Raw genomic sequence first — 51,311 nt, 5'->3', positions numbered from 1 at the left:
GTGCCCGCAGCTGCGCGGCTGCCATCGGGTTTTCCTGCAGATATTGTACGAAACGCTGACGGTCTTCGGGGCGATATTGCTGGGCAGCTTGCTGGACCAGCATGTTCATTTCCTGATTGCTGACTTCGACGCCATTTGCCTGACCGATTTCGGACAGCAACAGGCCCAGACGCACGCGGCGGACGGCGATGTCGCGATAATCTGCGCGCTCGGCTTCCATTTCTTTCTTGGCCGCTTCAGGATCTTCCTCGCGTGCGGCCTCTTGTTCCAACTGCGCCCAGATCTGTTCGAATTCGGCTTCCACCATCGATGGCGGAACTTCGAAATCATGTCCGGCGGCCAGATGATCCAGCAACTGGCGCTTCATATATGTGCGGGTCAGGCCGTTATGTTCCTGCTCCACCTGGACTTTCATCAATTCACGCAGCTTGTCGATGCCTTCCAGACCGAACATCTTGGCTAGATTGTCATCGGCTTTCGCTTCAACCGGCTTGCGGACTTCAGCGACAACGATGTCAAACGTCGCTGCTTTGCCCTTCAGGTTCTCGGCGTTGTAATCTTCGGGGAAGGTTACATTGATGAGCTTTTCGTCATTGGCTTTCACGCCGACGAGCTGGTCTTCAAAACCGGGGATCAGTTGACCCGAACCGAGTTCGACCGCCATGCCTTCGCCTTTGCCGCCTTCGAATGGTACACCGTCGACCTTGCCTTCAAAATCGATGACAACGCTATCGCCCAATTTGGCGGCGTATTTCTTATCCACAGCTTCAAAGCTCTTCTGGCCAGCAGCAAGCTTCAGAATCGATTCGTCGACTGCGGCGTCGCTGACTTCGACCGTCAGGCGCTCAAGCGTGATGCCATCAATCGAAGGCGCTGAAATAGCAGGCAGCACTTCAAGATGGAAATCTACAACGGCATCCTTACCGGGCGCATAATCATTATCGAGATGGACATGCGGCTGCGTTGCAGGGCGCAACTTGTTTTCGGCAATCGCCTGCTGCACGCCTTCTTGAATCGAACTGTTCAGTGCATCCTGAAGCAGCGAATCCTTATGCATCTTTTTGACCAGATTGGCCGGAACCTTTCCAGCGCGAAAACCGGGCATCCGCACCTGCGGCGCGATTTTTTTCACCTCGGCATCAATGCGCGATTCGACATCCTTCGCGGTAATCGTCATCCGATATGCGCGCTTCAGGCCTTCATTCTGTGTCTCGACGGTCTGCATGTTATCTTCTCTATCTGGACAAGCATTAGGCCTGCCTTAAACTGTTAAATGGCTTTCGGGTTCAACAACAGCTTGGGAAAATCCCATTTCGTGGTGCGGGCGAAGGGACTCGAACCCCCACACCTTGCGATGCCAGAACCTAAATCTGGTGCGTCTACCAATTCCGCCACGCCCGCTTACGAAAAGCTGCCGTTTCACAAACGACGGGAGCCTCTAACGGGAAAGGTGTCCAAGGGCAAGTGCCAAGCGGCCCGTTGCGGCTTTTGGCCGTTAAACCCCTATTGAACCCGTCAACTCACCTAAGTTAGGCGCTAGATAAATCGATGAAAGCAATGTTATTTAATCAAGTGCCTTCTTCAACAGTTCGTTGATAACCTGCGGGTTGGCTTTGCCCTGCATCGCCTTCATCGTCTGGCCAACGAAGAAGCCGAACAGCTTGTCTTTACCCGAACGATATTCCGCGACTTTGTCTTCGTTCGCCGCCATGATTTTGGCGATTTCAGCTTCTATGGCACCGGTATCGTTTGTCTGTTTCAGGCCGCGCTCTTCCACGATAGTGGCAGCGCCCTGCCCCGTTTCGAGCATGATTTCAAAGACCTGCTTGGCGATGCTGCCGCTGATTGTACCATCTGCGACCAGACCCAATAATTCCGCAGCCTGCGCTGGATTAACAGGGCTTTCGTCCAATGTTTTACCCAGCTTGTTGAGCGCACCGAACAGTTCGGACATTAGCCAATTCGAACCCTGCTTTGCGTCAACGCCCTGTGCGAGCAAATCTTCAAACCAGAATGCCGTCTCCGCCTCTGCGGTCAAAACGGCCGCATTATAAGCGGTTAGCCCCATCTCCTCATAGCGTTTACGCTTCGCATCAGGCAGTTCGGGCAAGCTTTCTCGGCACTCTTCCAGAAACGCATCGTCCAGCTCGACCGGCAACAGGTCCGGGTCGGGGAAATAGCGGTAATCATGCGCGTCTTCCTTGGAGCGCATGGACCGTGTTTCCATTTTATTGGGGTCAAAAAGCCGCGTTTCCTGCACGACAGCGCCGCCGCTTTCGATCAGGTCGACCTGACGCTGCGCCTCATATTCGATCGCCTGCATCATGAAGCGGATCGAGTTCACATTCTTCGTTTCGGTTCGCGTGCCGAGTTCACCGCCCGGCTTGCGCACCGACACGTTGACGTCGGCGCGCATCGAGCCCTGCTCCATATTGCCGTCGCACGATCCCACATAGCGCAGGATCGACCGCAGTTTTTTGAGATAGGCCCCCGCCTCTTGCGGTGAACTCATATCAGGCCGCGAGACGATTTCCATCAGCGCGACGCCCGAACGGTTGAGGTCGACAAAGGACATGGTCGGGTGCTGGTCGTGCATCAACTTGCCCGCATCCTGCTCAACATGGATCCGCTCGATCCCGATTTTCTTCGTCGGGCTATCGGGATCCTTCTCGTTCAGCGTCACCTCAATTTCGCCCTCACCCACGATGGGGTGGTAAAGCTGCGAAATCTGGTAGCCCTGCGGCAAGTCAGCATAGAAATAGTTTTTGCGGTCAAAACGCGACCAGCGGTTAATCTGCGCGTTAATCGCCATGCCGGTACGGACAGCCTGCCGCAGGCATTCGCGGTTCGGCACGGGCAGCATGCCCGGCATCGCTGCGTCGACTAACGACACATGGCTGTTGGGCTCACCACCAAAAGCCGCAGACGCACCAGAAAAGAGCTTGGAGTTCGATGTGACCTGCGCGTGGACCTCAAGGCCAATCACGACCTCCCACTCACCGGTGTTTCCTTGGATACGGTATGTTGATTCAGTCATTTGCTTTCCGCCTAAAAACTAACCAGTTGCGAATTCTTACGATAACGTAGGCCCACGAACACAGGTTTACTATCGACTGTAGCGTCACCATCACGAAGCCCCCATCGATTGACGACTTCAAAACTGCAATATCTAATGCTGCAAGCAGCAAAGCCAAAATAGTTGCTATCGCGAAGGGTTTCCGAAAGTACCATCGTTTTAATGGCGCTTTCTTGATTACCACCACTCCTTAGCTTCCGCCGTAAATCTGGAACGTTCTTCGATTGCCAGACCCGCATTCAGCACGGCTTGCTCGTCGAGCGCCTTGCCGATGATTTGCAAGCCTAATGGAAGGCCGTCTTTGCTGAGCCCGCCAGGAACCGACATGGCGGGAAGACCTGCCAAGGATGCCGGTACGGCAAAAACATCGTTCAGATACATCGACAACGGATCGCTCGTCTTTTCGCCGAGCCCGAACGCAGCGCTCGGCGCGGTCGGGGCGAGGATTAGGTCGCAGCTCGCCCATGCCTGCTCAAAGTCGCGGGCGATCAGCGCACGAACCTTCTGTGCCTGTGTATAATAAGCGTCGTAGAACCCTGCAGACAGCACATAGGTGCCGATCATGATGCGGCGGCGGACTTCTTCGCCGAAACCGGCGGCACGGGTCGCGGCATACATGTCCTGAAGGCCCGAACCATCTGGCAGATCGCGCAGGCCGAAGCGAACACCGTCATAGCGCGCCAGATTGGACGATGCTTCTGCAGGAGCGATGATATAATAGGCCGGCAAAGCATATTTGGTGTGCGGCAGGCTGATGTCGACGACTTCCGCGCCGGCGTCTTTTAGCCACGCAATGCCATTGTCCCACATGGCGGCGATGTCTTCATCGATGCCGTCGAGGCGATATTCACGGGGAATACCGATCCGTTTGCCCTTCAAATCGCTGTTCAAGCCAGCTTCCCATGCGGGTACGGGCAAATCGAGCGAAGTTGAATCTTTGGGATCAAATCCCGCCATCGCCTCCAGCATGATGGCGCAATCGCGCACATCGCGTGCCATCGGGCCCGCCTGATCAAGCGAGCTTGCAAAGGCAACAATACCCCAGCGTGAGCAGCGGCCGTAGGTGGGTTTGATCCCGCTAATGCCTGTGAACGCCGCAGGCTGGCGAATTGAGCCGCCGGTGTCGGTTCCGGTTGCCGCCGGGCACAAACGGGCGGCGATGGCGGAGGATGATCCCCCCGAGGAACCTCCTGGCGCCAATGCCGCGTTGCCACCGTCGTTGCGACGCCAGGGCGAAATGACATTGCCGAAATAGCTCGTCTCGTTTGACGATCCCATGGCGAACTGGTCAAGATTGAGCTTGCCCAGCATCCCGGCGCCCGCTTTCCACAGATTGGCGGATACCGTCGATTCGTAGGTAGGCACAAAGCCTTCGAGAATGTGGCTTGCGGCTGTGGTCTGCACACCTTCCGTGCAGAACAGGTCCTTCATTCCAATCGGCACGCCCGCCATTTTGCCCAAAGGTTTGCCTGCTGCGCGATCAGCATCGACGGTGGCGGCCGCATCAAGCGCCTTTTCCGGCGTTTCTACGATGAAGGCGTTTAGCGCCTTGGCATTGGCGACGCGTGTGTTGAGAGCTTCGGCGACCTCTGCGGCTTTGAACTCGCCGTTAGCTACGCCATCGCGGATGGCGGCAACGCCCATTCTAGAAAAGTCGGTCATTATTCAATCACCTTCGGCACGCCAAAAAAGCTGCCTTCACGAGCAGGAGCGTTGGCAAGGACCTTTTCGCGCACATCGCCATCGGTTACGACGTCATCGCGCAAGCGCAGCGCGTTGGGGATGACGGCGGTCATCGGCTCTACGCCGGTCACGTCCACCTCACCCAATTGCTCCACCCAGGCCAGAATGCCATTGAGCTCGCCGACCATCTTGTCAGCCTCTGCATCGCTGATCGCGATGCGCGAAAGCCGTGCGATTTTATTCACGGTATCTTTATCTACAGACATGGTGCCGCCGCTAGCATTGCCGATGGCTCGCTTCAACGGAAAAGCTGTTCTTGTAAGGTCGCATTCAAAATTGCGATGCTATTTTTTGCAAATCCGCTAAACGCGCAGAAAATTAGAGGTTCTAAAATTGGCTCGCAAATTCCTATATCTCTTCGCCTGCCTCATCGTTCTGGTCATCGCCGGTGGCTTTGTACTGCGTATTTACCAGGACGAATTGACCGATTTCGCGATTGGCCAGCTTGAACCAACGGTAAAGTTCGAAAAACAGGCGGCGCTGGCAACCAATGTTTATGACGACCCCGCTATGTGGTTTTCGAAAGCAGGGCAAAAAGACAATAATCCGACGCTTTGGGAACCAACGGGCGCGCCCGAGGCGATGGCGCCCGGTTCTGCGTCGATTTTCTTTATCCACCCCACGTCATTCGTGGCCTCTACCCATTGGAACGCCCCGCTTGATGATCTCGAATCACAGGCGCGGGCGCGTCTCTTCCTGCGCGGCTTAGCCACTCCATTTGCCGCAGCCGGAGAAATATGGGCCCCGCGTTACCGTCAGGCCGGCCTTGGCGCTTTCCTGACGACCAAGCCCGAAGGGGCACAGGCTTTGAATGACGCTTATCAGGACATCTTGCTTGCCTTCGACCATTTCGCAAAGAACGTCCAAAAGGACCGTCCGATCATATTGGCCGGACATAGCCAAGGCGCGCTGCATTTGACGCATTTGTTGAAGGACCGGATCGCCGGCAAACCTATCGCGAGACGTATTGTCGCGGCCTATGTTGTAGGCTGGCCGGTTTCCATCACCGCCGATATCCCAGAAATGGGCCTTCCGGTCTGTACATCGCCGGACGACACGGGCTGCATCATGGGGTGGGAAAGCTTTGCCGAGCCTGCCAAATATGGCAAAATCCTTGAACTCTATAACGCCACCACGGGCTTTAACGGCGAATCGCGCAAAGATACTGTGATTTTATGCACGAACCCGTTGAACGGCGGTGCCGCAGCGGAAGCACTGGCGGTGGCCAATCTGGGAACTTTGAAACCCTCCGGCGATATGAGCACCGGGGAATTGATTCCCACCACCGTCCCTGCCCGCTGCGATGAAAAAGGGTTTCTGCTCATTGGTGATCCTGTGGACATGGGCCCATTTGTGTTGCCCGGAAACAATTACCATGTGTATGATTACCCCTTGTTCTGGGCCAATGTCCGTGCTGATGCGCTTTGGCGCACGCAGAAGTTTCTGGCCAAATGATATTCGAAAATGCTTTGGAATTTCGGGACATTTTACCTGGAGGCGGGGTCCTGATCGGGCTTGATGTGGGCAGCAAGACCATCGGCACCGCCTTTTGCGACGCCGACTGGACGTTCGCCTCGCCCGCTGACCTTATTAAACGCAGCAAATTTTCGAAGGACAAAATCGCGCTGGCCGCCGCTATCGCGACACGCCCCACCAAGGGAATCGTCATCGGCCTGCCCCTGAACATGGACGGCAGTGAAGGTCCCCGCAGCCAATCAAGCCGCGCCTTTGCCCGCAATATTGCTGATATGGGCTTTCCCATCCTTTTGCGCGACGAACGCTGGTCAACACAGGCGGTCGAACGCGATATGATCGCCGCAGACATGAGCCGCGCCAAAAGATCCGAGAAAATCGACAGCGGCGCAGCGGCATTTATTTTGCAGGGGGCCATCGACGCGCTGACGTCGTGAAGCTTGCTAATTGCCTGCTTTCAATCTAAGAGCATCGCTTTAATGACATGGACACGTAATTTTGCTGCCGACAGTTTTCCAGCTGGGTCGGATGCCTTTCAACACAAGCACTTGCTTGGCATATCCGGCCTTCAAAAATGGGAAATTCTCTATATTTTGAAAGAGGCCGAACATTGGGTCGCCCTCAATCGTTCCGGCCCTGCAAAGCATGACGACCGATTGTCTGGCATGACGATCATCAATGCCTTTTTTGAAAATTCCACCCGCACGCTGCTCTCATTCGAAATTGCAGGCAAAAGATTGGGTGCAGATGTCGTCAACATGCACGCAGCGCAGTCCAGCGTAAAAAAGGGGGAGACGCTGATTGATACAGCGATGACGCTCAACGCCATGCGCGCGGACGCGATTGTAATACGTCACGCCAGTTCGGGAGCGGTGCAACTGATTTCAGGCAAAGTGGACTGCCCTGTCTTGAATGCAGGGGACGGCAGCCACGAACACCCCACACAGGCATTGCTCGATGCATTGACGATCATGCGGCGCAAGGGTGCCGTTGAAGGCCAGACTGTAGTTATATGTGGTGATGTCCTGCACAGCAGGGTTGCCCGATCCAATCTGTTCTGCCTCAAAAGCTTGGGAGCCGACGTGCGGGTCGTCGCCCCGCCTGCCCTGTTGCCGCACGGCATCGCGGCCTTTGGGGCGCAAACCTACAGTAATTTTGATGACGCGCTTCCGGGCGCCGATGTCGTCATGATGTTGCGTCTACAAAATGAACGTATGCAAGGCGATTTCATCCCTTCGCCCCGCGAATATTATCATCTATTTGGACTCGATGAACGTCGGCTCGCATTGGCAAAACCTGACGCATTGGTGATGCACCCTGGACCTATGAACCGTGGCGTAGAAATTGCCAGCAATGTTGCCGACCATATCGAACGGTCGGCCATCACCGAGCAGGTTGAAATGGGCGTTGCCGTCCGCATGGCCTGCCTTGATATCCTTACGCGCAAATCGCGCGGAGTGGAAGGTTGGGTATGACCTTTATTAACATTATCAACGGTCACGTTCTGCTTCCGGGTACCGACAAAGCCGAAGCGATGTCACTTCAAATCCATGACGGAAAAATCATTTCCGTTGACGCGTCAGCCAATGATGCTGTGGAAATAGAAGCGCGCGACCTGTTAATTGCACCGGGAATTATCGATTTTGGTGTTTTTAAAACCGACAAGCCGGCGTTCCGCTTTGGCGGGATTACCCGTGCGGCCCTGATGCCCGATCAGTCACCGGTTCACGACGACCCGGCAACCATCCGGTACGCGGCATTAAAGGGTAAGCCAGACCTTTGGGTGCACCCGCTCGCAGCAGCAACGCAAGGACTGACGGGATCGAAATTGGCCGAGATCGCCCTGATGAAAGAGGCTGGAGCTTTGGGCGTCGCGACGGGTCGAAAATGGATCAGCGACAGCGGAACCATGCTTCGGATCATGCGATATTGCGCCGCATTGAATTTACCAGTGATCGTCCACAGTGAAGACAGTGGGCTGGCCGGTAATGCCGTTGCAACCGAAAGCGAAACTGCGAGTTTGTTGGGTCTTTCCAGCGCCCCGCCTCTCACCGAAGCCCTTGCCATTGCACGCGATCTATTGCTCGCGGAAGAAAGCGGCGCCCATGTGCATTTCCGGCAAGTAACGACAGCGCGCGGCCTTGATCTTATCCGCGAAGGCAAATCCAAGGGCTTACGGATCAGCTGCGGAATTACACCGGGTCATCTTTTTCTTTCAAACATTGCCATTTTCGATTTCCGGACATTTGCGCGTCTTTCGCCGCCATTGCGAGACGAGGCCGACAGGCTGGCATGCATTGCCGCTGTTGCCGATGGTACCATCGACGTCATTGCTTCAGGGCATGACCCGCGCGGTCCGGAAGACAAGCGCCTTCCATTTTCCGAAGCCGAACCAGGAATGGCAGGTGCGGAAACACTTTTGGCTCTCACGCTGAATTTGGTTCGCGACAATATTATCACCACCGGCCGACTTTTTGAGCTTTTAGCCACCAATCCCGGCCGGATTCTTGGGCTGAAGGCTGGTGAAATCAAAGTGGGTTTTGAGGCCGATCTGATTTTGGTGGACCCCTTCGCACCTTGGCAGGTGGACAGTAACCGGATGACGGCGCTGGCGGGCAACACACCATTTGACAAAATCCCGGTCCAAGGCAGGGTTCGCCAAATGTTAAAAGGCGGCAAGGTCGTATCGGCATAACGCCGGACCCGCCGCCTTCCTGACATCTAGGGTCAGGACCTAAGTCTTTTATCGTGCGGCAATCCGTTTTCCGGCGGCTTTTGCCATCCGAACCGGTTTGTCGGCAGCGGTGTTACGGACAAGACATGAGCCGCCCTGTGATTTGATCTGTATGCATGCTGCATTGGCCGCCGAGCCACTCGCAAAACCCATGGCCGCGAGGCGCACCAGTTTTTTGCCATTTACCGTGACCGTCGAGCTGGCCGAATTCTTGCCACTCAACGCCTTGTAATTTCGGCTATATTTGTTCCATGCGGCAGCCGCATTTTCAGTGCTTGAAAATGCACCGAGTTGCACCAGAAACGTCGAAGTGATTGCTTTGGACTTGGGTGCCGGAACATCCGCCAAAGCCAGCTTTACCGGCAGTACCGGAGCAACGGTTTTTGCAGGGCCTTCCTGCGCTTTTATCAATTCTGCATCAGCCATTTTGGCTATCGGTGCGGGTTCCATCATTTGTACGGCCTGCTCGACAGCGGCAAAGCCGATGCTATCCGCAACGGGCGCGGGGCCAATGGCCGCAAGTTCTACTTGGGGAGCCTCGGCTGCGACGTCTAAGGGTGCCATTGGCGCTTCGACCTGAGCGAGCCCTGGAGTAGCAGTGGTATTCAGAGCCAGTCGAACAGGCTGACCTGTATCGGCCATGTTCGGGCGCACTTTAAGAAGACCGGCAACACGTAATGTGTAAGCTTCAGGACGCGCAAACTGCGCCCATTCGGCAATACGGTCATTAACCGCTGTTTGGGCCATATCTTGCGAGGCCATAACGCGTGCGTCACGCCAGCGCCCGTCAAGTGCATAGGCCAGAGCAAGGTTTTGGCGTGTCCGGGCGGTTGCTCCGTCGAAACGGATTGCATCGGTCAAAATATTGATGGCTTCCGCCGAACGTCCGGCAAGCGCCAAGGTTAAGCCATAGTCGCTAACCGGGACGATTGAACGGTTGGCTTCGACAAGCATAACCGCCGAATCGACATTCCCCTGGGCAATGCGGGACAAAGCAAGACTGACGACCGTGCGCGGATCAACCTGCCCCAATTCCATCACATCCATCAATGTCCGTTCAGCGGAGACAAAACGTCCCTGTGCCATATATATACGTGCCAAAAGCCCGCGATAATCGCGATTTTGCAAATCGGCTTCGACGGCCAGTTCTGCAAAAGTCAGCGCGCGATCAGCCTTGCCCTTTGCAAGCGCGCTTTCCGCCTTTTTCGCCCATCCATAAGCTTTTTCGGGTCCAGCCTTTTTGGCGGAGACCTTTTCAGTGCTACCGAAACCGGCAGTCGACGTTGTCATCGCTGGAACCGCTACAAAAGCAGTTGATAGTGCGAGCTTTACAACAAAATTGCTATTCATGGTATCACCTCAAAAAAGCGCAACTCGGGTTCAATGTTTTTTCGTCGGAACATTTGCGGCTAGATGTCCGATTTCAGGCATGGATTCGAGAAACGCGTCGAGCGCATCTGTCACCAGATTTTGTGCAGATTGATGCCGTACCGCACATGCCAAACGCAGTTTCAGGTGGCGTTCGCCATCAAGACGCAATGTGAACGCAGCCTTTTCTTTCAAGCCCGGCTTTGAACGTGCCCGCGACCGGGGCGCATCTGTTTTGCCACGCCGTGCAATTGGTTGAACCTGGGGTTCCGGCGTCATGCTGACAATTGTAAGAGCGGATTCAATCTCGGGCTCTTCACCACCAAGGCTTTCAAAGCCTGCATCTTTTCCAGAATCAAATTCGCCAAAGATGCGCTCTTGCTGATTTTTGACCTCGGGAACGGCACCGGCAAGCATGTTTTGCCCGTGGAAGCCGTGATCATAATCCATCGGCGTATTAGGATCCGGATCGACATCATAACCCATGTCGTTCCAGCCGAGGTCATCTTGCGACAACGCCGCGTTTCCGTTGCTACCCAACATCGAAGGCCGACGCATAGCTGGCCGTGCCAGCCCCTTGCGCGCCAGCAAAATCCCGGAAAGTGATGCAATTGGTTTTGGTTCGCCCATTTTAGTTGCCCCTCATTCTTCGCTTAACCAACAACCCGGCGGCCAAAACCGCCCATTGGTCTTGCAGTGGCAACTTGCGGATTGGCCGCGGCGGCGGGCGCGCTGAATACAGTGCGTCGGAAATTCTTTTCCAGTCGATCGGAAATATAAGCCCAGAGCTGGATCACTTCTTGGGACGAGCGGCCATTTGGATCGATTTCCATCACGGTACGCCCATCTATCATCGACGCCGCAAAATCGGTGCGATGATGCAGCGTGATCGGGGCAACGGTTCCGTGCTGGGAAAGCGCGACAGCGGCTTCGGAGGTAATTTTCGCTTTCGGCGTTGCGGCATTTACAACGAAAATCAATGGCTTACCGGCACGTTCGCACAGATCGACTGTAGCGCCTACAGCGCGCAAGTCATGCGGACTTGGACGGGTTGGAACCACGATCAATTCCGAAACGGAGATAACGCTCTGAATAGCCATTGTAATTGCAGGCGGCGTATCGATGACTGCCAGCTTAAAACCCTGTTGCCGGAGCACTGCCAAATCCGCCGCAAGGCGGGCGACGGTGGTTTGTGCAAAAGCGGGAAGTTCAGCTTCACGTTCATTCCACCAGTCGGCCAGAGACCCCTGCGGATCGATGTCGATCAATACGACTGGCCCGGCACCGGCGAGTTGTGCCTGAACTGCCAAGTGACCAGAAAGCGTGGTTTTGCCCGACCCGCCCTTCTGTGATGCTAATGCGAGAACCCTCACATCATTCCCCTTTGTAAATGTTTCAAATGGGGATGTGACAGAACAGGGCTAAAAATCCGTTAACGCTGCGGGGGAATTCGCCTGTTGAATATTGGCTGGCATCGCAAAATACTTAATCTATATATCGGCGTCAGCGCTTGTGGATTGGCATAATGTCCTGGTTAACAAATTAAGCGGATATATTTACCATTTTCACATTTGTACGATATGAGCCGAAAAAATGAAGTCGTGGAGGAAAGAAATGAAGTTAGGGTCGCACCTTTCGAAGATTACCATTGCCGCCTTGGCGCTTACAATAATGTCTCAACCGGCCGCAGCCGACGTCAAGGAAGGTGTCGAAGCTTGGAGCCGAGGTGAATATGACGCGGCCGTCAAACAATGGCGTGATCCTGCGCTTAAAGGCGATCCCGACGCGCAATTTAATATGGGTCAGGCATACAAAACCGGGCGCGGTGTTCCTACCGACCTTAATGTAGCGCTGGAATGGTATAAAAAAGCTGCAGCGCAAGGCCATCTGAAAGCAGCGGACAGTTATGGCCATCTGCTTCATTATCAGGGCAAAATTGTTGACGCTTTGCCAATTTTGCAAGCATCATCCGACCGCGGTGATCCGCGCGCAAGATATTTACTGGCGACCGAACTTTTTAACGGCACCCATGTCGGCAAGGACTGGGTGCGCGCTTATGCCTTGATGTCTCTGGCTTCATCGTCAGGTATGACACCTGCGTCGGAAAGTTTGGCGCAAATGGACAAATATATTCCGCTTGAGCAGCGGCAGGCCGCCTCTGTTCTTGCAGGAAGCATCGAACAACGCAGCAGCCGTGCTGCGTCGGCTGCAGGCTTCCCTATCAACACAACACCGCCTGTAAAAACGGCTACGCAAGTTGCTGTGCCCCCGTCATCCGGCGAACAAGCAGCGCCGGTAAAGTCTGCGTCCGCAGTTCCGTCATCCGTCGTCAGCCCATGGCGAATTCAACTTGGTGCATTTGGAGAAGATGCGAACGCCAAGAAATTATGGGCTTCGTTAAAGAACGGACGTCCTGACATGGCGGCACTCCAGCCTTTATATAAAGCCACCGGAAAAATAACAAAACTTCAGGCCGGCCCTTTTGCGAGCAAATCCGCTGCGGATGCGATGTGCACGAAATTGAAAGCAGCGGGTCAGGCGTGTCTTGTGGTTCCTGCTTAGGCCGCAACCCGGGCTAATCACATAACCTTTCTATCTTGCGGCCCAATGTTCCGCGCGCAGCGTCATTTCCGGGTTGAACCATGAAATAATGGGTGCCGGACAAACTCGCTTTGTCGGAGCAATATGCCGAACATTCGCGCCCGACAACACCGGGGAAGCGCAGTTCAATGCCGTCATAGCGCGCATTGAAAGCGCATTTTCCCTTGTCCGCCAGTTCTACGCGGACATTTTCGCCGTCAATCGATGCAGTACCGGTACCTTCGCATTTACTTTCGGCCCCGAAAACGGCCAGAAATCCAATCCTGTAGCTATTCGATCCGTTTGCGACAGCACAGAATTTGTCGGTCCCTAACTCGCTACGGGTTTCATAACGGCCGGCAAACTCCACGTCCTTGGGATCCGGCAAAATGCCGGCAGACACGGCTTGCAAATCCAATGCGTCACCCGCATTGGACGATTCTTTAGGTCCAATAGAACTGTTTTCGGTGCATGCAAGCAACAGCAAGGCAGTAATGGCCGAAAAGAAAACCGGAATTTTCAAATTCGTTTCAACTTTCCGTTTTCGATTTGCCGGTAAAAGCAACTGCGCTCGCCCGTATGGCATGTTGGGCCTTGAGGCTCGGCGATTATCCAGATTGCATCTTGGTCGCAATCAATCCGCATTTCCACAATCCGCAAGATGTGCCCGCTGGATTCACCTTTTTTCCATAATCGCTGCCGACTGCGCGAAAAGAAGACGACGGTTCCCGTTTCCTGACTTTTTGCCAGCGACGCGGCATTCATGTGCCCCACCATCAAAACGCAACCATCTGTTGAATCGGTAACAACCGCAGTCAACAGACCATTGGCATCAAATTTCGGATCGAGCATGAGCCCTGTTTCGCTTATTTCAGTCATGCCAGTGCGACTAACCCAAGCTGAAAAACCGCGCCAACAATTTCTTTATGACACTATCACGACAAGGGGGGAAGACAATCGGCTTAAGCGTGCCTATATGCACGCAGCGAAGCGCAGCGGGATTCGATTTAATGCTGACCACCGATCCATTTGACGACGATAAACTGCGCGAAGAGTGCGGGATTTTTGGTGTCTATGACACTGAGGGTGCATCGGCAATGGTCGCGCTGGGTCTTCATGCCCTTCAGCACCGTGGGCAAGAAGCCGCTGGCATCACAAGCTTTGATGACCATGATTTTCATACCCACCGGGCGATGGGGCATGTTGCAGGCAATTTCGATCGTGAAGAGATTATTGGTGGTTTGGTTGGGCGAACGGCCGTAGGGCACGTGCGCTATTCGACAACGGGCGAAACGTCTCTCCGTAATGTGCAGCCACTCTATGCCGATCTGGCGACAGGTGGTTTTGCCATCGCGCATAACGGCAATATTTCCAACGCAATGGCCGTTCGAAAGGACCTCGTGCGTCGCGGTTCGATTTTTCAATCGACATCCGATACCGAAGTCATCATCCATCTGGTTGCGACATCGGGATATCGGACATTACTCGACCGGCTGATTGATGCATTGAAGCGGGTCGAGGGTGCTTATTCTTTAATCTGCCTCACCACAGAAGGCATGATTGCCTGCCGCGATCCTCTAGGAATTCGGCCTTTGGTCATGGGCAAGCTAGGCGACACCATCATTTTTGCTTCGGAAACGGTAGCGCTGGATATCGTAGGTGCGGAATTTATCCGCGCGGTCGAACCCGGCGAACTCATTGTTGTCCGCAACGGTGAAATCCACTCGCACAAACCTTTTATTCCGGTTTCGCAACGCCCGTGCATTTTTGAACATGTGTATTTTTCCCGGCCCGACTCAATAGTCGAGGGCAGAAGCGTTTATTCGGTTCGTAAAGCCATCGGCGCAGAGCTGGCCCGTGAAAATGGCGTCGACGTGGATTATGTTATTCCCGTTCCCGACAGTGGAACGCCGGCCGCAATTGGCTATGCCGAAGCTGCAGGCATTCCATTTGAGTTGGGCATCATAAGGTCGCATTATGTTGGCCGAACTTTTATCCAGCCAGGCGACGGCGTCCGGCATCTGGGCGTAAAGCTCAAACATAATGCCAATAGAAATCTAGTTGCTGGGAAGAAAATCGTACTGATCGACGATTCGATTGTACGCGGCACGACATCCCTTAAAATTGTCCAGATGATGCGCGAGGCCGGTGCCGCCGAAGTGCATATGCGTATCGCCAGCCCGCCTACTATGAACAGTTGCTTTTATGGGGTGGATACGCCGGAGCGATCGAAATTGCTCGCCAGTCGCATGGACGTAGAAGAAATGCGGGCGTTCATACAAGCAGATAGCCTCGCGTTTTTGTCGATAGACGGCCTGTATCGCGCGTTGGGAGAAGACGCCCGAAACACCAACAAACCGCAATATTGCGATGCGTGTTTTACAGGCGATTACCCCACAAGTCTGACCGACCATGAAGAAGCCGAAGCCGGCGACCTCATCCTGCTAGGTGAACGAAAGCTCGCTTGATATATGACCCGTGGTTTTGAATCGAAAGTCGCGCTGGTCACTGGTGCCAGCAGAGGGATAGGCGCGGCAACCGCAAAAGCAATTGCGGCACAAGGCGCCCATGTCATCATCACCGCCCGCACTGCCAAGGATTTGGAAGCGGTCGAAGATGAAATTTTCGAAGCGGGCGGAAATGCAACGATTGCACCGCTCGACCTCACCGATGGCGACAGCATTGGACGACTCGCCGCAGCCGTGACAGAGCGTTGGGGCAAATTGGATCACCTGGTCTTGAATGCCGCGATGTTGGGCACACTTGCCCCGGTTTCGGCCATTGATGGCGCTGAATTTGCCCGTTTGTTCACATTGAATGTTACCGCGCCGCAAGTCCTGATCGCATCCTTTGATGGGCTTTTGCGTAAGAGCGAAGCGGGAAAACTGATCGCCCTTACCTCTTCGGTCGGTGCTGCGCCAAGGGCGTTTTGGGGTGCCTATGGTGCATCCAAAGCTGCTCTCGACACGCTGGTTTCCAGTTATGGCGAAGAAGTGAAAAACATTTCCGCCGTGCGCGTTGCTATTGTCGACCCGGGCAAAACACGCACTAAGATGCGCGCTGCGGCTTATCCGGGTGAAGACCCGTCCACCTTGAAAGAACCTTCGGTGGTGGCGAATGCGATTGTGGATATTTTGCGAAGCGAGTTTGAAACAGGCACCCGCATCTGCGTGGACAAATAATCTAACTCACTCTTTCGTCATCGCAAAGGCTGCCAACGCCCGTTCCCGCGCTGGTTTGTGACCAATCAACTTGCGCGGATATGCCTTCGGGCGGGAACCAAATTCATCAGGATCATGTATAGCGGGTTCACTTAAATCGGCCAGTTCAGGAACCCATTCCCTGATATAGCGCGCCGCATCGAATTTTTCGGATTGGGACAGCGGTGCCATAATGCGAACGAACATATTGCTGTCGACGCCCGTTCCCGCCGTCCACTGCCAGTTGACGGCGTTCGATCCATAGTCGGCATCGACAAGCGTATCCCAAAACCACTGCTCCCCTGCCCGCCAATCGATCAACAAATGCTTGATCAAAAACGACGCAGCAATCATCCGCACCCGGTTGTGCATCCAACCCGTCGCCCAAAGCTGGCGCATCCCGGCGTCGACGATCGGGTACCCTGTCTGCCCTTTTGTCCAAGCGGTATAATCAGCCTTTACCGCCGGATCGGCAAGATCACGCCAAGGCATCTTGTCAAAGCCATCTCGGGCGTTTTTACCGCCATATTCGGGAAACTGGCAGATGACATTTTGCGCATAATCCCGCCACACAAGTTCCTTTAGAAACACATCCACTGATCCGCCCGCCGACATTGTTGCGTGCCAGCAGGTCGCAGCGGATATTTCGCCAAAATGCAGGTGCGGTGACAGAAATGACGACCCTTCGATCGAAGGTAAATTTCGACGCTCGTCGTAGAATTTCGCTTTATCAGCAAAGGCTTCCAGCCGTGCGTTGGCCCCACGCTCGCCGGGCGTCCACATTTGCTGCATGCCACCTGACCAATCTGGCTTGACGGGCAACAGTCCCCAATCCGAAAGGGCATCGCTCTTAGGCCATTGCACGGGCGGCAGCAGTTTTTCAGGCGGCGGCAAAGGAAACGCCGGCGGCATATGCTGCCATAGCGCCCGCATGAATGGCGTATAGATTTTATACTGTCCGCCGTTTCCTGTGGTCACATGTCCTGGTGGCAGCAGATAGTTGCCATCATGGCTCACAAGCGCGCATCCGTCGGGCAATCCTTTTTCAACCGCCTTTTCCGCATTGCGCCACCATGGCTCATAATGCCGGATAATATGAATCGCGGCAGCGTCCGTTTCTTCGGCCAGCCGACCTAAGGCGACATCCGACTTCCCGCGAAACAAAAGCAATCGGGAACCGATTGCATTCAAATCGGCATTGAGCGCTGCCAGGCTGTGATGCAGCCACCAGCGCGACGCGCCACCCATTTTTCGATGTCTGGGTGTTTCGTCATCAAGGATATAGACCGGAAGAACCGGCGCGCCGCTCGCAACTGCGGCCGTCAACGCTTGTTGGTCCGTCAAACGCAAGTCGCGCCGGAACCAGAGCAGAACGGGCCGCGTCATTTCGCTTTACGTTCGGCTGGCACAACGACCTTAAAACGGTCCTGGACCAGCGGGTTGCCAAACCGTTGGTCAGTCAAAATTCGGGTCGTGGACAGAATATCTTGTTCTTCCCGCAAAACGGGCATCCTCGACCAGAACATAAAGGCTTTTGCATCCTCGTTCCGCGGCATTTCATTCAGCACTAATGTGTTGGACATTTGGTGTTTTCCGATCTTAGCATCGAGCGTAACCTTGCCCGGTGCGGAAAAGGCGCCTTGCCCATAATGTTTCGCATCACGCCACAGCATTTCGCGTTTCCAGAATTGCACAGGTACCGGATTAGCGACCACCAATTCCGGAGCTATGCCAAGCTGGTCTTTCACGGCCTTTGCAGTCAACTGCTCTGCCCGCCCAGTGATTAAGCCATTCGTCGCTATGTATAGAAAAATAGTTCCCATGCTGGTGATGGCTGGAACGCGCCAATGCCGCTTCCCCTGACGCTCGCCCCGAAGCGACAACCAAATGCCTGCGATTAACGCGGCCCACAGCCAGATATCGATAATGAAAAGCGTATCACCATAGAACCACTGGCTGGAAAAGGGCTCGAGCAAACGAATGCCATAGCTGTTGAACCAGTCGAACAAAGGATGGCTGAGGCATCCGATATAAGCCAGTGCCAACAACCATTTTGCATCGACGGGCAAACGCTTGTCCGGACGAGTGCCCCGTCCGGTTTGCCATCGATCAACCCAAATCATGATGCCCCAAAGAAGGATCGGCAAGACCAACATCGCAATTGGCCCATGCGTAATCCCTCGCCTGATAGCGAGATGCTGATAACCACCGAGTAAGGTCGCCACCGCATCAATATCAGGAATATTCGCGGCAATGATCAAAGTCGGCATCGCAAGGCCGGTTTTAAGCTTCAGCCCCATCTGTCCAATAAGCGCACCTACAAGGCTGTGTGTAAGATTATCCATACCGCCTAGCTGGCGGAGTGAAGCTTGGATGGCAATACCGGCTTATGTCGGCACCGACGTCAAACCTCCGGATGGCCGTCCGCGACAGTCCAGGTCTGCCCCTTGGCCAGAAGCTTTCCAAGGTCGGGTGTCTTGCCAACGCTTGCCGATACATTTTGTTCGAGGACTGCATCGTTGAAGGTTGGTCGCGGATCATCGTAAAGAACGCCCAAGGCCATCGGAAATTCGCCAAATGGCATTTCCACCAGCATATGCGCGACTGAACGATTGGTTACATCATGGACGATGACCCCAACGGACTGCCAGTCGCCGTCAACTACATCAACGACCTTGAGGTTCAGGGCATCGACGTCAAGCGCAATACCCTTGGTTCCCTTGGCAAAGAGCATCGGTTCGCCATTGTGCAACCACAATTGATGGTCCTCCGCACCCTTGGGGGCTGCAAAATCTTCGAATACATCCTTGTTATAAACGATGCAGTTCTGAAAAATTTCGATAAAGGCCGCGCCGCGATGGGTATGGGCAGCTTTCAGCACTTCTGGTAGGTTTTTTGACACATCAAAGCCGCGGGCAACAAAACGAGCGCCGGCACCAAGAGCAAAAGCACAAGGCGTTGCCGGACGGTCCACCGAACCGTAAGGAGTCGATGGACTATTGGTGCCAACGCGGCTGGTGGGCGAATATTGTCCCTTAGTCAGCCCATAAATTTCATTGTTGAACAGCATGATCTGGCAATCGAGATTGCGGCGCAGCAGGTGCATGGTGTGGTTGCCGCCGATGGACAGCGCATCGCCGTCACCTGTGATAATCCAGACGTCAAGGTCGGGATTGGCAAGCTTCACACCCGTCGCCACTGCCGGTGCGCGGCCGTGGATTGTGTGGAATCCATAAGTTTCCATATAATAGGGAAACCGCGACGAACAGCCGATACCGCTGATGAAGACAGTATTTTCAGGCGTTCCACCGATTTCAGGCATCGTGCGTTGCACCGCCTTCAATATCGCATAGTCGCCGCAGCCGGGGCACCAACGAACTTCCTGGTCGGTTTCCCAATCTTTCGGGCTTGTGTCTTTGATGGGGGTCATGTCGTTCATGATAAGGCACTCTCAATCGCGGCTTCGATTTCAGCGATGGTAAAAGGTTGACCGGAAACTTTGTTTACGGGCTTTGCATCGACAAGGAACTGGTCGCGCAACACTGTTTTCAATTGGCCCGTATTCATTTCCGGCACAATGACCATATCAAAGCTCTTCAGCAACTCGCCCATATTCTTCGGCATCGGCCAGATATGCCGGATATGGACATGCGCGACGTCGACGCCCTCGGCGCGCTTGCGAAGGACGGCCTGCTTGATCGGTCCGTAGGTCGAACCCCAACCGACAACGGCCAGCTTTGCGCCCGAACCGCCTTGTTCGACGATCTGATCGGGGATGCTGTCAGCTACGCCGTTCACCTTTGCCGAACGGATGTCCGTCATCGCCTGATGGTTGGCTGGTCCATAATTGATATGGCCGGTGTCGACTTCCTTTTCGATCCCGCCAATGCGGTGGAGAAGACCCGGCGTGCCGGGTTTCACCCAAGGCCGCTTCAGCTTGTGGTCGCGGGAATAAGGTTTGAACCCGTCGTCGGGAACCCTCTCCAGAAATTCAACCGGGAAGGGTTTATAGCTTTCCAGATCAGGCATCAACCAAGGTTCCGCAGCGTTGGCGATGTAACCATCGGTTAGCAACATTACAGGCGTCATATATTCCACGGCAATCCGAACCGCCTCAATCGCGCAATCGAATGCGTCGACCGGCGAACGTGCGGCAATGACCGGCATCGGCGCATCGCCGTTGCGGCCATAGACGGCTTGATACAGATCGGACTGCTCGGTCTTTGTAGGCAAACCGGTCGAAGGTCCACCGCGCTGGCTATTTACGATCACCAAAGGCAATTCGGTCATGATCGCAAGACCCATAGCCTCGCCTTTCAGCGCAATTCCCGGACCCGACGAACTGGTCACGCCTAGCTGCCCGGCATAGCTTGCGCCTATTGCCGAACAAATCGCCGCAATCTCGTCCTCCGCCTGGAATGTGGTGATACCATATTCCTTCAGACGGCTCAGATGGTGCAAGATCGCCGAAGCTGGGGTAATCGGATAGCCACCAAAAAACATCTTGAGGCCTGCCAGCTGCGCACCGGCAACCAGACCATAAGAAATCGATTCGGCGCCGGTAACCGTGCGATAAAGACCGGCAGGTGCGGGTGCTGCATCGACGTGATATTGCTTTAAAGGCCCGGAAAGCTCAGCGGTCTCGCCATAAGCATGCCCCGCATTCAGCGCGGCAATATTAGCGTCCGCCAAAACTTGATTCTTGGCGAATTTCGCGTTCAGCCAGTCAATAATGGGCTGACGGTCGCGGTCGAACATCCACAGTGCGAGACCAAGCGTCCACATATTCTTGCAGCGCAAGGCGTCCTTGTTACCCATGCCGAACGGTTTGACCGCCTCAAGAGTTAGCGCGCTGATATCGAACGCCAAAACCTGCCATTTGGCAAGGCTGCCGTCTTCGATCGGGTTGCTGCCATATTTCGCCTTGTCGAGGTTACGCTGATTGAACTCGCCCGTGTCGGCAATTATCAACCCGCCTTCGCGCAAGGCGCCGACGTTGGTTTTCAGCGCAGCAGGATTCATCGCAATCAGCACATCAGGCTGATCACCAGCCGTGTCGATGGCCGACGAGCCAAAATTGATCTGAAACGCAGACACGCCGAATAATGTCCCTATCGGCGCACGAATCTCTGCGGGAAAATCCGGGAATGTCGCAAAGTCATTACCCGCTAGGGCCGCAGACAGGGTGAACTGCCCACCGGTCAGCTGCATCCCGTCGCCACTGTCGCCAGCAAAACGAACAACAACCGCGTCGCTATGAACAGGCGAACTTGCGCCTGAAATGTCTTCCTTGAATGCCGTAGCCATTCGCTCCAACCCGTCTAAAATTGCTTGTCTATTGCGTGTTGGCCTAATCCTATTCCCGTCCCACTGCAATGTTAGAAAAACTATGTGCGGATATGCTAGACCTCTCTCAAGTCACACCCTATCACGATGGCTTAGGGAGAATGATATGACCAACGGTGCACCTTTTGTCAGGCCAGATGTAGCCTTGTTTCTGCAGTTTTTGAATGCAGTACCCGGCCCGCGTTTTTGGGAAGTCCCCGCGGAGGACGCGCGCAAAATGACAGCTGCTATGCGCGACGTTGCCGATGCGCCGGTGGGAGAACTGGCAGTTATTCGGGATATAATTATTCCCGGGCCTGCTGGCGACATCCCTGCCCGCGTTTATGACTGTCGTTCGACGCGGGATGCCGGTCCCGTCATGGTTTTTTATCATGGGGGCGGGTTCGTGATCGGAAATATCTACACATATGAACCTCATTGTGCCGAAGTTGCTCGGTTACTTGATCTTCCCGTAATTTCCATAGACTACCGCCTTGCACCCGAACATGTTTTTCCCGCAGCGGCAGTTGACTGCGAAGCTGCCACCCGCTGGATCGCATCAAGCCCGGCTGAACTAGGATATTCCGTAACTGGTTTGATTACCTCTGGCGATAGTGCGGGCGGGAACCTGACGATAGTTACGTCGATGGCGCTCCGCGACGATCCGGCTGATGTACCCATTTTGCTGCAACACCCGATTTATCCGTTCGTTTCATTGGATAGCGACTGGCCAAGCATCAGTGAATTTCAAACGGGCCATCTGCTCACCGCCGACGCTATGGCCTATTTTGGCAAGGCTTATGCGTCGCCGCGCGGCGATTATAGAGCTGAACCGCTGAATTTCGATCAGAGCAATATGCCACCCAGTCTGGTAACTACCGCAAGCCTTGACCCTTTGCGGGATCAGGGCCTGGCCTATGTAGAAAAACTGAAAAATGCCGGGGTGCGTGTCGAACATATAAGCGCCGAAGGCACGATTCATGGCCATATCAATATTCGTCAAGCAATACCTTCAACCCAACGGGACATCGAAACCTATATTTCGACCTTGAAAACAATGCTCGCGGAGGTCATGGCCGACGCATGAGCAATAAAATGGACGACCTCCCTTACCGCCCCTGCGCGGGCATCATGTTAGCAAACACCGAAGGAAAGATTTTTGTTGGTCAACGGATCGACAAGGCTCCCGATATCGACGCCTGGCAAATGCCCCAAGGCGGAATAGATGAAGGAGAAGACCCCGAGCAGGCTGCGTTTCGGGAACTGGTTGAAGAAACGGGTATTTCGCCTGACGTGGTCGACGTTATAGCTCGCAGTCGGGAAGAGTATTTTTACGATTTACCCGAGGAATTACTCGGCAAAATCTGGAAGGGCCGATTTCGCGGCCAGCGCCAATGGTGGTTTCTGATGCGATTCAAGGGCGTGGATAGTGATGTAAATATTGAAACGGAACATCCAGAATTCTCGCGCTGGCAATGGGTTATGCCGGACCGATTGCCGGTCCTAATCGTTCCGTTCAAACGAAGGCTGTATGAAAGCTTGGTCACGGAATTTGGCGAGTTGATCTAATTAAAAGAGCATTAGGTTCAAGGTTGCGACTTGGGCGCGTCACCAACGCTGGGCTTAATTTCAACGGCGCTGGCCTGCATTTGGTTCTTTTCGCTGGCCTTTGTTGCCGCCTGCGCGAGTTTTTCAACATCGGCGCATTCGCTGCGGCAGAGCATTTTTAACCGAGCGATATTCTTGCGTGCGGGTTCGATCGCACCTTTTGCTATCATAGCTTCGGCCTGCCCGCCCAGCGCACCCTGGTCATTAGGCTCGATTTCAAGCGCCTCTTTATAGAAACGAATCGCTTTCCCGTTCAGACCCTGCTTCTGGACGGCTACGGCCATTGCGATATAGGCTGCGCGGTTACGGGGATCGACGGCCAACGCTGTTTCATACCAACCGATGGCATCTTCGACATTACCTGCCTTCAGTGCATCATTGCCGGATTGGAGCAGCGCCGTCGACTGAGGATCTATATCATCGTCGGCGCGGCCGCTGATACCAGCGCTCGAAATCATGGCAAGAGTCAGGGAAAGGGCAACAGCAGCCGGAGAAAAACGCATAATCAACATCCAAATTTGTTTAAGTTGCATCACTATCACGGCTTTGCCAATTTCGCGAAGAAAAATCCATCGCTGCCGTCATGATAGGGCGTCACGATTATACCGTCGCCTTCCGGACGTCCGGCACCAACACCGGGATCGACGGCGCGCCAGCCGATGTGCGATTTTAGAAAATTGGACACTTGGCCCCTGCCTTCATTCGCGATGATCGAGCAGACCGCATAAACCAAATGTCCGCTCGGCGCGACCATATCTGCGCCGATGTTCAATAGCTTTTCCTGTTCTGCCAGCACGCGGTCAAGACGCACGGGATTAAGCCGCCACCGCGTTTCCGGGTTACGCCGCCACGTCCCGCTGCCCGAACAGGGCGCATCGATCAGCACAACATCGCAATTACCTGCCAAATCGGAGAGCATGTCGATTTCCCGGCCCGGATTCATTAACCGGGTTTCCAACATGGTCGCCCCTGCCCTGTTTGCCCTTGGCTTTAACTGGTCGAGCCGGTTCCGGTTAGTATCGCTCGCGATCAGATGGCCGTCATTCTTCATGGCTGCGGCCAACCCCAGCGTTTTGCCGCCTGCCCCCGCGCATAAATCGAGCACGGTCATGCCGGGCCGGGCAGTGCAGGCATCGACGATAAGCTGACTGCCCAAGTCCTGAATTTCGACGAAACCATCGAGAAGCACTGGGTGATTTTCAACCTGATAGCCCGTTGGCAATCGTAAAGCATAGGATGTTTGCACAAGTACGTCCGCATCGGGCAATTGGGCGGCTACATCCTCGCGGCTCGTTTTAAGGGTATTGGCCCGCAGGTCCAGCGGCGCCCGATCAAGCAACGCGGACCGCTCATGCGTTTCGATCAGGTCACTGAGATGCGGGATAATCCATAAAGGAAGCGGCCCGCCCCTGGCGCGCGGTTCATCGGCACCCCTTGTTGCTGGACCATAGTCGCTTCCATCAAACAGATTGGCCAATTCCATATCGCTATCCGCCATAGCAACGAACGCAGATCGGGCATTTTGCGGCCTTTCACCAAAGCGCCTGATCGCATTCCACACGAGCTCGCGGACAGCCCTGCGGTCTTTCGAACCGGCATAGCGCCGTGCAGCGAAGAATGATTTCGCAAGTTGATCGGCAGACCCGCCGCCCTCTTTCGCTGCGTCGAGTATGATATCGAGCAATTCGATTGCCGATTGCAGGCGGGCTGCAGGCTTCATGTATTATCGCGTCGGGTAATTGGGCGCTTCGCGCGTGATCGTAACGTCATGAACATGACTTTCACGCAAACCGGCATTGGTGATGCGAACAAATTGTGCGCGTTGCTGCAAATCCGGGATGGTCCGTGAGCCGGTATAACCCATTGCCGCTTTCACACCGCCGACCAGTTGATGGATCACATCACGCGCCAAACCCTTGAACGGAACTTGCCCTTCAATGCCTTCCGGAACAAGTTTAAGCTGATCCTTGATATCCTGTTGAAAATAACGATCTGCCGAGCCACGCGCCATTGCCCCCACCGATCCCATGCCGCGATAGCTTTTATAGGTCCGGCCTTGATACAGGAACGTTTCGCCCGGCGCTTCTTCCGTCCCGGCCAACAAAGACCCGACCATTACCGATGACGCCCCTGCAGCCAACGCCTTAGCAACATCACCTGATGTACGTAAACCGCCATCTGCAATGACAGGTATATTGGACTTTTGAGCTTCAGCAGCACAATCCATCACGGCGGTCAGTTGCGGCACGCCTACGCCAGCTACGACACGTGTGGTGCAAATGGAACCGGGGCCAATGCCCACTTTAATGCCATCCGCACCGGCATCGATTAAGGCGCGGGTCGCCGCCGCCGTTGCGACATTACCGGCCACAATCTGGACTTCGGGTGCCATTTTCTTGATTTCCGAGACCGCGGCAGCAACCATCGCGCTATGGCCATGTGCGGTGTCAACCACGATCAAATCACATTCCGCGTCGATCAATGCCTTTGTATAGGCCAATCCTTTTTCCCCGACCGTCGTTGCCGCAGCAACCCGCAGCCGTCCGGATCCATCCTTTGTGGCATTTGGGTATAGCACTGCTTTTTCGATGTCTTTCACCGTAATCAGTCCGACGCAGCGATATCCCTCATCGACCACCAACAGCTTTTCGATCCGCCTTTGGTGCAATAGACGCCGCGCTTCTTCTTGTGTGACACCGGATGACACGGTTGCAAGATCATCATGCGTCATCAGTTCAGAAACTGGCTGCAAAGGATTTTCCGCAAAACGCACATCGCGGTTTGTCAGTATCCCAACCAATTTGCCACCAACCTCGACAACGGGAATGCCCGATATTGAATGGGCCGTCATCAACGCCTGAGCCTCGGCAAGTGTTGCGTCGGGTGCGATGGTGATCGGGTTGACGACCATTCCGCTTTCAAATCGCTTGACCTGTCGAACTGCGGCGCACTGTTCTTCGATGCTAAGATTACGGTGCAATACGCCGATACCGCCCAATTGCGCCATGACAATTGCCATCCGCGCCTCTGTCACCGTATCCATAGCCGAGGATAAAATAGGGATGTTCAACGAAATCGCATTGGTAAGTCGCGTGCGGGTATCGGCCTGACTGGGAAGCAGGTCTGATGGCCCGGGCTGCAGCAGCACGTCGTCAAATGTCAGTCCGAGGGGAATTTCTTTCATGCTGCCACCGCTTCTACAATCTGTTTTTCGCTCGATTCGTGGCGGCCCATGTAAACAGTAAGCCGGTTATTCACCAGCCTTCGCGGATTTATATTTTCGGGCATCTGCGAAATATCGGCCCAGCGCAATGTGAAGGTCGGCATCCTCTGCCGCGCCGCCGAGATCCGTTTTGTCGGTCAGTTCATCCCCGGGTCCATGATAGTCGCTGCCCAGAAATTTTTGCATCAGGTCAAGATCGGCAAAAGCCCCACCCACCATCAATGCGGGAACCCCCTTTTGTGCCAATGCCCAACCGTCCTGCCGCTGGATAAAATCATTCGCATCTGTAGATGTTTCGATCACCCTGCCCGCCTTCTTCGCGATGCCTTCAACTAATGGATCAAGCGGCGTTGTCCCGCGACCGATTATGGCAACCTTTGCACCGCGACCGGCAACCGCGATCATGTCAATGTTGAGCGATATAACAATTTGCTCCAGTGGGATGACTGGCTTGTCGGCAAAGGCATACGCACCAAGCAAGCCGCTTTCTTCGGCTGTCGTGGCCAAAAAATAAATATCCCGGTCATGCCGGTTTTTACTCAGTCTTTGGGCGACTTCGGTCAGAACCGCGATGCCACTGGCATTATCAACTGCGCCGTTGCAGATGCGATCCGGCGCATCTTCGGGCGCACAGATACCCAAATGATCCCAATGTCCCATGAACAGCAAGGCACCACTGCCTTTTTTCCGTCCCGAAATTTTGCCGATCACATTGGAGCTGTTGAAGCGATAGATATCGGTGCTCACCGCAAAATCCGCATCTACACCAAGCGGTTCACCTGCGTAATCCGCATCTTTTGCATGGGCGCGCAACTTGTCCCAATCAAGACCTGCGGCGGTCACCAAAGCGACCGCGAATTCCGAACTGATCGCACCTTCCAGTGTTGCCCGTTTCTCGCGACTTTCGAGGCTGATGGGACGTGACAATAGCTGCCGCCGTAAAGTTGGCCAATTGCCTTGACTATCGCCTATAAACAGGACGGCCTCAGCCCCTGCAGCAATCAAAGCCTCCCTGCGCGCACGCGGTGACTTGAATTTTTCGGGCGCGGTGTCGGCTTCAAACAAAACCAACGCGAGCTTGCCTTTTACATCAGCCTCCACGCTGCCATTCGATGTGACGCCAATTCCAGCGAACACCACTGGCAGATCATTTTTTATATATTCGGCATTCTTGCCAATCAGGACAATCTCGTCCGAAACAATCCGCAGCTTCCGTCCCTTGGCATTAAACACAAATGTTGCGTTACCGCGGCCGCGCTGCATCAGTGGCACCGGATCAAACCAGCTACCGTCCGTGGCCGCTGGCTTTAACCCTGCTTTTGCCCATTGCTCGGCGATATATTTTACGGTCTTGGCTTCGCCTTCGGTACCGGGTTTGCGACCTTCATATTCGTCACTGGCCAACACGGCGATATGCTCACGCAACTCCGATTCAGTAACGCCCTTTGCTAATGCAGGCGCTGATCCCGAAAATACTATTGCCGCAAAAAACAAACCGTAAAAAAAACGCATTCTGTCTCGCTCCAGACCGAACGTTTCACCGGCCACCCATCGCATGCCGAGAACGCTCTATCGTCAACTTCGCTTCCTCTACATGCATAGATTCAATCATGCGACCCTTAAAACGCTGCGCCCCTCCCTGGCTCGCGGCAACAAGCTGCTCGGCCTCTTCGATTTCCGCTGCATCTGGTCCAAAAACCGCATTGGCAATTGCAATCTGGTTCGGGTGGATCAGGGTTTTTCCCGTAAAACCGAACTGTACCCCTTGGCGACATTCCAAATCAAAGCCATCCAAGTCATCGAGCCGGTTGCAAACGCCGTCAAAACGCGGCCTTCCCGAAAGCGATGCCGCCAATATTATCATCTGCAGGGACAGTTCTAAACCCTCTCGCTGACGCCCGGGGTGCATCCCTGTTTCGGCTGCAATATCGTTTGTACCGGCAATCAAGCCTGCGACGCCGGGATGCGCCGCAATCTCACGTGCGGCATAGAGCCCCCTTGGCGTTTCAATCATAGCTAGCACCGGCATCCCAAAGCCGTTCAATCCTGCTGCATCTTCCACCTTTGGCACAACAATCAAATCCGCCCCGCAACTTTTCAACGCGGCCATATCGTCCAAATGGTAGGGACTATTCGGAGCGTTGACCCGTATAGCCAAAACTGCAGTGGCCGAACCGGCGGTGACATAGGCAACTGCCGCCTCTCTCGCGGCTGGCTTGGCATCTTCGGCAACAGCGTCTTCGAGATCGATTATGATCATATCGGCGTCCAGAGTCCTCGCTTTTTCAAGCGCACGCGCATTGGACCCCGGCACGTAAAGTGCCGAACGAACGAACATCAATCTCTTACCGATATCCATAAAGCCGCTCCAGTTCGCACCACATCCCAAAACAGACCAAGAGACGAAACACGGTTATTCGCATGCCCGTTCCGATTTTCCTTGGCAAGTCGCCCGAGATTTACGACAATCGCGGATACGTCAAACGGAGGGAATTCCATGGAATATTTTTTCGGTCTGCTGGTGCTGATCGTCATTATCTTTGTGATGATGGGGGTTACCGTGGTTCAGCAAGGGTTTGTTTATACAATTGAACGGTTCGGCCGCTTTACCCATGCCGCACAGCCAGGTCTTACGATCATCATTCCGTTTTTCGACCGCGTCGGACGCAAGGTCAATGTCATGGAACAGGTGCTGGACATTCCGGGGCAAGAAATCATTACCAAGGACAACGCAATGGTCGGCGTCGATGCGGTGGTGTTCTTTCAGGTGCTTGATGCTGCAAAGGCTGCCTATGAAGTCAGCGACCTGTATGTCGCCATCATGCAAATCACCACAACAAACCTTCGCACCGTTATGGGCAGCATGGATCTTGATGAAACGCTGTCGAAACGAGATGACATAAACGGCCGCCTGCTCTCTGTGGTCGATCACGCGACCAGCCCTTGGGGCGTCAAAATCACCCGTGTTGAGGTAAAGGACATTCGTCCCCCCGCCGACATCAGCAATGCGATGGCGCGGCAAATGAAGGCAGAGCGTGAAAAGCGCGCGCAAATTCTGGAAGCCGAAGGTATGCGTGCCGCAGAAATCTTACGTGCAGAAGGCGAAAAGCAAGGCGCGATCCTGCAAGCCGAAGGGCGCAAAGAGGCCGCATTCCGCGACGCCGAAGCCCGCGAACGCGAAGCCGAGGCCGAAGCGAAAGCAACCGTCATGGTGTCGGAATCCATTGCATCTTCAGGTACACAGGCGCTGAATTATTTCATTGCCCAGAAATATACCGAAGCCATCAGCCAATTTGCGACATCACCCAACGCCAAGACAATCTTGTTCCCGGTTGAAGCGACACAGCTGATCGGAACCCTGGGTGGAATTGGCGAATTGACGAAGGCCGTTTTGGCGGATCAGGAAAAGAGATAATTGATAACAAATATCAAACACACCAACAATCTTAGGCTGTCGTCTGCACTCGATTGACAAAATTCGGTCGAGGTAAACCGAACGGAAAAGGAAAACAAAATGGCCGAATGGCTAGATAGCATTTCGACACATTGGTTCTGGCTTTCGCTAGGTCTGATCCTTGGCGCAGCCGAGATGGTGGCGCCGGGATTTTTCCTGATGTGGCTGGGCCTCGCCGCCATTATCGTGGGTGTACTGGATTATTTTCTACCGATCACCGTCGCTTATCAGGTCGCAATGTTCGCGATCCTGTCGGTGCTGACGGTATTCGCGGGCAAAAAATTTCTGACAGAAAACCCGATTGAAACTGACGATCCCAAGTTGAATGACCGGGGCGCGAGGCTGACTGGCGAAATAGTGGAAGTGGTCGAAGCTATCGTCGACGGCCATGGCCGAGTTAAAGTCGGGGACGGCGTATGGTCCGCGAGCGGAGCCGATGCGGGTGTCGGGGCAAGGGTGCGGGTGACGGGATCAGATGGCGCGGTGCTGTTGGTTGAGGGGGTTTGATGGAAAACTTCATCCCGATTTTACTGGGCAGACGCGAATGGATATTCCGAACTGCAATGTAGGATTAGATTCGATAAACTAGACAATAGCTCTTTGAACTTGTTGAACTATCCAGCCACAATATCAGCGATATCCTTCACTAACTTAAAGCAACAAAGGATACAATCTCGCAACAATTGACGGTGTACTTCTCCAGAAATCAGTAGCCTTTAGCGCGCGAACTTCCCTGCCATGCCGATGATGTCATCCAACGGGTTGCCGTCGCCATCCATGTCGAGCATCGACGCGAGGCCGCCCAGACCGCCACCTGCTGCGGCTGACTGCTGACCGCCGCCAAGTGCGCCGCCCAAGACGTTTCCGAGCATACCGCCCAAGCCTCCACTGCCGGATGTCTGATTACCGCCGCCAAGCATCCCGCCGATGATGCCGCCGAGACCGCCACTCTCGCCGCCGCCGCTTTGCTTGGCCAGATAACCAGCAACGAGCATGGCCAAAATCGGTAGCATCTTTTTCAAAAGCGAAGGATCAAGTCCGGTTTGCTCAGAAGCATGACCCGCAACGCTACGGCTTACATCCTTAGATCCGAAAATCTGGCCTAGGACATCATTGCCCTTTTCTACGGGCGTAGGCTCGGGACTGACCACCGCGTCAAAAAGCCCGCCGCCACCTAATTGACCGAGCAAACCGCCGAGACCTTCCAGACCACCAGGTTGCGCCTGTGTCGTCTTTTTGAAACCGCCTAAAATTGCGGGTAACAGGGCTTCGGCACCGGACTGGGCAACCTGTTCATTAACGCCCAGCTGTTGGGCAATCGAGCCGATAGCACCGGTCTGTTTCAATATGCTCGCAATATTCATGATGCTTCTCCTCGGGTTCGACAAAAAGTGCCCGTGTTTGAGAAAATTGGCAAGTCTCATGCAGCGTGCATGACAGCAGTTATCGCTGAATTTACATTCGCGGAGACAATACGCCTCCCTTAGTGATGAGGTCTAGCATATAGTCCGTCATTGGCCACCCCCCGGCCAAGAATCGCAGGAGATAAATAATGGGCATTTTTAGCAGCATCAAAGACGCCATTTTTGGGAAGAAAGCTGTCGCCGCAACACCCACTCCGTCGGCCATCCCACTCGAACCCGCAGCCTTCGCGGCACCCGAGCCGATCGCCATTACAGAAATAGATGTTATCGCCCATCTGGAAGAGATCGACGCCAATGATGGACGCAATCTCAATTGGCGAACGTCTATCGTGGACCTGATGAAGATGGTGGGCATGGATGCCTCGCTTCAGGAGCGCAAGGATCTGGCCATGGAGCTTGGCTATACCGGCGAACTTGAAGGAAGCGCCGAAATGAACATATGGCTGCATAAGGCCGTGATGCGCGAACTGGCTGCCAATGGTGGCAAAGTTCCCGCCGAATTGCTGGACTAGATTTCGGACAGACTGGCGCGGTCGGGTTCAACGAAACCCCGCCGCGCCGGAACCGAAAGCAGTAATTCTTTCGAATAGAAATTCAACGCGAGGTCACGGCAGCCACGCCGCGACAGCAGCAAATTGTTCACTGCTTCTCGCAATGGAGTTTGTTCCGGAATTTCGGATAAATGCGCTTTTACGCCAGCGATGTACACCTGCGTAATTGTCTCGTGATAACCTTGGTGATCGTCATTTACGCCACCTACCGCTTCGTTATACCCCGAAATGATGGCCGCCATGTCGCGTTCCGGGGCTATGTCGGGGCGATCCCGCACTATCCATGTGCACGCGGCAAGATGTGCCTCATGCGTCCATTCTTCGCGGGGCAGCGTGCGCGCAAGCAAGCCCTCGCCAATCGCGACGATTGCGGCATCATCTTGGAACAGGCGGACTTCAAATTCGGACATTTCCCGGCTTTCACTTGGGCCCGGAAATGACCGGGCGATTACGCTGCTTTTGGTGCGGACTGCCTTACACCTTCATCGACATGATCGGCAAATTCAGCGAAATTATCAATGAATTGCTGGACCAGATTGCGGGCCGTTACATCATATTCCGCTTTGTCAGCCCAGGCTTCGCGCGGATTGAGGATGGAGCTGTCGACGCCGGGGACGGCTACGGGGAATTCGAAACCGAAATTCGGATCCTTCTGGAATTCCGCGTTGTTCAGGCTGCCGTCAAGCGCCGCGTTCAACAGGGCGCGCGTTGCTTTGATGGGCATGCGGCTGATGCCGGGCATCGTCGCTTTGCCGCCGGTCCAGCCAGTGTTGACCAGCCAGCACTGCACGGCGCCCTTGGCAATCCGCTCTTTCAGAAGATTGCCATAGACGCTGGGGTGGCGCGGCATGAAGGGTGCACCAAAGCAGGTCGAAAAGGTTGCTTCGGGCTCGGTCACGCCGATTTCCGTACCAGCGACGCGCGCGGTGTAGCCGGACAGGAAGTGGTACATGGCCTGCTCCGGCGTGAGCTTCGCGATGGGAGGCAGGACACCATAAGCATCAGCGGTCAGCATGATGATATTTTTGGGCACAGGGCCCATATTCTTTTCCGACGCGTTCGGGATAAACTCGATCGGATAGGACCCGCGGCTGTTCTCGGCGAGGGTCGCATCGTCAAAGTCGAGTTCCCGTGTTTCGGGGTCCATGACGACATTTTCAAGCACTGTGCCGAAACGCTTCGTTGTTGCGAAGATTTCAGGCTCGGCTTCTTCCGACAGGCGGATCATCTTGGCGTAGCAGCCTCCTTCGAAATTGAACACTGCGGTGTCGGACCATCCATGCTCGTCATCCCCGATCAGGGTGCGGCTTGCGTCGGCGGACAGCGTGGTCTTACCGGTGCCCGAAAGCCCGAAGAACACAGCGGTATCGCCATTCGCGCCGATATTGGCCGAACAATGCATAGGCATGACACCCTTTACCGGCAGCAAATAGTTGAGAATACCGAATACCGACTTCTTCATTTCGCCGGCATAAGCCGTGCCGCCGATCAGGATCAGCTTCTCCGTGAAGTTGACCGCAATAACGGTCTCGCTGCGGCAACCATGGCGCGCGGGATCGGCGCGAAAGCTTGGAAGATCGATGATGGTATATTCCGGTTCGAACCCGGCCAACTCGTCATTGGTCGGCCGCACCAGCAGCGTGCGGATGAACAGATTGTGCCACGCCAATTCGTTGATGACGCGCACGTTGACGCGATGCTCCGGCTGTGATCCGCCGAAGAGATCAGCAACATACAGCTTTTCCTTGCCGCCTATCGCCGCGAGGAAATCTTCCTTCAGCGCCGCAAAATGCGCAGGGTCCATGGGAACATTGGTTTTACCCCACCATATGCTGTTTTCCGTTTCTGCATCGCGCACGATATATTTGTCCTTCGCCGAGCGGCCAGTATGCGCGCCGGTCTTGACCACCAGCGGACCATTTTTAGCCAGCGTGCCTTCGCCATTTTGCAGCGCAGCTTCGACCAGCGGGGCAGTGCCCAGGTTCGGAAACACATTGGCAGTGGTTGCAATGCCTTGCTGTTCAAGTAAGATATTCAGTGCCACGGACATTACAAAACTCCCTAGTCGGCGATAAACAGGACGCGAATCTAATGCATACGTATGCATTAGATATTGCGGCGCCGGTACCCGAGACAATTGAAAACGTCAAATGCTATGGATTGAACCTGCGCCCCGACGCCCCTATAGGCATCCGATGAGCGCAACAATCGCCCTTGTGGATGATGACCGAAATATCCTGACGTCCGTATCGATAGCGATGCAGGCCGAGGGATATGTAACGCGGCTTTACCCGGATGGGGAGAGCGCGTTGAAAGCGATTATCGACAATCCCGCCGACCTCGGGATATTCGATATCAAGATGCCGCGAATGGACGGTCTCGAACTGCTGCGCAGGCTGCGGGAAAAAAGTGATATGCCCGTCATTTTCCTGACTTCGAAAGACGAAGAGCTGGATGAAGCGCTCGGCTTGGCGATGGGAGCCGACGATTATATTACAAAGCCATTTTCGCAAAGATTGTTAATCGCACGGGTGAAAGCCATATTGCGCCGCGCCACATATGATAGGCCGATGGCCAATGGTGAGCCTGCCGAAGAACCGGAACCCATGGTACGCGGCAGGCTGGAAATGGATCCTGCACGGCACCATGTGAAATGGGACGGGAAATCGCTAACCTTGACCGTGACCGAATTTATGATTTTGGAGGCACTCGCCAACCGGCCGGGTGTGGTCCGCACCCGCGACCAGTTGATGGATGCTGCGTATCAGGACGACGTCTATGTCGATGATCGCACAATCGATAGCCATATCAAACGTTTACGACGTAAATTCCGGGAAATCGACGCTGATTTCGCTGCTATCGACACATTATATGGGGCCGGATATCGCTTCGCCGATAGCTGAGCCCGCTGATCTGCAGTTGGGTTGGAGCCGGGGGTTATCATTAACGTCCCGCATTCTGGCAGTGAATCTGTTTGTCCTCGCTTTGCTCGGGGCCGGGTTATTTTTTCTCGACAGCTATCGCATCCGGTTAATAGAAGAACGCCAATCCGCCGCCCGAACGCAGGTCGAGTTTCTGGTGCGAAGCCTGCCGCTCGTAGCGCCGGATAAAAAAGGTGCCTATATTGCCGCATTTGGCGAGAAAAATATGTCGCGTATCCGGCTTTATGCCCGGAATGACCGAAAGCTTCTCGATAGCTTTAACTTGGGACCGCCGACATATGTTTTCCGGGACCCCGAAAAGGAACCCATACGGAAAATTGCCGCGCGCATCATAGACCGGATTTTCGACTTCCTCGTCCTCTCGCCCGAGTTGGAAGCATTTATGGAACCGAAAAACGACATTCGAGATGCATGGCCGGAGCTGAATAACAACACAGCGGGTGCCGCCATTTCCTATGTGCGATTTGCCCCGGATTTGACGCATGTGATCAGCGCGGGTGCCGTTTCGACCACGGGTGACTTTTACATTCTCAGCACCGCCAACGAGCGCGACATTCGGCTTTTCGTTCGCGCTGAACGATTCAAAATCGGTATGTTTTTCCTGCTTGCGCTGGGTATTGGCATTTTGCTTTCAATGTTTTTGGCACGAACGATTGTTAGGCCGCTGCGCCACCTTGCCAGAGCAGCGGTAAAAGTACGGCTGGGCCGCGCACAAGAGGTGACGGTGCCGCGCCTGCCTTCGCGTCGTGATGAAATCGGACTGTTGGCGCGCGCGTTGTCTGACATGAGCATTGCCCTGCGCCAACGTATTGACGCCACCGAAGCATTCGCTGCCGATGTGGCTCACGAGATCAAAAACCCGCTGGCGTCCCTGCGATCGGCTCTGGATGGCTCCGAAAGGATCGAGGATCCGGCATTGCGAAAGCAGCTGATGGATGTAGCGAAGGCCGATGTCCAAAGGATGGATCGGTTGATCAGCGACATTTCCGATGCAAGTCGCGTCGATTCGCAACTGGCGAAAGCAAAATTCGAACCCATCGATCTTGGCGATATGATCGAACAATTGCTTCAAGCGCGCGAACATAGGGCGTGTGATGGCGATGTAACAATCGCATTTGCCCGGCCACGCAGGACAATCGCCACTGTAATGGGCGAAGATGTCAGGCTAGAGCGGATGTTGACCAATTTAATCGACAACGCCGTCTCTTTTTCTCCACCCCGATCCGTCGTTGAAATATCGGCCACTTTGGCTGAAGGCGAAGTAATCATCCGCGTGAGCGACGAAGGCCCCGGTGTGCCCGAGAATGAACGCGAAGCCATATTCCGGCGGTTCCATAGCGAACGACCACCTTCTGAAAATTTTGGCAAACATAGCGGGCTCGGCCTCGCCATCGCCCGGACAATAATTGAGGGCCATCATGGACGAATTTCGGTTCGGGACCGTGTCGATGGCAAGCAAGGCGCGTGCTTTGAAATCGCCCTTCCTTGCGCGGCGTCATCCAGTCAATGACCGCAGAATTGATCCACGCCACAGCTATCGCCATCAACCATCACGGTGTTTTGTTGGTCGGTCCATCGGGATCGGGAAAATCCGATCTCGCTGTGCGCCTTATCGACCGGGGCGCGGTTTTAATCAGCGACGATGCTGTGTGTATAGGACAAATCGAGCAAAAACCCGTGCTTCATGCTGCACCCAATATCGAAGGACGGATTGAACTTCGCGGGGTGGGTATAATTGAGGTCCAGCACACCCCGAAGGCTGCCATGCGGATGGTCGTCGAAATGATTGCTCCGGACGAACGGATCCCGCCCGAAAATCTGTCCGCCGATATCGCCGGCTTTACCGTTCCGCTGGTAAAAATAGCTGCATTCGAATCCAGTGCCCCGTTAAAAGTCGAATATGCCTTACGTTCCTTGATTGACGCTGACCTATGGCCGGTGCCATTGCCTTCCGTTCGACCAACCGAAAGCCTGGCAACGTGACCCGCAAATCCAGCCCTAAAGTGCAAACGATATTGCTCGTAACCGGCCTCTCAGGGGCAGGAAAAACAACGGTTCTCAAGACATTAGAGGATCTCGGCTGGGAAGCTGTCGACAATTTTCCCATCCGCCTTGCCGGCCCTTTGCTGGATATTCCGGCTTCGGCTGGCCGCGCGAATCCGTCAATTCCATTGGCCCTGGGATTTGACAGTCGCACCCGCGGGTTCAAGGCTGACGCTCTTATCAAGCAGATCATACAACTGCAAAAGCGTCCGGAACTGAATATCATGACGCTTTTTCTGGATTGTGCGGGCGCAGAAATCGAGCGTCGTTACACCGAAACCCGCCGGCGCCATCCGATGGCCCTAGACCGGCCTGCGATGGATGGGATCGCACAAGAACGCATGATGATGGAACCGTTGCGACGCTGGGCCGAGACGGTCGTTGACACCAGCAAGATGTCAACCAATGACTTGCAAAATGATATTCGATTGCGTTTTTCAGCCGACACCAATCTGCATTCGACAATTTCGATAACCAGCTTCGGATTTTCCAGGGGCGTTCCGCACAATGTCGATCTGGTGTTTGATTTGAGGTTCCTGCGAAATCCGCACTGGGACAAGGCGCTGCGCCCATTGACCGGAATGGATCCGGATGTGTCGCGCTATGTTGAGTCCGATCCGGCCTATGACGAAGCGATGCAGAAGATTCGCGATCTCCTCACATTCCTGCTGCCCTTGTATGACTCGCAAGGAAAAGCGTATGTCAATATCGCATTTGGGTGCACCGGCGGACGTCACAGGTCGGTACATGTTGCAGAGCAGTTCGGCAAATGGTTGCGTGACGACGGTTTTTCGCCCACGGTTGTTCATCGCAATCTGACGTCAAGACCGATTGACGCATTGGAAGGGCCTGCTAACGGCGCCAACGATAAAACAGCTAAACGGGGTAGCAAAAGCAAATGATCGGGTTGATTTTGGTGACGCACGGCAAGTTGGCAGAGGAATTCCTCGTCGCACTTGAACATGTGGTCGGACCGCAACAGAATATTGCAACTGTGTGCATAGGGCCGCGTGACGACATGGAAGGTCGGCGCAAGGAAATCGCTGCCGCCATAAAGCAGGTTGAAGTCGGTGAAGGCGTTATCATCCTGACCGATCTCTTTGGCGGAACGCCGTCCAACCTTTCCATTTCCCTGTTGGATGCGGGACGGGTCGAAGTGATCGCAGGCGTGAATTTGCCCATGCTGATCCGGCTTGATAGCGCGCGCAAAAACATGAATGTCCGCGAAGCTGTTGCCGCCGCACGCGAAGCGGGCCGCAAATATATCAGCGTCGCCTCCGAAGTGTTGGAGGCTTCGCGTGAACAGGCTTAGCCGGCAAGTAACGATCGTAAATCAAAAGGGGCTGCACGCACGCGCCAGCGCGAAATTTGTTACCTTTGTCAGCCGTTTGCCGGATGATATTAAGGTTGAAGTTGAAAAAGACGGTCAATCCGTCACGGGAACCTCGATCATGGGATTGATGATGCTTGGTGCGGCCAAAGGCAGCGAAATCACAATCCATGTCGAAGGGGACCAGGCAGAATTGGCCTTGGGCAAGCTTGTCGGTTTAGTAGTCGACGGTTTTGGCGAAGACTAATGCGCCGTGAAATTACCGGATTTTCCAACCCGTTGTTGAAAGAGGTTCGCGGGTTAAGGGAAAAGAAGCATCGAAAGCGCGCAGGGCTGTTTCTCGCCGAAGGCTTGCGGATAATGACGGAAGCACGCGACGCCGGTTTCCTGCCCGAAATGTTGTTCCGCGTAAAAGACCGCGACGTCCATGCCTTGGAAATTTCTCTGGAAACCGAAGTTCTCGCCGCCGGTGGCGATGTCGTTGAAACCAGTGCGGAAATAATGGCGAAGTTATCCGGCAAGGACAACGCGCAAGCACTGGTTGGCGTTTATAAAGATCATCCAACAATGCTGAGCGAAATAGACCGCAAAAAATCGCCCATATGGCTGGTGGCGCAAGCCATGCGCGACCCGGGTAATCTTGGTACAATGTTGCGAACGGGTGACGCCGTAGGTGCCGGCGGATTGATCCTGATTGACGATTGCACCGACCCTTTTTCCGTAGAAGCGGTTCGGGCGAGCATGGGTGCAATCTTTACGCAAAAGGTCGTGCAATGCCGGTGGGACGAATTTCTGCCCTGGTTGCGTGCGGGCGAAGGGAAATTGGTCGGCACCAGCCTTCAGACCGACCTTGATTACCAAGCCGCAACCTATGCGGCGCCGTGCTTCATTCTGACCGGCAACGAAGCGCAGGGATTGCCCGAATCTTATGAAGCCCAATGCGATATACGAGTCAAAATGCCGATGCGCGGCAAGGCCGACAGTTTGAACGCTGCGGTCGCGACTGCGGTTATGGCGTATGAGGTGCTGAACCAGTTTCGTGCAGCGCAAAGCAATCTTAGCGGCCGGAGCACCTAAGTTAAGCGATAGGTCGGGTAGCCAGGATTACACCCTAACTCGTGATGCGGCAGGATCCGAGATACACTTTGTCCATGTCCATTGACGCGGCATCGGCAGCAGGTGCCATGAACAAGTTGGCTGTGCTTTTGGATATATCGATATCACTGATAATAATGATCCGCGACAATTGGGGGCTAATGGCGCGCGCCATTTCCACGCGCACCGGCCAAAGATCGATCACGCGATCAAATGCCGGCTTCCCGTCATTGGCCAAACCGGCCGGATCACTGGTTATGGCCGTCGCAGGATCAACAGGCTCTGGCTCCGACGTTGGATCGGGCGGCGGTGTCTGACGCTTTGCTATCGAGGGCAGATGCAATGAAAAGGGATAGGATCCCTCATACTGAATTTCATCGCGAGACTGGGCACGCGAAGGGTCCAGATTGAGCGCGCGGGCCAAGGTGCATTGAAGCGTCCTTGCGGGCAGCATTTCAATCGGTGCACGTGTTTCGGCGGTTACGGGCGTTTGCATGAGAGCAAACGCTATCGGCAATGTCATGATCATGGTTCGCATGTGGCGGCCATGCCGCGACGCTATGACAGTAAAATGAAATTCGTCATATTTTGCGTCAAACCGATTGGGGTTCGATTATTTTGATCAGCTTTGCGGGAACACCACCCGTTATAATGGCGTCCGACCCTATCCAGACATCATTTTTAGCCATCATAGGCATGATGGTGTCGCTCCTGACCTGACCTTATATAAAAATCAGTCCGCGACGGACTGTTTCGAAATATTCGCGCGCTTGGCACGCCAAATCGAGGATTACCGTTGATAAAGGTATCGCGCCCAATCGATATATTCTTCACCCACCAATAGGACGGATTGCCAAAGGCCCCCATAACAGAGCCCTTCCTTCAATTTTAATTCCGGCCAAAGCGGATAATATGTGCCGTATTCGGTCAGATGCACGCAATCGCGGCAAATGATTAGCCAATGTAAAAAAAATCAGTTCGCGCATGTCATCAACATGCAACAAATACTTGTTCTAGCGACGTCGAGCTAGCCGCGACCATTTTTCTAGCACGGGACGTCATGATTCTCTTTCGCCTTACCCTTATGGCGACGATCTTTGTTTCTGGAACTGCGTTTGCACAAACGCGCGAACCTTTCCAATCCGAACCGTCAGGCCCCCTTTTACGCAGCAATGTTGCAGGTTCGAGACAACAGGCAGGCTTGGCATCCGAAGGCATAACAACAGGCGGCATTCAAATTCAACCGTCATTGACCGTAAAGGTCGAAAGCGACAGCAATGTATTGAACCGCGCGACCCAGAAACGCGGATCTGTGTTCGTCGTCATTACGCCAGCGATAAATGCCGCAGGCGGGACAGAACAAGCAAGTTATGTCGTAAGGGCACAGGCTGCCGTTGCGCGATTTGCATCGATAAACAGCCAAAACAGCGAAACATTTGGAATCGAAGCCAACGGCCGACTTGCCGTGGCTCGAAAGGCGTCGGTGTTTACGCGCGTTGCTTTTGACAAAAAAATCGAACCCCGTGGTCAGGCGGGCGAGTCTATCACCGAGGGAAGTCCTGCCGAATACAAGCAATTCGAGGCGCAAATTGCGGCACGGGCTGAAACCGGTGCTTTGCGTCTCACGGCAGCGATAACAGCAACCAAACGCGATTATGCGGACATTAAATTGGAAAATGGCCGGATAGAAGATCAGCAATTTCGTGCAAGCAACGCGGTGTCTTTTGCACTCAAATCGGAATATGCCCTTCCAAATGGCGGCATTCTTTTCGCGACCGGCACCTACAACAAAGCCGATAGCCCCGACGCACCAAGCTGCTGCGACCAAAGTTCCAAGGGCGGCCAGGCCATTGCCGGTATCCGCACCGAATTAAGCAAGCTCGTCAGCGCAGAAATATCCGCAGGATATGTGACCCGTGATTATATATCGGATGTATACAAGGATTTTAGCGGCCCCGTTTGGCAGGCGAAAGTCGACTGGTATCCAAAGCCGTTGATGAGCCTTTCCGTCATGAGCGGACGGAAAATTGTCAACAGCGGCGTTCCGACCGTCGCAGGAATTGTCGTCGATACGACGTCGCTTCAGCTTTTTTATGAAGTCCGCCGTAATTTTGATATTGTCTTAACGGCAGCGCGCTCGGACGAAAATTATCGTGAAATCGATACCAACGCGGTGGCTACTTTAATCGGTCTGGAAGGACGCTATATCTTTAACAATCGACTAACCGGCGGGCTATTTTCAAGAATGCGCGACCGGTCTTCCAACAACCCACAGCAGCTAAGTGGTGGCAGCGGTTTCGAGGCGGGGCTTTGGCTTCGCGCCTCGATATAAAAGCGGGTGGACAAAATGAACCTACCTGATCGCTATCTGGGCAATGAATTGACGGTTCGACCTGCTCCGGCGGGTTTACCTGGCGCACCCATAAACACCTCGACCGCGGACCGGCTCGACCTTCGGCTTCTTTTAAGCATTTTTCGTCGGCGTTTTCGTCTTTTTGCAACGATCGTCGGCGCAGCTGTTCTGCTGGCGTTTTTGTTCACATTGAAACAGCCGAAATTATATCAGGCGACGGTCGATGTCGTTATGAACAAATTCTCTGGCGAAATTGTTCCTGATTCCAGTGAAGTACAAAGCGAAAGCCCAAAACGATCTGAAGAGGTCGACACCGAATTGAAGATCATAAAATCGCAGGAAATGGCGATGCAGGTTATTGATCGTCTTGCGTTGGAAAAAGACAGCAATTTTGTCGAATCTGTTACAGGCGGGAGTGGCATCACTGCTTCGATCAAAGGTCTGGTAGGTATAGAGCCACCTGCGCTACCGGCGGACAATCTGAAACGACGGCTCGCCGATGCAATGCTCGCCGCGTTGAAGGCGGATCGCATGGAAACGGCCTATGCAATTCGCATCACCTATACGAACCCTGATCCGAAACGGTCCGCCCAAATCGCAAATGCTTTTGCGGCCAGCTATTCGGAAAGTGCGGTGCGGACCAAACGTGCGGAAAATGAAAAAACACTCGCACTGTTGCGAACCCGGATCGAAGAATTGCGTTCACAAGCCCAAAGCGATTTTGGTGCCGTGCAAGACTTTCGCGTTCGCAACAATTTATTGAGTGCACAGGCAACGCAACTCACAGAACAAGAAGCCGCAGCTTATGGTCAACAACTCGCAACCGCACGCGCCGCGGCCGCCGCAGACCGCGGGCGGGCGAACAATTCTGGCGGTGCGGGGATTGCAGCCGCGGTCAATTCGCCGGTCATACAATCGCTTCGCGCGCAACGTGCGACGATTAGCGTTAAAATTGCCGACCTTTCGGGGCGTTATCTAGATGATCATCCCGATCTTGCGACTGCACGGCGCGAATTGGCCGATATAGATGGCCAAATTTCAGCTGAAATCGATCGCGTTAGGACGGGAATCAATACGGGACTTGCCTCCAGCGCATCCGCGACCTCTCAACAGGTTGGATCATTGCAAGGAAATCTCAGTTCCGCGCGCGCCGCGCTTGCCGCGAACAACATCGCACTGGTCGGTCTGGATGATTTGAACCGCAAGGCGCAAGCTTCTCAAACCCTGTATGAAAGCTATTTGAGCCGTTATCGGGAGGTGCTGGCACAATCGGGAACCGAACGGCCCGAAGCAAGATTACTTTCTTCAGCAAAAATACCAGAGCGCCCGTCCAGCCCGAACATGATCCTGAATCTCGCACTTGGGCTGGTAATCGGGACGTTGTTGGGTGCGGGATCCGCGATAGCCGCTGAAACCGCATATTCCGGTCTGACCACAGGTGATGAAGTCGAAGGGCGGCTTGGTATCCGATATCTGGGCGGCATTCCCTCACTCTCATCCGTCAATGTGGAAGGAAGCGACCCGGCACAGTCATTCATTACCGATCCGGGGTCAGCATATGCGGAATCGGTTCGCGGTTTGCTCGCATCGACCCGGCAAAGTAATGCGAACCGCAGCCACGTCCTTGCCATAACGTCTGCCCTGCCCGGCGAAGGCAAGACATCGCTCGCTGCTTCTATTACGCGCGCCGCCGCCCTTGCCGGTGAATCGGTTATCGTGATTGACTGCGATCTCGTCCGGTGCACGTTAAGCAAGCGTTTTAATGCTGGAAAATCCCGCCCCGGCCTGCGTGAGATGATCCACGGTGAGGCCAAGCTGGGCGATGCCATGTTTAAAGATCCCGATAGCAATGCGATGATCCTTCCCATTACCAATTCATTCTCGGATAGTGAACGATTGCTTGAAAAGGGCAATTTTCATAAATTGATTGCCGTTCTGCGGGAGCATTTTTCACTTATTGTCCTTGATCTGGCTCCGGTTTTACCGGTCGCTGAAACACGCGAAATTGTGTCGTTGGTCGACAATGTCATTATCACGACGCTTTGGCGTAAAACATCGGACACGGCGGTTCGTGCCGCGTTAAAGTTGCTACCTCTCCATATCATCAATGACATCGGGATCACGCTCAACCAGATTGACATGAAAAAGCAGGTCAAATTTGGCGATGGCGATGCGGCATTTTATTATGACAAATATAAAAATTACTACCGACGTCGCTAAACATCGCCGGGTTGCGATTATTCATTATTGGCTCGTAGGGATGCGAGGCGGAGAAAGAGTGCTCGAAAGATTACTGCATCTCTTTCCGCAGGCAGACATTTTTACCCATGTCTATGTTCCTGAAGCAATGTCGGAGGTGATCCGCGCCCGTCCGGTTTACACTAGCTTTATTCAACGGCTTCCGGGTTCGCGTCGTCATTATCAGAAATATCTTCCGTTTATGCCGATGGCGTTGGAGGAGCTGAATCTTCGCGGTTATGATCTGGTGATCAGCAGCGAGTCAGGACCGGCCAAAGGCGTGATCGCCGCGCCGGACGCCTTGCATATCTGCTATACCCACTCTCCCATGCGCTATTTGTGGGATCACTATCATGACTATCGCAGCTCGGCCGGCCGACTGACCAAATTTTTGATGCCGCCGGTGTTCAACTATTTGCGGCAGTGGGATACAACGTCATCAGCGCGCGTCGATCACTTTGTCGCCAATTCGAATTTCATAAAACATCGTATAGCAAGAGCTTGGCGACGCGACGCAGATGTGGTGCATCCGCCGGTCGCGACGCAAGAATTCGGTATTTCGAACGATGTCAGCGAGCAATATCTGTGGGTTGGGCAGATGATTGCATATAAAAGACCCGATATTGTCGTCGATGCATTTAATCGCCTTGGGTTGCCCTTGATGATGGTCGGCGATGGCGACATGGCGGCTATGATAGAAAAACGCGCAGGTCCCAACATAACCGTAAAACGGCGGCTGGATTTCGCGAAATTGAAACACGCTTATGCCAATTGCAAGGCATTGGTGTTTGCGGCGGAAGAAGATTTCGGCATTGTACCTGTTGAAGCAAACGCCAGCGGACGGCCCGTTATTGCGTTTGGACGCGGAGGAATAAATGACTCTATTATTCCAGAAGAAACCGGCTTGTTCTTTCAAGAGCAGAGCGCAGAATCGATAATGGAGGCGCTGCATCATTTCGAAGCGTGGCTGCCCCACTTCGATCCTGACGCCGCAATCAAAAATGCGTCCCGTTTCTCGCCCGACAATTTCGACCGGGGATTCATCGCGGCCCTGAAAAAGGCCGGCGGATGATATTCTGGCGCGCCATATTATTTCTAACCCTGATCGTGTCGGCGAGCGCGCAGGTTCCGGGTGTGCAGGCGCAAAATAATCCGAACCGCATCGGGGTAACGACACATTTCAGCCAAGGCTGGCCCATTTCGCTGATCGATCGCGCCACGTTTATCGGCGTCGGGACAATCCGGGACTCACTCCATTGGCCGGACATTGAAAAAAGTCCGGGCGTATATGATTTTTCGATCAAAAAGACGCAGCATATTACGTCGGCATGCGCGGCGGGCATGACGGTATTGCTCGGAATAGAACCGCGCAATCCCCTGTACGACAGCAAATTGACCGCGCATTCACCCGGCGCACAATTGGCTTATGCCAATTATATCAAGGCAATTGCGGATCGTTATCCAGGCTGCGTAGTTGCAATTGAAGTGGGCAATGAAATCAATGGTAGCGGAGGCATGACAGGCCCTGCAGCGACGGCGCGCGCCGCATCGCATACCGCACTTTTGAAAGCCGTATTTCAGCGTGTAAAGCCAAGCCATCCCGACATTGCCATTCTCGGCGGTTCAACGAACGCGATCGGAACAGGCTTTTTAAAATCGCTGTTCGCGGCCGGCGCGCTCGATTTCATGGATGGCGTTGCGATCCACCCTTATCGCAGGGATCCGGAAGCTGTTGACTGGGAAATTGGACGGCTGAAAGACGCGATGCAGGAAGCCGGAAAGCTGCGTCCGATTTGGGTCACAGAATTCAGCCGCGATTTTGTTCAACCGGCCGATGCCTCCATTTTCTTTCTTAAGATGTTGTCTTTGATGCAGAGCGCCGGCGTGAAGGATATCTACTGGTATGCCCTGATTGACCAGATTTGGTTTCCGACCATGGGCCTGCTTACATTAAAGGGTGCGGAAAAACCGGGATCGAGGGCGTTTTCTTATGCGGCCAATCACCTCGTTCCCAAAGGATTGGCGCGCCGGATCGATCATGCAGATCCGGCACTATTCCATTTTCGATATGGGCCGACCACCCATATCATATGGGGAACACGCCGCACAATCAGCGTAGGCCCCAACGCACGTTTTCGGGATGCCGAGGGCAACATGATTCCAAACATGAGCGAAGTATCTGAAACGCCTGTGATTGTTGAAGGCACGACAACTCTGCAATTTGGAAACGCCGAAATTCTTGCAGACAGCCAATATGGTTTTCCAAACGCGCCGCTTTCATGGTTTGCCCGGAATAAATCCGGAGCGCTTATACCATTGTCACCAATAGATTGGAAATGGACCAGCTATCTGGGCAACAAAGCCGTTCCGCAAATGATTGTAAACCCGGCGGGTATCGGGCCATCGGGAAAATATAGCTCGCTGGTGCGTTATACAGCAGATCGATCGACTGCGGCTATAGCGTCATTTTGTCTTGCCCCACTCGGCAAATTCGGGGACGGAGTCACCGCTGCCATTCAACATAACGGCAAACAGATTTGGTCCGGGCCTGTCGGAATATTATCGGGCAAGCGGGCTGCTCATGTGCCATTAAGGCTACAGGTCGGTGACAATGTCGATTTGGTCTTAAGTCCGAATGCAAACGCCGGAGGCGACCGGATGGCGTATCGGTTCAGGATTTCTCTTTCGGCCCTCGATATCGCGGACTGCTAAAATGCTTCCCACACATTTCGGAGTACTAGTCGCTGGAATAGCGCTCATTCTTCTATGGCGCGCAAGCATGACGGCGATGCTGCGGATGACCCTGTTGTTTTCCCTGATGGGGGGTTCCGCAGCCATTATCCTGACCGCATTGGGGGGCTCAACAATACAGCCGGCAATTTTTGCCTTGGGTTTTCTATTTTTGAAAGCCGCGCTCCCCGGGCCGGGTCAGGCGCAGAAATTTCAGCTCGCGGCACAAGATCTATCATTTCTAGCCATTTTCATTCTCTATGGAATTGCAGGCGCATTCATTCTGCCCAACATTTTCGCAGGTGCAATTAACGTCACACCGCTTAGACCCATTCCCAACGGATATATCTTTGCCGCATTTCCGCTGAGTTTTAGCAGTCAGAATATTACCTCTGCGGTGTATCTTTTATCAACGCTGATCGCAGCACTTACTGGCCATATCGCCAGCCAGGCGCAAAAATCGGAAATCGCAATCGCCCGAACGACTGCGACAGTGTGCGGGATACATGCATTGCTCGGGCTATCGAGTGTTGTTTTGGCAGGAACCGCATGGGTCTCCGTTCTCAAATTTTTCCGCAACGGCTTTTACGCCCAGTTGGACCAAACATTTGACGGTTTCGTCAGAATGAACGGAATATGGCCGGAACCTGCGGTCTTTGCGGCTTATGGTTTTGCATGGTTGGTGTTCACAACGGAATTGTGGCTTCGCAATGTCGAGCCAAGATGGACGGGGCGTGGAGCGGCACTTCTCACAATTGCCTTGCTGATATCTACATCAACCACCGCCTATATCGGCCTTTTCGCATATGGATTGATCATCGCGCTTCGGATGCTCTTTTTTCCTGGTTCTGTATCTATGCGCAAAGCACTTGTCTTAATCTCGGGCGGAATGGTTGGCCTTGCTGCCGTTCTTGCTTTATTGGCATTCAGCCCCGAAGCAGCAAGCTCATTTGCTGATTTTGTATCTAAATTTACGGTCGACAAAGCATCCAGTGCGTCTGCGTTACAACGCAGCTTTTGGGCGAAACAAGGCATAGACGCCTTTTGGGCCACCGGCGGGCTTGGTGTCGGCCCGGGTAGTTTTCGTTCATCAAGTATTGTTACTGCGATCATAGGATCAACCGGACTAATCGGGTGTACGGCCATATTCGTGCACTTGTTACGCGTTTTCAAACCGCATTACAGATCAAGCTATCTCCGGGTCGACAATGCGCGCCAGGCGACCGGTGTGGCGGCTTCATGGGCAGCTTTGGTAATGCTAATACCGGCGACATTTTCCGCCGCCTCGCCCGATCCCGGTTTTATCTGGGGATTTTTCTGCGGGTTTGCATTGGCGCTGCGGCGAACGCCGACGACCATTCCAAATCGTGAACTCCACTCGTCCGAAATCGGCCTCCCAGACGCGGTTTTGTAACAACAATCGGCAAAACGATAATCCGATTCGAAAAATGGGGCATAATAAAGTGCGGGTCTTTGTAATTGTCGCGACTGTAGGGCGTGCTGATCTTTTGCAACATACGGTGAACCAACTTGCCAAGCAAACCCGCCCGCCAGATGGCATTGTCATCTGTGCGTCAACGGATAGCGATGTTGGCGATCTGGAGCAGAAAGCATCTTTGCCGGTTGAGATTATCTTCGCTGAAAAGGGCTTGCCAAGACAGCGGAATGCGGGGCTTCGCCATATCGCCGGAAGGGCAGACATTGTCGTGTTCTTCGATGACGATTTTGTTCCTGCACATAATTATCTTGAGGCACTGGTAGAGGTGTTTGCCCTACGACCCAATTTAGTTGGTGCGACCGGTAAGCTGCTTGCAGATGGCATAAAAAGCGCAGGGATATCGTTTGAGCAAGGCGTGGCTATGGTTGACGCGCACCGACCAGCTGACATCATTCAAGAACGGTCACTCCCTGCCCTTTATGGCTGCAATCTGTGCGTGCGGATGGCGGCGGCGGAGAATATCTGGTTTGACGAGACCTTGCCGCTTTACGGTTGGCAAGAGGATGTGGACTTCTCGTTCCAGCTGGGACGCAATGGCATCTTGATTTATACCAACCTGCTGACCGGAGTGCACCTGGGTATGAAGGGTGGGCGCACTTCGGGGAAACGGCTAGGATATTCGCAAATCGCCAACCCAGTCTACTTGTTGCACAAAAAGACGATTCCTCCCAAACTTGCCTGGCGACTTATGAGCCGAAATTTTATAGCAAATCTGGCCCGAAGCTTTTACCCCGAGCCCCATGTCGATCGATTTGGTCGTTTGCAAGGCAATGCTGTTGCATTTTTCGATCTATGTGCCGGGCGCCTCCATCCACAGCGTATATTAAAACTTTAGGCGACCTTTCATGGCTTCAAACAAAGAAGGCATAGTGAGCGGGGGAATAGGTTTTCTCTCCCGTGCGACGGTGCAGTTTCTTTTATTTGGCGTGACGATCGTGGCCACGCGCCAACTCTCAATTGAAGAATTTGGTTCTTATGCTTTAGCCTCGCTTTTCCTGATCGTGGCGCGCGCGCTATTTTACGTTGGGCCTTATGAGTATCTGTTGAAAACACGGCTAACCCCCACTTTATATGCAACATGCCTTCGGGCCAACATCATCCTGGCCTCGGTAATTTCATGCTTGCTTACTCTGGTGTATTTTGTCGCATTCCGGATATTTGACATTTATGATGTCAGCCGACTTATTGCATTATTGGCTCCCTCAATTTTTTTAGTTGCGGTTACAGCTTGGTATGAAGCCGTATTGCTCCGCGATTTACGTGTCCGGCGCTATTACTTAAGTACTTTAATCGGTGACTGCATCGGCGCAGCCTTGGCTGTGTTTTTGCTGATTAAAGGATATGGCGTTGTGTCACTTGTCGCTCAAACCTACGCGCGGCTTCTCATTTTACTTGCACTATATGCCATCGGCACAACACAGCGGCCGACCCTTGGGAGAGGATGGGTGCAAGTTCGCGACGTATTCTTGTGGTCAAAAGAGCGCTATTATGCCGTGCTGTTGAATTTTACTTCAACTTATGGGGCTGATTTAGTTTTAGGTATATTGCTGTCGCCAGCCGCAACCGGATTGTATCGGGCATCAAGCCGGATTGTGTCGACACTGACGGATCTGTTCGCTCAACCTTTACAAAAAATTTCCCAAACAAATCTGTCGGCGCGGCTGGTTCAGGAGAAGAGCTTGGGCACCTCTTGGCTGACAATGCTCTCAGGGGTCGGAGCCATTGGATGGGCAGGCCTTTTAACTCTGGGCTTTCTCGCCGACGATCTCGTTCCTTTGGCACTTGGGGAAAAGTGGACTCCTGCCGTACCTATTGTGGTTAGCTTTTGCGCGATTAAATCATTCATGTTGCTCGACGCCGTCACCACGTCATTTTTGGTTTGTCATGACCGCCAGAAACAAATGTTGCGCGTCCAAATAGGCGTCGCGGCGGCCGTCATAGGATTGTCGTGGTTTTTTGCGCCATTCGGTCCGCAAAATGTAGCGATTGCAGTCGGTTGCGCGACAGCAACCATGAGCCTGATATACGGATTTATGGTTCTGAAGTTATCAAAGGCAGGTACCGAGGCTATCTTTGACATGGTAAAAACCAGCGCCCCTCCGGTGATTGGGACCTTTTTGGCACTTTCGTTCCTCGATCAGATGCTCCCCCATTTGTCGCGAGAACAGGCAGTCATATGGGGGCTGTTCGCAGCAGCCGTGGGATCGGCCATTGGGGCGTTCATTGTAAGAACCCGGATTTTGACCGCGATCGGCAGCTTAGGTCATTTGCCCGAACCCAAACCTAGCCGGGCGACGCCATGATTAAACAATTAGCGGGCCGAGCAACGGCTCTCATCCACCCCAAATGTCGCTTTGATCGAACAATATTCATACTAGGTCATATGCGCTGCGGGTCAACGGCGCTTTCGCATATATTATGCAGCCATCCGCAAATTAGCGGCTATGGCGAAGCCCATATCAGCTACAAAAGTAGATCAGATATTGGTTTGCTTATCTTGAATCAAACTAAAAGAAATTCCTATCGTCAAAGTTCGACGTATTTGTTTGATAAAATACTTCACTCGCGATATGATTCACACAATAGTACCGACTTCTTTGAAAGTCGCGCAATGTTCATGATACGCGAACCCATCAAAACAATTCAATCCATCCGGACTTTATTTTCGTCTATTGGTTCAAATGAGTATTCCAACGACGTTTTGGTATCTGATTATTATGAAGAGCGCATGTGCTCGTTACTGGCTAATTGGGAAAAATTCCCATCTATGCATCGGATTGGTATATCTTTCGAACAATTGAAGACAGACCCCGAAAAAAATCTGGTCAAAATTTCCGAAATGATCGGCCTATCGCCTCAACTCACAAATAATTATCAGCAACCCAGAAATGGATTAGGTCACGGCGCCGGGGATCCGCTCACCTCCCACAAGTATAATAAAATTATATCTGATAATATTTCAACAACTTCTACAGATACATTGCAGCAGATCACATTACCGGAAAGCAGATTGCAAGCATTGCACAACTTATATGTGCAAGCTCTATCTACTGTCACGCAGGTGTAACGAATTTCTGGTTAACAAATTCCTGAGCTATCTCCGCATAGGTGAAGTCGCAACAGGGTCCGCTAATAATTTTACAAATGACGCGCCAGTACTGTGGCGTTGCGAATATTTATTTGACTTATTAAACAAGCTCAAACATTTTTCCGACTTTTTAGACAAGGAAATAAGAAGATGACAACTACTCCAACCAACGGTGACGACACTATTGTCGGCACACCAGACGACGACAACATCATCGGTCAAGCTGGAAATGACA

The 51,311-nt window shown here is 53.7% G+C and carries 50 protein-coding genes and 1 tRNA gene; 28 read left to right on the top strand and 23 right to left on the bottom strand.

Annotation, left to right across the window (positions count from 1 at the left end):
- The 5 genes from tig to gatC all read right to left on the bottom strand — a co-directional run.
- Positions 1–1,225 (bottom strand): trigger factor (tig, locus tag ACKVOS_RS07185; protein WP_409211332.1); only part of this gene is annotated, 1,225 nt, incomplete at its 3' end.
- A gap of 91 nt (positions 1,226–1,316) precedes the next feature.
- A tRNA-Leu gene (locus tag ACKVOS_RS07180) sits at positions 1,317–1,401 on the bottom strand.
- Between the two features lie 163 nt (positions 1,402–1,564).
- Positions 1,565–3,037 (bottom strand): Asp-tRNA(Asn)/Glu-tRNA(Gln) amidotransferase subunit GatB, encoded by a 1,473-nt coding sequence (gatB, locus tag ACKVOS_RS07175; RefSeq protein ID WP_409211331.1) that lies wholly within the window; start codon positions 3,035–3,037, stop codon positions 1,565–1,567.
- 216 nt (positions 3,038–3,253) lie between these two features.
- Positions 3,254–4,738, bottom strand: a complete 1,485-nt coding sequence (gene gatA / locus ACKVOS_RS07170; protein WP_409211330.1) for an Asp-tRNA(Asn)/Glu-tRNA(Gln) amidotransferase subunit GatA — start codon at positions 4,736–4,738, stop codon at positions 3,254–3,256.
- Positions 4,738–5,025, bottom strand: a complete 288-nt coding sequence (gene gatC / locus ACKVOS_RS07165) for an Asp-tRNA(Asn)/Glu-tRNA(Gln) amidotransferase subunit GatC (RefSeq protein WP_409211329.1) — start codon at positions 5,023–5,025, stop codon at positions 4,738–4,740. The genes gatA and gatC overlap by 1 nt, the downstream gene beginning before the upstream one ends.
- A 127-nt stretch (positions 5,026–5,152) precedes the next feature.
- Between gatC and ACKVOS_RS07160 the strand changes: the two genes are divergently transcribed.
- Genes ACKVOS_RS07160 through ACKVOS_RS07145 form a run of 4 tightly spaced genes read left to right on the top strand, consistent with a single transcriptional unit; the run spans position 5,153 to position 8,987 of the window.
- The gene (locus tag ACKVOS_RS07160) at positions 5,153–6,274 is read left to right on the top strand and encodes a DUF3089 domain-containing protein (protein WP_409211328.1); all 1,122 of its coding nucleotides are present in this window, start codon (positions 5,153–5,155) and stop codon (positions 6,272–6,274) included.
- Entirely contained in the window at positions 6,271–6,729 is a 459-nt protein-coding gene (ruvX, locus tag ACKVOS_RS07155) for a Holliday junction resolvase RuvX (RefSeq protein WP_409211327.1), read from the top strand. The genes ACKVOS_RS07160 and ruvX overlap by 4 nt, the downstream gene beginning before the upstream one ends.
- Before the next feature lie 42 nt (positions 6,730–6,771).
- Positions 6,772–7,767, top strand: coding sequence for an aspartate carbamoyltransferase catalytic subunit (locus ACKVOS_RS07150; RefSeq protein ID WP_409211326.1), 996 nt, complete (start codon positions 6,772–6,774; stop codon positions 7,765–7,767).
- The gene (locus ACKVOS_RS07145; protein ID WP_409211325.1) at positions 7,764–8,987 is read left to right on the top strand and encodes a dihydroorotase; all 1,224 of its coding nucleotides are present in this window, start codon (positions 7,764–7,766) and stop codon (positions 8,985–8,987) included. Before ACKVOS_RS07150 ends, ACKVOS_RS07145 begins: the two co-directional genes overlap by 4 nt.
- Before the next feature lie 48 nt (positions 8,988–9,035).
- On the opposite strand, the gene ACKVOS_RS07140 is transcribed toward ACKVOS_RS07145, so the two are convergent.
- From ACKVOS_RS07140 to ACKVOS_RS07130, 3 genes are read right to left on the bottom strand one after another with little or no spacing between them, the layout of a single operon-like run.
- Positions 9,036–10,376 carry an SPOR domain-containing protein gene (locus tag ACKVOS_RS07140; protein WP_409211324.1) on the bottom strand — a complete coding sequence of 447 codons (1,341 nt, stop codon included), beginning with the start codon at positions 10,374–10,376 and terminating at the stop codon, positions 9,036–9,038.
- Between the two features lie 30 nt (positions 10,377–10,406).
- Complete coding sequence (locus tag ACKVOS_RS07135; protein ID WP_409211323.1) at positions 10,407–11,024, bottom strand: hypothetical protein; 618 nt, start codon at positions 11,022–11,024, stop codon at positions 10,407–10,409.
- Positions 11,025–11,047: 23 nt separating this feature from the next.
- A complete protein-coding gene (locus ACKVOS_RS07130; protein ID WP_409211322.1) occupies positions 11,048–11,767 on the bottom strand; it encodes an AAA family ATPase in 720 nt (239 codons plus the stop codon).
- A gap of 298 nt (positions 11,768–12,065) precedes the next feature.
- Between ACKVOS_RS07130 and ACKVOS_RS07125 the strand changes: the two genes are divergently transcribed.
- A complete protein-coding gene (locus ACKVOS_RS07125; protein WP_409211321.1) occupies positions 12,066–12,956 on the top strand; it encodes an SPOR domain-containing protein in 891 nt (296 codons plus the stop codon).
- 13 nt (positions 12,957–12,969) lie between these two features.
- On the opposite strand, the gene ACKVOS_RS07120 is transcribed toward ACKVOS_RS07125, so the two are convergent.
- Together ACKVOS_RS07120 and hisI are read right to left on the bottom strand one after the other, a co-directional pair.
- Positions 12,970–13,497, bottom strand: coding sequence for a hypothetical protein (locus ACKVOS_RS07120; protein ID WP_409211320.1), 528 nt, complete (start codon positions 13,495–13,497; stop codon positions 12,970–12,972).
- Positions 13,494–13,853 carry a phosphoribosyl-AMP cyclohydrolase gene (gene hisI, locus ACKVOS_RS07115; RefSeq protein WP_409211319.1) on the bottom strand — a complete coding sequence of 120 codons (360 nt, stop codon included), beginning with the start codon at positions 13,851–13,853 and terminating at the stop codon, positions 13,494–13,496. The genes ACKVOS_RS07120 and hisI overlap by 4 nt, the downstream gene beginning before the upstream one ends.
- Before the next feature lie 131 nt (positions 13,854–13,984).
- Here hisI and purF point away from each other — a divergent pair, with 131 nt between their 5' ends.
- Both purF and ACKVOS_RS07105 read left to right on the top strand, forming a co-directional pair.
- Positions 13,985–15,442 (top strand): amidophosphoribosyltransferase, encoded by a 1,458-nt coding sequence (gene purF / locus ACKVOS_RS07110; RefSeq protein ID WP_409211318.1) that lies wholly within the window; start codon positions 13,985–13,987, stop codon positions 15,440–15,442.
- Between the two features lie 3 nt (positions 15,443–15,445).
- Entirely contained in the window at positions 15,446–16,156 is a 711-nt protein-coding gene (locus tag ACKVOS_RS07105; protein WP_409211317.1) for an SDR family NAD(P)-dependent oxidoreductase, read from the top strand.
- Between the two features lie 6 nt (positions 16,157–16,162).
- Here ACKVOS_RS07105 and ACKVOS_RS07100 read toward each other — a convergent pair whose 3' ends face one another.
- The 4 genes from ACKVOS_RS07100 to ACKVOS_RS07085 are packed head-to-tail and all read right to left on the bottom strand — an operon-like array spanning position 16,163 to position 21,481.
- Positions 16,163–17,560 (bottom strand): cryptochrome/photolyase family protein, encoded by a 1,398-nt coding sequence (locus tag ACKVOS_RS07100; RefSeq protein ID WP_409211316.1) that lies wholly within the window; start codon positions 17,558–17,560, stop codon positions 16,163–16,165.
- Positions 17,557–18,519, bottom strand: coding sequence for a metal-dependent hydrolase (locus ACKVOS_RS07095; protein WP_409211315.1), 963 nt, complete (start codon positions 18,517–18,519; stop codon positions 17,557–17,559). The genes ACKVOS_RS07100 and ACKVOS_RS07095 overlap by 4 nt, the downstream gene beginning before the upstream one ends.
- Positions 18,520–18,578: 59 nt before the next feature.
- A complete protein-coding gene (locus tag ACKVOS_RS07090) occupies positions 18,579–19,613 on the bottom strand; it encodes a 2-oxoacid:ferredoxin oxidoreductase subunit beta (RefSeq protein WP_409211314.1) in 1,035 nt (344 codons plus the stop codon).
- Complete coding sequence (locus tag ACKVOS_RS07085; protein ID WP_409211313.1) at positions 19,610–21,481, bottom strand: 2-oxoacid:acceptor oxidoreductase subunit alpha; 1,872 nt, start codon at positions 21,479–21,481, stop codon at positions 19,610–19,612. Before ACKVOS_RS07085 ends, ACKVOS_RS07090 begins: the two co-directional genes overlap by 4 nt.
- A gap of 145 nt (positions 21,482–21,626) precedes the next feature.
- Here ACKVOS_RS07085 and ACKVOS_RS07080 point away from each other — a divergent pair, with 145 nt between their 5' ends.
- Together ACKVOS_RS07080 and ACKVOS_RS07075 are read left to right on the top strand one after the other, a co-directional pair.
- Positions 21,627–22,586 (top strand): alpha/beta hydrolase, encoded by a 960-nt coding sequence (locus ACKVOS_RS07080; RefSeq protein WP_409211312.1) that lies wholly within the window; start codon positions 21,627–21,629, stop codon positions 22,584–22,586.
- A complete protein-coding gene (locus tag ACKVOS_RS07075) occupies positions 22,583–23,068 on the top strand; it encodes an RNA pyrophosphohydrolase (protein WP_409211311.1) in 486 nt (161 codons plus the stop codon). Before ACKVOS_RS07080 ends, ACKVOS_RS07075 begins: the two co-directional genes overlap by 4 nt.
- A 17-nt stretch (positions 23,069–23,085) precedes the next feature.
- Here the strand turns inward: ACKVOS_RS07075 and ACKVOS_RS07070 are convergent, their stop codons facing one another.
- The 5 genes from ACKVOS_RS07070 to ACKVOS_RS07050 all read right to left on the bottom strand — a co-directional run bounded on the left by ACKVOS_RS07070 (position 23,086) and on the right by ACKVOS_RS07050 (position 28,689).
- Positions 23,086–23,610 carry a tetratricopeptide repeat protein gene (locus ACKVOS_RS07070; RefSeq protein WP_409211310.1) on the bottom strand — a complete coding sequence of 175 codons (525 nt, stop codon included), beginning with the start codon at positions 23,608–23,610 and terminating at the stop codon, positions 23,086–23,088.
- 35 nt (positions 23,611–23,645) lie between these two features.
- Entirely contained in the window at positions 23,646–24,827 is a 1,182-nt protein-coding gene (locus ACKVOS_RS07065; protein WP_409211309.1) for an RsmB/NOP family class I SAM-dependent RNA methyltransferase, read from the bottom strand.
- A 3-nt stretch (positions 24,828–24,830) separates the two neighbouring features.
- Positions 24,831–26,291 (bottom strand): IMP dehydrogenase, encoded by a 1,461-nt coding sequence (guaB, locus tag ACKVOS_RS07060; RefSeq protein WP_409211308.1) that lies wholly within the window; start codon positions 26,289–26,291, stop codon positions 24,831–24,833.
- A 66-nt stretch (positions 26,292–26,357) separates the two neighbouring features.
- On the bottom strand, positions 26,358–27,842 hold the full coding sequence (locus ACKVOS_RS07055; RefSeq protein WP_409211307.1) for a M28 family peptidase: 1,485 nt from the start codon (positions 27,840–27,842) through the stop codon (positions 26,358–26,360).
- Between the two features lie 25 nt (positions 27,843–27,867).
- Positions 27,868–28,689, bottom strand: coding sequence for an HpcH/HpaI aldolase/citrate lyase family protein (locus ACKVOS_RS07050; RefSeq protein ID WP_409211306.1), 822 nt, complete (start codon positions 28,687–28,689; stop codon positions 27,868–27,870).
- 138 nt (positions 28,690–28,827) lie between these two features.
- On the opposite strand from ACKVOS_RS07050, the gene ACKVOS_RS07045 reads away from it, so the two are divergent.
- A complete protein-coding gene (locus tag ACKVOS_RS07045; protein ID WP_409211305.1) occupies positions 28,828–29,745 on the top strand; it encodes an SPFH domain-containing protein in 918 nt (305 codons plus the stop codon).
- Positions 29,746–29,844: 99 nt separating this feature from the next.
- Complete coding sequence (locus tag ACKVOS_RS07040) at positions 29,845–30,291, top strand: NfeD family protein (protein ID WP_409211304.1); 447 nt, start codon at positions 29,845–29,847, stop codon at positions 30,289–30,291.
- A 209-nt stretch (positions 30,292–30,500) separates the two neighbouring features.
- Here ACKVOS_RS07040 and ACKVOS_RS07035 read toward each other — a convergent pair whose 3' ends face one another.
- A complete protein-coding gene (locus ACKVOS_RS07035; protein ID WP_409211303.1) occupies positions 30,501–31,148 on the bottom strand; it encodes a DUF937 domain-containing protein in 648 nt (215 codons plus the stop codon).
- Between the two features lie 188 nt (positions 31,149–31,336).
- Between ACKVOS_RS07035 and ACKVOS_RS07030 the strand changes: the two genes are divergently transcribed.
- Complete coding sequence (locus tag ACKVOS_RS07030; protein WP_409211302.1) at positions 31,337–31,720, top strand: DUF3597 domain-containing protein; 384 nt, start codon at positions 31,337–31,339, stop codon at positions 31,718–31,720.
- Here the strand turns inward: ACKVOS_RS07030 and ACKVOS_RS07025 are convergent.
- Both ACKVOS_RS07025 and ACKVOS_RS07020 read right to left on the bottom strand, forming a co-directional pair.
- Positions 31,717–32,169, bottom strand: coding sequence for a hypothetical protein (locus tag ACKVOS_RS07025; protein WP_409211301.1), 453 nt, complete (start codon positions 32,167–32,169; stop codon positions 31,717–31,719). The genes ACKVOS_RS07030 and ACKVOS_RS07025 overlap by 4 nt on opposite strands.
- Positions 32,170–32,207: 38 nt before the next feature.
- The gene (locus ACKVOS_RS07020; RefSeq protein ID WP_409211300.1) at positions 32,208–33,809 is read right to left on the bottom strand and encodes a phosphoenolpyruvate carboxykinase; all 1,602 of its coding nucleotides are present in this window, start codon (positions 33,807–33,809) and stop codon (positions 32,208–32,210) included.
- A gap of 145 nt (positions 33,810–33,954) precedes the next feature.
- Here ACKVOS_RS07020 and ACKVOS_RS07015 point away from each other — a divergent pair, with 145 nt between their 5' ends.
- Genes ACKVOS_RS07015 through ACKVOS_RS06985 form a run of 7 tightly spaced genes read left to right on the top strand, consistent with a single transcriptional unit; the run spans position 33,955 to position 39,151 of the window.
- Positions 33,955–34,662 carry a response regulator gene (locus ACKVOS_RS07015; protein ID WP_409211299.1) on the top strand — a complete coding sequence of 236 codons (708 nt, stop codon included), beginning with the start codon at positions 33,955–33,957 and terminating at the stop codon, positions 34,660–34,662.
- Positions 34,631–36,211, top strand: coding sequence for an ATP-binding protein (locus ACKVOS_RS07010; protein ID WP_409211334.1), 1,581 nt, complete (start codon positions 34,631–34,633; stop codon positions 36,209–36,211). Before ACKVOS_RS07015 ends, ACKVOS_RS07010 begins: the two co-directional genes overlap by 32 nt.
- Complete coding sequence (locus ACKVOS_RS07005; RefSeq protein WP_409211298.1) at positions 36,208–36,684, top strand: HPr kinase/phosphorylase; 477 nt, start codon at positions 36,208–36,210, stop codon at positions 36,682–36,684. The genes ACKVOS_RS07010 and ACKVOS_RS07005 overlap by 4 nt, the downstream gene beginning before the upstream one ends.
- On the top strand, positions 36,681–37,646 hold the full coding sequence (gene rapZ / locus ACKVOS_RS07000) for an RNase adapter RapZ (RefSeq protein ID WP_409211297.1): 966 nt from the start codon (positions 36,681–36,683) through the stop codon (positions 37,644–37,646). The genes ACKVOS_RS07005 and rapZ overlap by 4 nt, the downstream gene beginning before the upstream one ends.
- Complete coding sequence (locus ACKVOS_RS06995; protein WP_409211296.1) at positions 37,643–38,056, top strand: PTS sugar transporter subunit IIA; 414 nt, start codon at positions 37,643–37,645, stop codon at positions 38,054–38,056. Before rapZ ends, ACKVOS_RS06995 begins: the two co-directional genes overlap by 4 nt.
- Positions 38,043–38,321, top strand: coding sequence for an HPr family phosphocarrier protein (locus tag ACKVOS_RS06990; protein ID WP_409211295.1), 279 nt, complete (start codon positions 38,043–38,045; stop codon positions 38,319–38,321). The genes ACKVOS_RS06995 and ACKVOS_RS06990 overlap by 14 nt, the downstream gene beginning before the upstream one ends.
- Positions 38,321–39,151 carry a TrmH family RNA methyltransferase gene (locus tag ACKVOS_RS06985; protein WP_409211294.1) on the top strand — a complete coding sequence of 277 codons (831 nt, stop codon included), beginning with the start codon at positions 38,321–38,323 and terminating at the stop codon, positions 39,149–39,151. Before ACKVOS_RS06990 ends, ACKVOS_RS06985 begins: the two co-directional genes overlap by 1 nt.
- A 34-nt stretch (positions 39,152–39,185) precedes the next feature.
- On the opposite strand, the gene ACKVOS_RS06980 is transcribed toward ACKVOS_RS06985, so the two are convergent.
- Positions 39,186–39,707 (bottom strand): hypothetical protein, encoded by a 522-nt coding sequence (locus ACKVOS_RS06980; protein WP_409211293.1) that lies wholly within the window; start codon positions 39,705–39,707, stop codon positions 39,186–39,188.
- 546 nt (positions 39,708–40,253) lie between these two features.
- On the opposite strand from ACKVOS_RS06980, the gene ACKVOS_RS06975 reads away from it, so the two are divergent.
- From ACKVOS_RS06975 to ACKVOS_RS06935, 9 genes are all read left to right on the top strand, one after another.
- The gene (locus ACKVOS_RS06975) at positions 40,254–41,501 is read left to right on the top strand and encodes an outer membrane beta-barrel protein (RefSeq protein WP_409211292.1); all 1,248 of its coding nucleotides are present in this window, start codon (positions 40,254–40,256) and stop codon (positions 41,499–41,501) included.
- A gap of 15 nt (positions 41,502–41,516) precedes the next feature.
- Positions 41,517–43,742: a GumC family protein gene (locus ACKVOS_RS06970; RefSeq protein WP_409211291.1), complete on the top strand. Its 2,226-nt coding sequence runs from the start codon at positions 41,517–41,519 to the stop codon at positions 43,740–43,742.
- Positions 43,687–44,832 carry a glycosyltransferase gene (locus ACKVOS_RS06965; RefSeq protein ID WP_409211290.1) on the top strand — a complete coding sequence of 382 codons (1,146 nt, stop codon included), beginning with the start codon at positions 43,687–43,689 and terminating at the stop codon, positions 44,830–44,832. The genes ACKVOS_RS06970 and ACKVOS_RS06965 overlap by 56 nt, the downstream gene beginning before the upstream one ends.
- Entirely contained in the window at positions 44,829–46,472 is a 1,644-nt protein-coding gene (locus ACKVOS_RS06960) for a hypothetical protein (protein ID WP_409211289.1), read from the top strand. The genes ACKVOS_RS06965 and ACKVOS_RS06960 overlap by 4 nt, the downstream gene beginning before the upstream one ends.
- A gap of 67 nt (positions 46,473–46,539) precedes the next feature.
- Positions 46,540–47,904: a hypothetical protein gene (locus ACKVOS_RS06955; RefSeq protein WP_409211288.1), complete on the top strand. Its 1,365-nt coding sequence runs from the start codon at positions 46,540–46,542 to the stop codon at positions 47,902–47,904.
- Positions 47,905–47,938: 34 nt separating this feature from the next.
- On the top strand, positions 47,939–48,823 hold the full coding sequence (locus tag ACKVOS_RS06950) for a glycosyltransferase family 2 protein (protein WP_409211287.1): 885 nt from the start codon (positions 47,939–47,941) through the stop codon (positions 48,821–48,823).
- Positions 48,824–48,833: 10 nt separating this feature from the next.
- Positions 48,834–50,291, top strand: a complete 1,458-nt coding sequence (locus tag ACKVOS_RS06945; RefSeq protein ID WP_409211286.1) for an oligosaccharide flippase family protein — start codon at positions 48,834–48,836, stop codon at positions 50,289–50,291.
- Positions 50,288–51,055, top strand: a complete 768-nt coding sequence (locus ACKVOS_RS06940) for a sulfotransferase family protein (protein WP_409211285.1) — start codon at positions 50,288–50,290, stop codon at positions 51,053–51,055. Before ACKVOS_RS06945 ends, ACKVOS_RS06940 begins: the two co-directional genes overlap by 4 nt.
- Before the next feature lie 171 nt (positions 51,056–51,226).
- The coding region (locus ACKVOS_RS06935; protein ID WP_409211333.1) for a hypothetical protein at positions 51,227–51,311 on the top strand (85 nt) is incomplete at its 3' end.

Source organism: Sphingorhabdus sp., from assembly GCF_046154385.1.
In the GTDB taxonomy this organism is placed as follows: domain Bacteria; phylum Pseudomonadota; class Alphaproteobacteria; order Sphingomonadales; family Sphingomonadaceae; genus Sphingorhabdus_B.
Note: the sequence above shows the minus strand (reverse complement) of the source record. Positions and strands in the feature narration are given on the sequence as shown.

Bases quoted from the DNA above. Each gene is read 5' to 3' on its own strand.
- ACKVOS_RS07035 (WP_409211303.1), bottom strand. From the start codon at position 31,148: ATGAATATTGCGAGCATATTGAAACAGACCGGTGCTATCGGCTCGATT.
- ACKVOS_RS07040 (WP_409211304.1), top strand. From the start codon at position 29,845: ATGGCCGAATGGCTAGATAGCATTTCGACACATTGGTTCTGGCTTTCG.
- ACKVOS_RS06960 (WP_409211289.1), top strand. From the start codon at position 44,829: ATGATATTCTGGCGCGCCATATTATTTCTAACCCTGATCGTGTCGGCG.
- ACKVOS_RS07070 (WP_409211310.1), bottom strand. From the start codon at position 23,610: ATGCGTTTTTCTCCGGCTGCTGTTGCCCTTTCCCTGACTCTTGCCATG.
- gatB (WP_409211331.1), bottom strand. From the start codon at position 3,037: ATGACTGAATCAACATACCGTATCCAAGGAAACACCGGTGAGTGGGAG.
- ACKVOS_RS07045 (WP_409211305.1), top strand. From the start codon at position 28,828: ATGGAATATTTTTTCGGTCTGCTGGTGCTGATCGTCATTATCTTTGTG.
- guaB (WP_409211308.1), bottom strand. From the start codon at position 26,291: ATGAAAGAAATTCCCCTCGGACTGACATTTGACGACGTGCTGCTGCAG.
- ACKVOS_RS06970 (WP_409211291.1), top strand. From the start codon at position 41,517: ATGAACCTACCTGATCGCTATCTGGGCAATGAATTGACGGTTCGACCT.
- ACKVOS_RS07125 (WP_409211321.1), top strand. From the start codon at position 12,066: ATGTCTCAACCGGCCGCAGCCGACGTCAAGGAAGGTGTCGAAGCTTGG.
- ACKVOS_RS06975 (WP_409211292.1), top strand. From the start codon at position 40,254: ATGGCGACGATCTTTGTTTCTGGAACTGCGTTTGCACAAACGCGCGAA.
- gatC (WP_409211329.1), bottom strand. From the start codon at position 5,025: ATGTCTGTAGATAAAGATACCGTGAATAAAATCGCACGGCTTTCGCGC.
- ACKVOS_RS07140 (WP_409211324.1), bottom strand. From the start codon at position 10,376: ATGAATAGCAATTTTGTTGTAAAGCTCGCACTATCAACTGCTTTTGTA.
- ACKVOS_RS07095 (WP_409211315.1), bottom strand. From the start codon at position 18,519: ATGGATAATCTTACACACAGCCTTGTAGGTGCGCTTATTGGACAGATG.
- hisI (WP_409211319.1), bottom strand. From the start codon at position 13,853: ATGACTGAAATAAGCGAAACAGGGCTCATGCTCGATCCGAAATTTGAT.
- ACKVOS_RS06950 (WP_409211287.1), top strand. From the start codon at position 47,939: ATGGGGCATAATAAAGTGCGGGTCTTTGTAATTGTCGCGACTGTAGGG.
- ACKVOS_RS07005 (WP_409211298.1), top strand. From the start codon at position 36,208: ATGACCGCAGAATTGATCCACGCCACAGCTATCGCCATCAACCATCAC.
- ACKVOS_RS06980 (WP_409211293.1), bottom strand. From the start codon at position 39,707: ATGCGAACCATGATCATGACATTGCCGATAGCGTTTGCTCTCATGCAA.
- ACKVOS_RS06955 (WP_409211288.1), top strand. From the start codon at position 46,540: ATGACGGCGATGCTGCGGATGACCCTGTTGTTTTCCCTGATGGGGGGT.
- ACKVOS_RS06995 (WP_409211296.1), top strand. From the start codon at position 37,643: ATGATCGGGTTGATTTTGGTGACGCACGGCAAGTTGGCAGAGGAATTC.
- ACKVOS_RS07015 (WP_409211299.1), top strand. From the start codon at position 33,955: ATGAGCGCAACAATCGCCCTTGTGGATGATGACCGAAATATCCTGACG.
- ACKVOS_RS07105 (WP_409211317.1), top strand. From the start codon at position 15,446: ATGACCCGTGGTTTTGAATCGAAAGTCGCGCTGGTCACTGGTGCCAGC.
- ACKVOS_RS07025 (WP_409211301.1), bottom strand. From the start codon at position 32,169: ATGTCCGAATTTGAAGTCCGCCTGTTCCAAGATGATGCCGCAATCGTC.
- ACKVOS_RS07075 (WP_409211311.1), top strand. From the start codon at position 22,583: ATGAGCAATAAAATGGACGACCTCCCTTACCGCCCCTGCGCGGGCATC.
- ACKVOS_RS07080 (WP_409211312.1), top strand. From the start codon at position 21,627: ATGACCAACGGTGCACCTTTTGTCAGGCCAGATGTAGCCTTGTTTCTG.
- ACKVOS_RS06940 (WP_409211285.1), top strand. From the start codon at position 50,288: ATGATTAAACAATTAGCGGGCCGAGCAACGGCTCTCATCCACCCCAAA.
- ACKVOS_RS06945 (WP_409211286.1), top strand. From the start codon at position 48,834: ATGGCTTCAAACAAAGAAGGCATAGTGAGCGGGGGAATAGGTTTTCTC.
- purF (WP_409211318.1), top strand. From the start codon at position 13,985: ATGCTGACCACCGATCCATTTGACGACGATAAACTGCGCGAAGAGTGC.
- gatA (WP_409211330.1), bottom strand. From the start codon at position 4,738: ATGACCGACTTTTCTAGAATGGGCGTTGCCGCCATCCGCGATGGCGTA.
- ACKVOS_RS07050 (WP_409211306.1), bottom strand. From the start codon at position 28,689: ATGGATATCGGTAAGAGATTGATGTTCGTTCGTTCGGCACTTTACGTG.
- ACKVOS_RS07020 (WP_409211300.1), bottom strand. From the start codon at position 33,809: ATGTCCGTGGCACTGAATATCTTACTTGAACAGCAAGGCATTGCAACC.
- ACKVOS_RS06965 (WP_409211290.1), top strand. From the start codon at position 43,687: ATGGCGATGCGGCATTTTATTATGACAAATATAAAAATTACTACCGAC.
- ACKVOS_RS07150 (WP_409211326.1), top strand. From the start codon at position 6,772: ATGACATGGACACGTAATTTTGCTGCCGACAGTTTTCCAGCTGGGTCG.
- ACKVOS_RS07135 (WP_409211323.1), bottom strand. From the start codon at position 11,024: ATGGGCGAACCAAAACCAATTGCATCACTTTCCGGGATTTTGCTGGCG.
- ACKVOS_RS07010 (WP_409211334.1), top strand. From the start codon at position 34,631: ATGGGGCCGGATATCGCTTCGCCGATAGCTGAGCCCGCTGATCTGCAG.
- ACKVOS_RS07090 (WP_409211314.1), bottom strand. From the start codon at position 19,613: ATGAACGACATGACCCCCATCAAAGACACAAGCCCGAAAGATTGGGAA.
- ACKVOS_RS07100 (WP_409211316.1), bottom strand. From the start codon at position 17,560: ATGACGCGGCCCGTTCTGCTCTGGTTCCGGCGCGACTTGCGTTTGACG.
- ACKVOS_RS07085 (WP_409211313.1), bottom strand. From the start codon at position 21,481: ATGGCTACGGCATTCAAGGAAGACATTTCAGGCGCAAGTTCGCCTGTT.
- ACKVOS_RS07030 (WP_409211302.1), top strand. From the start codon at position 31,337: ATGGGCATTTTTAGCAGCATCAAAGACGCCATTTTTGGGAAGAAAGCT.
- ACKVOS_RS06985 (WP_409211294.1), top strand. From the start codon at position 38,321: ATGCGCCGTGAAATTACCGGATTTTCCAACCCGTTGTTGAAAGAGGTT.
- ACKVOS_RS07055 (WP_409211307.1), bottom strand. From the start codon at position 27,842: ATGCGTTTTTTTTACGGTTTGTTTTTTGCGGCAATAGTATTTTCGGGA.
- ruvX (WP_409211327.1), top strand. From the start codon at position 6,271: ATGATATTCGAAAATGCTTTGGAATTTCGGGACATTTTACCTGGAGGC.
- ACKVOS_RS07145 (WP_409211325.1), top strand. From the start codon at position 7,764: ATGACCTTTATTAACATTATCAACGGTCACGTTCTGCTTCCGGGTACC.
- ACKVOS_RS07065 (WP_409211309.1), bottom strand. From the start codon at position 24,827: ATGAAGCCTGCAGCCCGCCTGCAATCGGCAATCGAATTGCTCGATATC.